This is a genomic window from Pseudomonas sp. GW458-11-26-14-LB4 (genome assembly GCF_059423925.1).
In genome coordinates, this window is sequence record NZ_JBWKYU010000009.1 from 177,419 (window position 1) to 233,274 (window position 55,856).

Sequence of the window (55,856 nt, forward strand, 5' to 3'; positions counted from 1 at the left end):
TTGAGCAGGTATTTCTCTTCCCCAAGCTTGGCCAGCTCCGTATTCACCCAATCGCGCAATTCGATATTGCCCTTCTTCACCGCCGGGGCAATCGGCGCTTCGGCGCCAAGTTTTTCGTCCAGCACGCGGTAGCCCGGGTTCTGCTTGGCCCAGCTGAACAGCACCAGATTGTCCTGCGCGTAGGCATCGCCACGGCCGTTGGCCAGGGCTTGCAGGGACTCGGAGTTTTTCTCGAACTTCAGCAGTTTCCAGTCCGGGTGGTTCTTGGTCAGCCAGATATCGGCGGTGGTGCCGGTGGTGACGATGGTGGTGCGGGTCGCCAGGTCATCCAGCTTTTTCACCTCGCTGCCTTGGGGCACCAGCGCCTGCACCGCGACCTTGAGGTTCGGGTTGGTGAATTCCACCGCTTCCTTGCGCTCCGGAGTCACGGTCATGTTGGCGAGGATCAGGTCGACCTTGTCGCTTTGCAGGAACGGAATGCGACTCGCCGGTTCCACGGCCACGAACTCGACCTTGTTTTCATCGCCCAGCAGATCCTTGGCGAATTGACGGCCGATGTCGGTATCGAAGCCGACGTAACGCCCCGCTTCGTTAACGAAACCGAACGGCGGTTTGTCGGTGAACACGCCGACGATCAGTTTGTCGCGGGCCTTGATCTTGTCCAGGTAACCGGCCGGCGCGGTGCTTTCGCTGGCGACTTTCGGCTTGGCCGGTTCTTCGGTCTTGTTGCAGCCGGCCAGCAACGCAAGGCTGATCAGCGGTAAAGCAAATAAGGCTTTGGCAGTTTTCATGGCAGTTCCAGTTCCTTGGTTTGAGACGTTGTGGGCGAAGTCGTTGAAGTCAGCGCTTCGACGTAGGAGAACTTCTCCAGGAACTGCTGCGCGCGTGCGGTTTGCGGGTTCGTAAAGAAAAGCTCGGGCGGGTTCTGCTCAAGGATGCGCCCGCCATCCATGAACACGATGCGATCGGCCACCGCGCGGGCGAAGGCCATTTCGTGGGTGACGATCAACAGGGTCATGCCTTCGCGGGCCAGGCCCTGAATCACTTCCAGCACTTCCTTGACCATCTCCGGATCAAGGGCGGCAGTGACTTCGTCGAAGAGCATGACCCGCGGGTTCATGCACAACGAACGGACGATGGCGATGCGTTGCTGCTGGCCGCCGGAGAGCTGGCGCGGGAAGGCGTCGCGCTTGTCCGCCAGGCCGACGCGCGCGAGCAACGCTTCGGCTTGTTGCTGTGCTTCGCGGCGTTCGCGCTTCTGCACTTTCAGCGGGCCGAGCAGCAAATTGTCGAGCACGCTCATGTGCGGAAACAGGTGATAACTCTGGAACACCATGCCAATCTGCTGACGCACTTCGCGCCAGTCGGTGGCCTTGTCCAGCAATTCACGGCCGGCGAACTTCAGGTGACCGCTGTGGGCGGTTTCCAGACCGTTGAGGCAGCGCAGCAAGGTGCTTTTGCCGCAGCCGCTGGGGCCGAGGATGACGATGACTTCGCCGGATTTCACTTGCAGGTCGATGCCCTTGAGCACCTGCTGTTCGCCGAAGAATTTGTTGAAACCCTGAAACTCGATCAATGCGCTCATGCTTGCGTCCAGCGCCGCTCCAGCACGCGCGAAGCGGCCGACAGCGGGTAGCAGATGAAAAAGAAAAACAGGAACAGCGCGCCGTAGATCAGCACCGATTCGTAGGTGCGCTCGATGATCTGCTGGCCGACCTTGATCACATCGACAACGCCGATCAGCACCGCCAGCGAACTGGTCTTGATGATCCGCGTGTAGACGTTGATGGTCGGCGGCGTCATGCGTTTCAGCGCCTGGGGCAAAAGCACGTAACCGTAGAGCTGCGCCGCGTTCAGACCGATCGACAGCCCCGCCTCACGCTGCCCGCGCGGCAACGAATGCAACGCACCGCGCGCCACTTCGCCGACCTCGCTGGCGCCCCACAGCGACAGCACCAGCACCGCGCACCAGAAGCTCGGCAGGCTCAGGCCGAAGAAAATCGGCAGGCCGAAAAACAGCAGGTACAACCAGACCAGCACCGGGATCGCCCGGAACAGCTCCAGATAGATTCGCAGCAGCGCGTTCAGCCACGTCACGTTGAGCGTGCGCAGCACGCCGTAGAGCACGCCGCCGACGGTGCTGATGGCGATACTGAGGAACGAGATCGACAGGGTTTGCCCGGCGCCTTTGGCCAGTTGCGGCAACGACACCCAGAGCAGTTCAAGACCCGAACTGGCCATGCTGGAGCCTCCTTTCCAGACGGCTCAACAGCAGCGAAAGCGGCAAGAACAGCAGCACGCAGATCAGCGTCAGCACGGCGAGCATTTCGTAGGTTTTGTAGTAGAGCGCGATGTAGCTTTTGGTGGTGTAGAGAATTTCCGGCACCGCCACTGCCGAGACCACGGTGGTCTCCTTGAGCAGGAAAATGAAATTGGCGAACAGCGACGGCAGGCTGAGGATCCCCGCTTGCGGCAGGATCACGTAACGCAGCAACTGACCGTGGGACAGGCCGATTGAGCGGCCCGATTCAAGCTGCGCCTGAGGCACCGCATCGACACCGGCGCGCAGCACTTCGGTGAGGTAGGCCCCGCCGAGAAACGTCATGGTGATGATCGCGGCGCTGAAGCCGGAAACCTTGATCCCCAGGGCCGGCAACGCGAAGTAGACGAAGAACAGCTGGATCAGCAGCGGCGTGTTGCGTGCCAGTTCCACATACAGCCCGACCAGTTTTTGCAGGTAGGGCGTGCGGAACACCAGAATCGTTGCATTGAGCAGCGCCACCAGCAGCGAGGTGCCAATGGCGATCAAACCGACCTGCAGCGTCACGCCCACGGCCTTGAGAAACGCCGGCAGGGTGCTGAGGATAAATGCGTAATCGAAGGTCATGAAACATCCTGACGCCGCTCGGTAAGCGACGGTGGTGCAGTCCATGGACAGCGGGTAACTGTCCGGCAGGCACCGACTTTAAAGGTATAAGAAAAAGAATTTAAATACCGTTAAAGCATATTGATATCACGCAAAAAACTATCCTGCGGGTTTGCCCCGACAGAATAAGAAGGCTATTTTTCCTTTCGCTGTAGGACGGATCTTTTTTTCGTAAAAGCCCTCCAAGGACGAACAGCTTTTGGCCAGACTCCCCCGGCCAACCCCATAACAAGGAAGAGAACATGGACGTAAAAGTGCCGCAGCGACCGGACCCGCAGGATTTCGTGAAATGGCTGGTGGCTTTGCGCAGGGCGCTGAAAACCAGCGCTGCCTGAGTCAGCCACACGCAATAAAAAACGCCGATGACCATCACTGGTCATCGGCGTTTTTTTCAACCTTGAAGGGGGTTGCTGTTGCGTCGGATCAGAACGCCGGCAGTACCGCGCCGTTGTACTTCTTCTCGATGAACGCTTTGACTTCAGGGCTGGTCAGGGCAGCGGCCAGTTTCTTGATGGCGTCGCTGTTCTTGTTGTCTTCACGGGCAACCAGGAAGTTCACGTAAGGCGAATCAGCACCTTCGATCACCAGGGCGTCCTTGGTCGGGTTCAGCTTGGCTTCCAGCGCGTAGTTGGTGTTGATCATGTCCAGGTCGACTTCTTTCAGAACGCGCGGCAGCAGGGCCGACTCCAGTTCCTTGAACTTGAAGTTGTGCGGGTTCTTGGCGATGTCTTTTGGAGTCGCCAGGGCGTTCTTCGGATCTTTCAGTTCGATCAGGCCGGCTTTCTGCAGCAGGATCAGTGCGCGACCGCTGTTGCTGCCTTCGTTCGGAATGGCGATGGTGGCGCCGTCCGGCAGTTCGGCCAGGGTCTTGTATTTGCTCGAGTAGCCACCGAACGGTTCAACGTGAACACCTTGCACGGTCACCAGGTACTTGGCCTTGTCGTCCTTGTATTTGCCGGCGTTGAAGCTGTCCAGGTAAGGCTTGGTCTGGAAGTAGTTGGCGTCCAGACGCTTCTCGCCCACCTGTACGTTCGGCTGTACGTAGTCGGTGAAGACCTTGATTTCCAGATCCACGCCTTCTTTGGCGAGGGTCGGTTTGATCAGTTCGAGGATCTCGGCGTGCGGTACCGGCGTCGCAGCAATCACCAGTTTCTCGCCGGCCTGGGCCAGGGAAGCAGTCAGAGCAGCCGCCAATGCGGTAAACAACAGAACCTTTTTCATGCAGTGTCCTTATCGAAAATCACGGTCGTCATCGACGACGGCATTAATACGTGTGCCAGCGATGTGCTACTGCTGGCGTGAAGCGGACAATACCGGGATTTTTTATTCCCGGACAATAACGTTTATTCAGCTTCATATTCCATTTTGTTCATGTTGAACAAAATGGTTACAACGCCTCGCTCAGGCTCAACAGCAATTCTTTCAATGCCTTACGTTCGTCGACGGTGCCGTTGAGGCTGACGCTCGCCACCTGACGTTCGATCTGAACCAGCGGCCCAGACACCTCGGGCAGGTTCAGGTGCTCCGGCAGGATTTCGTCGCCGGTGCTCACCAGCAGCGCAAAATGAATGACGTTTTCCAGCTCCCGGGTGTTGCCCGGCCAGCTGTGTTGCTCCAGCACCTGTTGCGCCGCCTCGCTGATCAGCGGCACCGGCAGGTCCAGGCGCTGGCTGTAAATGCCGAGGAAGTACTCGGCCAACGACAGAATGTCGCCGACCCGCGCGCGCAACGCTGGCAGTTCCAGATGGCCTTCGCTGAGATAGTGATAAAGCCGCTCGTGGAATTTCCCTGCCGCCACCGCTTGCGCCAGATCGATGCTGGTCGCCGCTACCAGGCGCACGTCCACCGGGCTCGGTTGATGCGCACCGACGCGGGTGACTTCGTGGTTTTCCAGGGCGGAAAGCAACTTGATCTGGATCGGCAGCGGCAGGTCGCCGATCTCGTCCAGGTACAAGGTGCCGCCGTTGGCCGAACCGAACCAGCCGGCGCGACTGCTGGCCGAGCCGCTGTAGCTGCCGGCGGCGTAGCCGAACAATTCGGCATCGGCGTAGGTCGGGCTGATCGCCCCGCAATTGACCGAGACAAACAAGCCGCTGCGATCACTGGCGCGGTGGATGTGGCGGGCGAGCAATTCCTTGCCGGTGCCGGTCTCGCCGCGAATCAACACCGAGATCGAGCGCGGTGCGAGCTGGGCCATTTCCTCGCGCAACTGGCGCGAGCGTGGATCGACGAACACCAGCGCCTTGGCGCGAATACTTAGGGGACTTTTTTCTGCATCGGGAAAGGTCAGCAACGGCTGGCCAAAGGTTTCAAAACTCATGGCAGACTCCCGCCCCAAATCGCCGGGAGACGGGGGCGTTGAAAAAATAAAAGTGGTCAGGCACGGCGCCGGGCGTGGTGTTCCATGCGGTTTTGCAGGCGATACAGATAAGCGAATCCCTGCTCCCAGCGTTGATGCCCGGACTTCACGTTGATATGGCCGGCACCTGCGAGAATCCCCGCCTCGGCGCCCCAGTTGCGCGCCAGTTCCAGCGCACGCGGCGCACTGACGGCGGCGTCGTTGTCGGAGCTGACGACCTGGCTCGGGAAGGGCAGCAGATCGGTCGGGATCGGTGCGAAGTTCCGCAGTGCCGGCACGCACGCCGGACGCTCGACATCCGCCGGCGCCACCAGCAGCGCCCCGCGCACCTGACGCAAATGATGCAGTGGCGCGGTGGCCGCCCAGTGCGCCACAGTGATGCAGCCCAGACTGTGCGCGATGAGAATCACCGGCGAGCTGTCAGCGGCAATCGCCTCGGCCAGCGCCGCGACCCAGTCTTCACGACGCGGCGTCAGCCAGTCGGCCTGCTCCACCCGCGCGCTGTTGGGCAGGCTGTTCTGCCAGTGGGTTTGCCAATGATCTTCTGGCGATCCTTGCCAGCCCGGCACAATCAGATAACGGATTGATTCGTTGCGCATGGGGGAGCTCTCCTGCGTCGTGTCTGTTCCTGAACGAGTATAGGGACGGGATATATATTCGTTAAGGAATAAGAAGCTATTTATTAAGACCTGAAAAGCATATTAAGCATTGGGCAAAAAAAGGGGCCGCACCCTGCCAAGGAGACGGCCCCGGAAAAACGTGAAACCCTTATCGTGCAGTGATCACCGACAGCTTGGTGATGCCCGCCCGCTCAATCGAAGCCATGGCTCGCGCCACTTCGCCGTAATTCACCCCGTCGTCGGCCTGCAATTGCACGCGCACTTCCGGGTCCTTGGCCTTGGCCGACTTGAGGTTGAACTCCAGCAGGTCCGGCTGGATTTCGTCCTTGTTGATAAACAGTTTTCCAGCACCGTCGATGCTCACCACCAACGGGTCTTTCTGCTCGACCGGCGCCACCGCTTCGGTTTTCGGCAGGTTGATCGGTATCGCGTTGGTCAAAAGCGGCGCGGTGACGATGAACACCACCAACAGCACCAGCATCACGTCCACCAGCGGCGTCACGTTGATCTCGCTCAGCACCTCGTCGCTGTCTTGCGTGGAGAAGGCCATATCAGGACGCCTCCTTCACTTTTGTTGCGTTGCCCTGGGCCGCAGCCTTGTGCGCGGTCGGGTGAATCAGTACGCGGAACGAGCTCTTTTGCGCCAGGCTGTAGAAGTCGTGGGCAAAGTCGTCCAGGTCCGCCGCCGTCAGTTTCAGACGACGCAAAAAGTAGTTGTAAACCAGCACCGCCGGCACCGCGACCGCGATCCCCACCCCGGTGGCGACCAGCGCTGCACCGATGGGCCCTGCGACCGTTTCCAGGCTCGCCGAACCTGCCGCGCTGATGCCTTTCAACGCTTCCATGATTCCCCACACCGTGCCGAACAGACCAATGAACGGCGAGGTGCTGCCAATACTCGCGACCACCGCCAGACCGGTTTCCAGCGAACGGCGCTCGCGGACGATCTGCTGGCGCAAGGCACGTTCGAGGCGATCCTGATGATTGATCGCCTGGCTCAGGTCATTGGCCTGCGGCGCCTCGCCCACTTGTATCGCCGCATAACCGGCCTGTGCCACCCGCGCTGCCGCGCCGGGCTGGGTTTCGCTCAACTCGGCGGCGGAGTCCAGACTCGACGCCGCCCAGAAGCGTTTGTGAAATTTTCGGTCCTGCGCCTTCAACCGGCCGAACTGCAAAGCCTTGAGCAATGCCAGGCCCCAAGTGGCGACAGAGAAGACCACCAGCAGCCAGATCACCGCGCTTTCGATGGATTCCAGTGGAGATGCCAGTAACGTCATGATGTGTTCCCTCGTGTAAACGTTTAGCGCGAAATTGGTTTCGGTTTAATGAATCTTGAAATCGATGGGTACGCTGACCCAGCCGTCCTGGGCGACATCACCCTGCTTGGCCGGCACGAAGCTCCAGCGCTTCACGGCGTCCAGCGCCGCGTCGTCGAGCTGTTGCCGGCCACTGCTTTTCTGAATTTGGATCTCGCCCGGTTTGCCACTGGCCAACACGTGCACCCGCAACAGCACCGTGCCTTCCCAACCGCGACGCTGGGCCAGCGACGGATACTCCGGCGCCGGGTTCTTCAGGTACGCCGCGTTGGCCGAGGCCGGCGTCACCGGAGCAGGCGCCGGTGGTGCAGGTGGCGCTGGCGCGGCGACCGGAGCGGCCGGTTGTGGCGGAGCCGGTGGTTGCTCGACGGCTTTTGGCGCTGGTTTCGGTACAGGTTTGGCGACCGGTTTCGGTTTGGGGATCGGCTTCGGTTTCGGTGGTGGCTTAGTTGCCAGTTCGTCCTCCACCGGTGGCGGAGGCTCGACCACAGGCGCCGGTGGTGGCGGTACAACCACAGGTGGTGCCGGTGGCGCCGGGCGCGAAAATTCGATGGTCATCGGTGGAATTTCCGGCGGCACGATCGGCAGCGCCGGTGTCGGATGCTGGTTGATCCAGTAGATCACCGCGCCATGTACCACCAGCGCCAGAACGCCGAGCAGAATCGTTTCGCGGCGGCTCAGAATGCCCTTGGGCGCGCGCTGCAAACGCAGCTGCCCCAACGGCACACGATGGGGCCGGCCGAGATCGACCAACTCGCCGCTCGGCGCCTGGCGCCACAGCACCTCCTGTGCACTGGCGGCGGTCTGGACATTGCCCATTGATTTACTCCCTGCGGTCTCTTTGCGTTTTTTCGCTTAGCCGATTCGCCGCTTGTTGAATCCCCCACGGCGTGATCGATAGGTCAATCATTGGGCCAGCGGCTTATCTCCGAAAGTAATCTTTCATGTTATGAATAGACGTTTATGGAATATATAAAACGGTCATTTCCGCCAAAGCCACGGCCTGCAAGGCTTCCAGCGATTCGCCGGAATCGACATGCTTTCCCGGCATAAAAAGTATTCATCCAAGGCATCGGGTTATCGATGACCGGGATTCAGTGACAACTAATGCCAAGGTAATAGTTGACGGACTTTTTAAAAGGAAAACAAAAAGGCCGATGCATGTTTAATGCATCGGCCTTCGATTTACGGAATTTCTTATTGCTTCAGAAACTCACCACCCAAGTTCACAACTTCACCATCGAAGTTCACGCGCGAGCCGGTAGCCCGGAGTTTCGCGTAGTTGTGATCAGGCGAAAACAGCGTCCAGGTCTGATAACCACTATTTCCGTTCTGAGCCAGCACCGCGATTGTGGTCGGGTTGCCGGTGCTGTTCTGGAAGTGGTAGTTCCCGTAACGGATGTCGTAATTCACGCCACCCTGGCTGAGGGTGCCGCTGAAGCTGCCATTGGAATCATTACCGTCGGTGATAACCAGCTTGGCGCCAGAGTTGGCATTTACATAAGTGCCATTAATGCTCGACATAACGAGATTTCCTTTATCGTTGGATAAGTGTCTTCCGATGAGAGCAAGTTTCCTCCTGGAAACTCACGACACTCAGGATGGTTGGACATTCATTTATTGTCCACGCGACTTTTCAACGAAATTGCTATATGCACCATTCATGTCGCTCATAACTTATTTCGATTCGGAAGACTCTTAATAACTAACGACTGGCATTGGTTTGTTGCACACCAATGGCCGGCGCAATCACTGCCGTCTCCGAACGCGGCGTACCTGCCGGCACCCAGTCATAACTCACAGGAAGGGCCCGATAGACCCAGTTGCTGATCGCGTCGCTGCCCGGCGCCTTACCCAGATAAGGGCTGACGTATTCCCAGACGTTTTCACCGCTGGCCGTCACCTGGAAAAACCGCCCGTTCATGCCTTCGTCTATCAGTGTGTTGCCGTTGGGCAAGCGCCGCGCGCTGCTGATGAACGAGCTGTAGAACGCCCACCCCGGCTGCTTCGAATTGGCCGCGCTGTACTGCCAGACGATTTCATTTTTCACCGGGTCGATCTCCAGCACCCGCGAACCGGAAATCAGCCCCAGCGTAACGTTCGGATAACCCGCCGAACCCTGGTTGTCGAACACCAGCAGATTGCCCGCGCCGGGCAGTCCGGCCGGAATGATGTGCGCATCATGCTGGCCGACGAACTGGTCTACCGGGCGCGGGATTTTCTGCGCGGTTTTCGGATTGGCCAGCGGCAGATTCGGCCCCAGGCGCCAGACCACTTTGCCGGTGTGTTTGTCGATGATCGCGATGAAGTTGGCGTTGCGCGAATCGATCAACAGGTTGTCCGGATTGAAGCGCTTGTCGCCGGCATCGAACCACTTGTTCGGCCCGACCAGGCTGAGGTTGTTGATGTGCAGGTAATCCGGATTTTCACTGGCGCGCACCAGCTTCAACTGCTCGGCGGTGAAGCCGAATTCGTTCAAGTGATCCGACGCCAGCCACTGCCATTTCACCTCGCCGGCGGGGCTGACTTCGTAAATCGCATCGTCGATCACCTCAGGCACTTTGAAGCCTTTGACCTTGTGCACCTTGTTCGCCAGCACCACAGTGTTGCCGTTGCTCAGGCGACGCTGATCGTGATGCTGTTGCGCCGCACCACCGGGCGCCTTGTCGCCCCATTGCCAGACGACTTTGCCATTCCAGTCCAGCTCGCCGACGCTCTGATTGCCGAGGCCATTGCCGGCGGAACCGAGCTTGCCCGGATCCTTTTCGCTCAGTTGCAGCAACACATGGCCGCGCTCGCCACCGACCAGTTGCGGGTCGATGATTGCCGAGGGGAAACCCGACTGCGGCCAGTTCTTCACCTCGTTGCCGTTCATGTCGATCAGGTGCGTCTGCTTGTCGGCACCGCTGAAGATCACATATTGATTGAAGGCCTTGGCCGGGTCGTATCGGGTGACGCCGGTGGGGTAGACGCTGGGCGCGGCAAGCGCCCCGGCACTGAGCACTGCGCCGGACAACAACACCGGTAAAGCGGTTTTGATGCGCAACATGATGCAGCTCCTTGAAGGATCGATCAAAAGTCGTAGCGACCGGTGACGCCGAGGGTGCGCGGCGTGCCGAGCAGGCCTTCATAGCCGCCGTTGCCGCCGGTCCACAGGGTCGTGTAGTAGGTTTTGTCGAAGGCGTTTTTCAGCCACAGCGAGACGTCCCACTGACCCTGATTGAAATCGCCGCGCAGGCCGGTGGAGAGATTGACCACCGCGTAACTCGGGATCTGGCCGTAATCGGAATCTTCCACCGTACCGACTGCCTTTGAGCGGAACGCGTAGCTGCCGGTGACGTAAGGTTGCAGGCCGTTATCCAGATTCCATTCGTACTTGCCGTTGGCGTTGCCGATCCATTTCGAGGCGCCGACCACCTGATGACCGCTGAGGTCGCACGAGGCCGGAGCACCCGGTGCCTGGCTGACTTCCGGCGGGCACGGCGCGTCCTTGTACGAGAGGTAACTGACGTCGTTGTACGAGCCGTTGAAGTTCAGCGTCAGGCCGCGCAACGGGATCACGGTGCTCTCGAACTCCACGCCGCGCGAGCGCACTGAACCGGCGTTGGTCAGGTATTGCACACGGTTGACGTCGTCGTAGGCGTTGGTCTGGTAAGCGTTGACCTGAGTCCAGAACACGTTGGCGTTGAGCTGCAAACGGCGATCCCACAGCGTGCTCTTGAAACCGAGTTCGGCGTTGTTGGCGCGCTCGGTACCGATAAGCAACGAGTCGGCACCAGCGGTCGGGGCCGAGCCGACCACAAGGTTGACCCCACCGGATTTTTCACCGTGAGACAAGGTGGCGTAGCCGAGCAGATCATCGGTGAAGCGATAGCTGAGGTTGAGCAATCCGGATGGGCTGGAGCTGTACTGGTTCAGGTCGCCGGAATCGTAGGCGCCAGTCCGGCCGCGTCGCGCAGTGGCGGCGGCACCCGTGACAGCAGCACCACCAACCGGCGCGTCGCGATTGACCCAGGCGTTCTTCTCTTCATAGGTGCCACGCACCCCGGCGGTGAAATCCAGACGCGGGGTCAGATGCCAGGTGCCTTGGGCGAACAGAGCGAAGCTGTCGGTCTTGATATGGCCACGGCCGACGCTGTTGACGCTGGCCAGCGCGCCCCGTGGCGTGCCGTTCCAGATGTCTGACTGCGGGCCGTAATAGGCGAAGGATTTGTTGTCCAGGTCCGAGCCGAAATAGTAGGCACCGAGGACGTAATCGAAGAACTCGCCCTTGGGCGAGGCGAGACGAAATTCCTGGGAATACTGTTTGTCCTCCACCGACACCCCGGCGTTGTAGGTTGCCGGCACGTTGAGGCCATCATCGTTGCGCGGGGTGAAATTCCAGAAGCGGTAGGAGCTGACCGAGGTCAGGGTGAAGTCGCTCGGCAGGGTCCAGTTGGCCTCCACCGACGTGCCGCCCTGATGCACGGTGACGTGCTGGTCATTATCCAGATTGACCTTGCGGTGCGAGCCGTTGACCAGCGTCGCGCCGGCAGCGGCGGCGCGGGCCGAGTAGAGATTGACGCCATTGATGGTCGGCCCGGTGTTGTACAGCACGCGGGTGCCGGCGCTGGAATCCTCTTCGTTGTAATCACCGATCCAGCGCAGGTTGAAGTTTTCGTTGGGCTTGAACAGCAACTGCGCACGGAAGCCGTCGCGGGAACCGCCGTTCAGATCATGGCCGTTGAATTCGTTCTTGATGTCGCCGTCGCTACGAGTGCGATAGGCCGACAAACGCCCGGCCAGCACATCGTTGAGCGGCCCGGAAATCGTGCCCTTGGTCTGGAAGTAACCGTCCTCGCCGACCGAGGTTTCGATGCTGCGCTCCGGGGTAAAACTCGGCGCGCGGGTGCTGATGTTGATCACGCCGGCGGTGGTGTTCTTGCCGAACAACGTCCCCTGCGGCCCGCGCAGGACTTCCAGCTGCTCGATGTCCATCAGATCGAACACCGCCATCCCCGGGCGACCCAGATAAACGTTGTCGATGTACAGCCCGACGCTGCCTTCCAGACCATCGCTGGCCGGGTTGTTGCCCAGGCCCCGGATCGACACGCTGGACTGGCGCGCATGCATGTAGGCGACGTTGACGCTGGGCACCAGTTGCTGCAGATCCTGAATCCGGTAGACCCTTTGCGTCTCCAGAGTCTGGCCGCTGACCACGCTCATGGGCGTCGGCACGTCCTGAGAACTTTCTTCTCGACGGCGGGTGGTGACGGTCACGGTTTCCAGTTGCGAAGTGGCGGTCGCGGTCTTGCCGGCCGGTGCTGGCACAGGGGTTTGCGTTTCAGCGGCGTAGCCGTGGGTCCAGCTGGCACTCCCCGCCAGCAACAGGGCCAGAGGCAGACGTTTGAGCCGTCGTGGCGGCGGCGGTGAAGCGAGGTTCAACGGACTCATGGGACTGCTCCTGGTCAAAAAACACGCAGACATCTTCCGTGCCGCATATTCTTTTAAGTTATTTATTTATGTTTTTACAAAGATTTACTGCATAAGAGATTGCCTTTATAAGGAGTCGACCTAATGCATATCCAATGCATTTCCCGGATATTTTTTATGTGAAAAATGCATATCGACTTGCGCCAGCTCAGACACTTCATCGCCCTCGCCGAACAACGCAGCTTCGTCGCCGGCGCGCAGGCGGTGAACCTGTCGCAGTCAGCGTTCAGCCGCAGCATTCAGGCGCTGGAGCACAGCGTCGGTTGCCAATTGGTGGATCGCGGGCGCAAGGAATTGCCGCCGACCAAACAGGGCCAGGTGCTGCTTGAACATGCGCGGCGACTGGTCAGCGGTGCGCAGCAGATGGCCAACGAGATCAGCCAGTTCAACGGATTGGAGGCGGGGGAATTGCGCTTCGGTTGTGGCCCGGCGCCAGCGGCAGGATTGATCCCCCGAGCGATCGGCAGCTTCATCGGCCGCTACCCGAAAGCGCGGGTGCATTACCAGGTCGATGACTGGCAGAGCCTGAGCAAACGGCTGCTGAGCGAAGAGTTCGAATTCTTCGTTGCCGACACTCGGCACTTCGAGGCAGATCCGGATTATCTGACCCACCGGTTGAGGCCGCGCAAATGGCATTTCTGCTGTCGCGCCGGGCATCCGCTGGCCGCATCGGATCGGGTCACCGCCGAGCAATTGATGAGTTATCCGCTGGCCGTGAGCATTCGCCCGCCGAATCTGCGCAAGGTCATCGTCGACCTCAGTGGTCGCCCGGATTTCGTTCCGAACGTGGAGTGCGAGAACAGCGCCAGCCTGCTCGGCGTGGTGCTGCGCTCCGATGCGATCGGCATCGTCGGTGCCTATTCGGATGCACTGCATCAAGCCCGGGGTGAACTGGTGTGCTTGAAGGTCGAAGGGTTGGCGGATGATCTGGAGGAGCTTTACACCCGTTACGGAATTGTCAGCCGCGCCGGGTATCGGCTGTCGCCGTTGGCCGAGGCGATGATCGAGCAGATCAAGGCGATCGATGCGGTGGAAGAAGAGGTGTACTCACTGGCGAACCTCGCCGTCTGAGCCCATGCGTTTCATGCATGGCAAGCATTCCCCGAATGCACTTGCCGAACACCCTCGCCGAAAGCGAAAAACCTCGCCTGTCTTTCTGACTGGTGAACCCCATGTCCAACCCGCAAAACCCCGTGCGCAACGTGCTGTACATCATGTGCGATCAGCTGCGCCGCGATTACCTGTCGTGCTACGGCCACCCGCACCTGCACACCCCGAACATTGATCGCCTGGCCGCCGCCGGCGTGCGCTTCAGCCGCGCCTATACACAGGGCACGATTTGCGGCCCATCACGGATGTCGGCCTACACCGGGCGCTATGTCAGTAGCCATCAAGTGGCGTGGAACGCGGTGCCGCTGCCGCTGGAAGAACTGACCATCGGCGATTACCTGCGACCCCACGGCATTCGTACTGCGCTGGTCGGCAAGACCCACGCCACGGCCAACGTGGATGCCTTGCAGCGGCTGGCGATCAACCCCGAAAGCGCCCAGGCCGAAGTGCTGAATGAAGTCGGCTTCGAGCCGTACTTCCGTCACGACGGCATCTTCCCCGACGACCCGCTGTTCGATGACAAGCGCGAATCCGCGCCATACACCCACTACCTGCGCGAGCAGGGTTTCGAAGGGCGTAACCCCTGGCACGACTGGGCCAACGCGGCCGAAGGCGACAACGGAGAAATCCTCAGCGGCTGGAAAATGCGCAATGCTCATTTGCCGGCGCGAATTCCCGAGCAACATTCAGAGACTGTCTACACTACAAATCGAGCCATCGACTTCATCGGTGAGCAAGGTGAAAAACCGTGGTTTTTACACCTGTCCTATATCAAACCCCACTGGCCCTACATCGTACCGGCGCCGTACCACACTTTGTACAGTACGAAATCGATTCTCGAACCGGTACGTAATGCCTCTCCAAGCGACCACCCCGTCTATCAGGCCTTTCGCCAGCATGAGGAAAGCCTGAATTTCTCCAAAGATCCGGTACGACTGAACGTCATCCCGACGTACATGGGTCTGGTCAAACAGGTCGATGATCAGTTGGGGCGGCTGTTCGACTTCCTGCAAAGCAACGGCCGCTGGGAGGACACGCTGATCGTGTTCACCAGCGATCACGGCGACTTCCTGGGCGATCACTGGTTGGGCGAGAAGGAATTTTTGCTGGAGCAGGCGGTGGGCGTGCCATTGATCGTGCGCGACCCGCGTGCGGCGGCGGATGTCACCCGGGGCACGGTGGACGAACGTCTGGCGGAAACCATCGACGGCGTGCCGACCTTTCTCGAAGCGCTGGGCGTGACGGGGGCCGAGCATCGGCTGGAAGGTCGCTCGCTGATTCCGCTGCTGCACGGTGAAAACCCGGATTGGCGCCGCTATGCGATCAGCGAATACGACTACGCCTTTCAGGCCCCGGCGCGGGAGCGACTGGGCCAGCCGATCGACCGTTGCCGCATGACCATGGTGCGCAGCGAACGCTGGAAATACCTGGCGTATGACGGCTTCCGACCGCAGCTTTTCGATCTGTTGAATGATCCGCAGGAGCTGCAGGATCTGGGCGCGGACCAGGCGTATGCGGCGGTGCGCGAGGAGCATGCGGGGTATCTGTTCGAGTGGGTGCGCGGGTTGAAGCGGCGCACGACGATCAGTCATCAGGAGATTGATTTGCGCGGGCAGCGGTTTCGCTATGGGGAGCCCGAGACCGAGAAGCTCGTTCAGATTGGCGTTTGGTAGTGATCGAGCGAAGGCAAGAGCAAGAGCCCCCTCACCCTAACCCTCTCCCGGAGGGAGAGGGGACTGACCGCGGGATATTGGTGATTTGCGCTGACCTGTATGAGCTTTGCTGAATCCATAATCGACTTGATCCTTCAGGTCGATGTATGGCGCCAGACATCTCGGTCAGCTCCCTCTCCCTCCGGGAGAGGGCGGGGGTGAGGGGCTTTTGATCTTCTGCTCTTACTCACGCCCTTTGATGGTCTGGCTACGCTGCCCATTCGCCCCGACCGGCACTTCTCCTTTCAGCGTCACCCGCCGCACCACCCGATCCTGAGTGCCGTAATCATCAATCGCATAATGCTGCGTCGAACGGTTATCCCAGATCGCCACATCACCGGCCTTCCAGCGCCAGCGCACGACGTTCTCCTGGCGGATCACATGACTTTGCAGCAAGCCGAACAGGTGCGCCGAATCGGCCTGGGAATAGCCCTTGATGCGTTTGACGAAATGCCCCAGCAGCAAGCTCTTTTCGCCGCTGATCGGATGCACACGCACCACCGGGTGCTCGGTCTCGTAGACGGTCGAGGTGAAGATCTTGCGATAGCGCTCGAGCTTCTCCGCCGACACGTCCGGCTTCACGGCGGCGTAGTCGTACTCGTTGCTGTGCACGGCCACCAGTTTGTCTGCCAGCTCACGCAATTCAGTCGGCAGTTCGTTGTACGCGGTCGCGGTGTTCGCCCACAGCGTGTCGCCACCGAACGCCGGGGCCACCACCGAGCGCAGGATCGAGGCTTTCGGGTAGGCATCGACGAAGGTCACGTCGGTGTGCCACGAATTGGCGCGCTGCCCTTCGGCGCCGTCCAGCTCCAGCAGATAACGGGTGCCCTCGCGGGACGGCACGGTCGGGTGCGCCACCGGCTCGCCGAGCAAATGGGCGAAGGCTTCCTGACGTTGATCGTCGAGCTGGGTCTGCTCGCGGAAGAACACGACCTTGTACTGGATCAGCGCCTGTTGAATCGCTTTAACCGTCGCGGCATCCAGCTCGCCGGACAGGTGCACGCCACGAATTTCGGCGCCGATACGGCCGGCCACCGGATGAATGTCCAGCGCGTGGACAGCGGGTTTTACAGCGAGTGCGGCATTGCTCATGGGTAGACCCTCATCGACTGCTTGCGGTTGGACGGCAGCGAAACAACGCTCTATCTATATTCCATTTACATCTAATAGATATTCACATGCTTCGTTGACGGAATAAGAGCTTGCATTTAAAACCTCAAGCAACCTCGTCGCAAATGCCTTCGAGCTATTTTTAGGATGCCGGAAAAGCATATGGATCTTCGCCAGCTGCGCTACTTCATCGCCCTCAACGAACACCGCAGTTTTGTCCGCGCGGCCGACGCCATGGGCATCACTCAACCGGCGTTCAGCCGCAGCATCCAAGGGCTGGAGCAGGAGTTCGGCTGCGTGCTGGTGGATCGCGGCAACAAGGATCTGCGCCCGACACCCGAAGGTCAGGTGGTGCTGCAACACGCCCTGACCCTGGTGCAGGGCGCGGCGTTGCTCAGCGCCGAAGTGACGCAGATGACCAAGCTCGACGCCGGCGAACTGCACTTCGGTTGCGGCCCGGCGCCGGCAGTGAAACTGGTGCCGGACGCGGTGGCGCAATTCATCAATGCGCACCCGAAAGTGCGCACCTGTTTTCAGGTGGATAACTGGGAAAAACTCAGCCGCGCCCTGAGCCGCGAGGAGATCGAATTCTTCATCGCCGATATCCGCCATTTCGAATCCGACCCGAACTTCCAGACCCAGCCGCTGACGCCCAAGCGCGGGGTGTTTTTCTGCCGGCCGGGGCATCCGCTGCTGGCCAAGGAAAGCCTGTCGACCAACGACATGTTCGACTACCCGCTGGCGACCACGCTGATCCCGCCGGGCATTCGCAAACTGCTGGCGAATCTCAGCGGACGGATCGACTTTTCGCCGACCATCGAGACCGAGCACTTTCCGGCGCTGGTGAAAGTGGTGCTGCAATCCAACGCGATCGGCGTGGGTACTGAAGAGGCGTTTGTCGAGGACATCGCCCAAGGCTCACTGGCGCTGCTGCACTGGCGCAATCTGCCGCAGAATCTGGAGAGCATGAATGCACGGTGCGGGATCGTCAGCCGCACGGGATTCCGGCTGTCACCGGCGGCGCGGGCGATGATCGAGACGCTGGTGGCAGTGGATAAACAGGCGATCAGCGTCGCGGTTTGAGGGTCATTCCCACGCTCTGCGCGGGAATGACCGCAAGATTCAGAGCTTCGCAGCCGCCAGCTCAGGCGCCACCCACTCGTTCACCTTGAACGGCTTGCGGATCAGCTTCTGCTGCGCCGCCAGATCCACCTTGCCCTGCAGGTTTTCGAGGAACAGCGGATCCAGTGTCGACGGGAACACTTCGCTCAGATTCTGATCCTTCAGATCCTGGGTCAGGATCACCGGCGGATAGCTCGCGAGCCCCGAAACCAGTTGCACGTAAGCGTCCTTGTTGCTGTCCTGAGTCAGCCACTCTACTGCCTGCTGCTGCGCCTTGAGCAGCTTCGCCACGGCTTCCGGATGCCCGTCGACAAACTTGCCAGTGCCCACCAGCACTGACTGTACACTGCCGGCGCCACCGAGGTCCTTGGTGTTAAGCGGCAACTCGGCCAGGCCTTTGGCCTGCAATGCAGTCAACCCGGAACTGCCCCACGACGCATCGATCTGCTTCGCCGCCAGCGCCGCAACCGCTGCGTTGAAATCGAGGTTGATCACCTTCACGTCCTTCTCGCTCAGGCCCACGCTGGCCAGCGCCGCATCGAACGACAACTGGGTCGCGGTGCCGCGAAAGATCGCCACGCGCTTGCCTTTGAGATCCTGCAACGTCTTGATCCCCGAACCCGGCACCACGCCCAGGTATTGCTTCACACCCCGGGCGCTGGCGCTGAGCAGGCGCGTATCGAGACCGTTGGACTTGCCGATGATGGCCGCCAGATCTCCGAGATAGGCCAGGTCCACCTGGCCATTGGCGAACGCCTCGTTGATCACAGGCCCGGCGCCTTTGAAGAAGCTCCACTGAATCTTGATGCCCTGATCGGCGAAAGCCTTTTCGAAGATCTGCTGATCGCGCAGCACGTCCACGATGCCCCCGCCGCTGTGTTGAGTACCCGCGCTCAGATCAGGCACGGCAATCCTGATTTCCTTGAGCTCGTCGGCCTGGGCAGAGAACGCCAGCAGACCCGCCAGCGCCGGCGCGGCAAACAGACTGATGACACGTTTGAAGGGAAGGTTCATGGGTGCGGCTCCTGATCACGGCGGGCATTGAGGAGCCGAAAGTAGGCGCAATCCGTATCAGCGCTTAAATACTTAAAAAGCACATTTTTATAGCTTTTCAAGCTAAGCCAGCAAAGTCGGGACATGCAGAGCCGTATGCATGGAGAGCATCGAAAATATTCTTCGAATGCATTGGATGCGCGCAGGGCTGGAGGCCTTAAATGGCGCTGCTTATCTCCAAAATGATTATTTTCTAACTCACTTATAACAATTGGTTTTTAGCTAATTCCGCTGACACGATCCAACCCGACAACGGAGGTCACCCATGGCCCGTGAATCCCTGCTCAGCCTGCCACTGGCCGCACCGCCGTTGAAAAGCCGGCGCACCTGGCCAAGCCTGAGCCACCGCGTTTTACCCTGGATATTACCGCTCGGACTGTTCGCCCTGTGGTGGCTGGCGGCGCGCAATCAATGGATGAGCGAACAGATCCTGCCCGCGCCGTCACTGGTGTGGAGCAGCGCGATCGAACTGTCCCAGGGCGAGTTGTGGAGTCATTTGTGGATCAGCCTGCAACGGTTGTTCTGGGGACTGCTGGCGGGTGTTAGCGCCGGCGCAGTGCTCGGTGCGGCGCTGGGCTTCAGCCGCCGCCTCGAGCGCCTGATCTTCCCGACATTCGCCGGCCTGGCCCAGGTGCCGACGCTGGCGTGGATTCCGTTGTTCATGGTGTTTTTCGGCATCGGCGAAACGCTGAAACTGGTGGTGCTGGTCAAGGCCATCGTGGTGCCGGTAACCCTGCACACGCTGGTCGGCGTGCGTGATGCGCAACCCAAATTGCGTGAAGCCGCCGCTGTTTTACGTTTGCCGCCACGACTGTTGATCCGTCGTCTGGTGCTGCCCGCCGCCCTCCCCGCATTCATGGCCGGCGTACGCTTGGCGCTCGCCGCTGGCTGGACTTCATTGCTCGCGGTGGAACTGCTGGCCTCCAGCGAAGGCATCGGTTACTTGATGGTCTGGGCGCGACAGCTGTTCATGCTCGACATCGTCTTCGTGTGCATCGTCGTAATCGGCCTGATCGGCGTGGCGATGGATCGCGGCATCGGTCTGCTGGACAAAAAACTGGTGCACTGGCCGCACCCGGCCACGGCAGAAATCCGTCGCGGCCCACGCTACGAAGGCTGGCAACGCGTACAGCCGTGGCTGCTGCCGCTGGCGCTGTTTGCGCTGTGGCAACTGGCGGTCGATCAGCAATGGATCGATGCCAACATTCTGGTCAGTCCGTGGGTGGTGCTTGAGGCGACGAAAAACGGATTGCTCGACGGCACGTTGATCTCGGGCATGGCCCTGAGCCTGGGCCGCACACTCGGCGGCTTGCTGATTGGCGGCGGCCTCGGCCTCGTGCTGGGTTTGTTGCTGGGTCTGTCGCGTACCAGCGAACGCGTGCTCGGCCCGACCTTCGCCGCCCTGCGGCAGATCGCGATTTTCGCCTGGGTGCCGCTGCTCACCGCGTGGTTCGGTCTGGGCGAACTGGCGAAGTGGGTGTTCGTTGCCCTCGCCGCATTCTTTCCGTTGTTTGTCGCAACCCAACGCAGCGTCGCCAACCTCTCGCCACAACTCAACGAAGCCGCGCAGGTGCTGCGCCTGAGCCTCGCTCAACGGCTGCGCCGACTGGTATTGCCGGGCGCCGCGCCGGGGATTTTCGCCGGCCTGCGCCTGAGCCTGATCTACGCCTGGCTCGGCACCATCGGCGCCGAATACTTCATGCCGTCCAACGGCGGCATCGGCAGCCAGATGATCGGCGCCCAACAACTGCTGCGCATGGACCTGATCATGGCCGGGATGCTGCTGGTCGGCCTCACCGGCGCCTTGCTCAACCTCATTGGCCAACGCTTGGAAATCCGCGCCACCCGCTGGAGACACGCATGAACGCACCGATTGTCAGCTTCAACCATGTAGGCAAATCCTTCGACGTCGACGGTTTCGAACTGGAAGCGATTCGCGAATTCAACCTCGACATCGCCGAGGGCGAATTCGTCGCCATCGTCGGTTCCAGCGGCTGCGGCAAATCCACCCTGCTGCGTTTGCTGGTGGGCCTCGATACGCAGTTTCGCGGGCAGATCACAGTCGATGGCAAAGCCGTCAACGGCATCGGCGGCGAGCGCGGCATCGTGTTTCAGGAACACCGTTTGTTCCCGTGGCTGACGGTGGCCGACAACATCGGCCTGGGCCTGGTCAACGAGCCGCTGGCTGCCTCCGAAAAGCAGCAACGCATCAATGATTTCATCGAACTGGTGGGCCTGCGCGACTTCACCCGCGCCTACCCGCATCAACTCTCCGGCGGCATGGCCCAGCGCGTGGCGATTGCTCGCGGTCTGGTGGCGAACCCACGAATCCTGCTGCTCGACGAACCCTTCGGCGCCCTCGATGCGCTCACCCGCCAGCAGATGCAGGACGAGCTGCTGGCGATTCGCGAACGGGCAAAGATCACCACGATTCTGGTCACCCACGATGTCGAGGAAGCGATTTTCCTCGCCGACCGCGTGGTAGTCATGGAACCGCGCCCCGGCCGGATCAAGCGGGTGGTGGACATCGCCCTGCCCCATCCGCGCCAGCGCAGCGGTTTCGACTTCCATCAGCTGCGCGAAGAACTGCTGCACGAGCTGACCAGTGACGATCATTACCAACCGAGCGCACCGGTACAGATCCGCGATCTGCCGCTGTCGTTCATTGCCTGCTGAACAGGAGCCTGTTGATGCCGCAACGTCCCAACTTTCTGGTGATTCTGGCCGATGACCTCGGCTTCTCCGACATCGGCGCGTTCGGCGGCGAAATCGCCACGCCGAACCTCGATGCCCTGGCCACCAACGGCCTGCGCCTGACCGACTTTCACACCGCACCGACCTGTTCGCCGACCCGCTCGATGCTGCTCACCGGCACCGATCACCACATCGCCGGCATCGGCACCATGGCCGAAGCGCTGACCCCGGAGCTGATCGGCAAACCAGGTTACGAGGGTTACCTCAACGAACGTGTCGTCGCGCTGCCGGAGTTGCTGCGCGAGGCCGGTTACCAGACCTTGATGAGCGGCAAATGGCACCTGGGCCTGACCGCCGAACTGGCGCCCCACGCCCGTGGTTTCGAGCGTTCGTTCTCGCTGCTGCCCGGCGCGGCCAATCACTACGGCTTCGAACCGACCTACGACGAACACACGCCCGGCCTGCTGAAATCCACCCCGGCGCTGTACATCGAGGACGACACGCTCATCGACGAATTGCCGAAGGACTTCTATTCTTCCGACGCGTTTGGCGACAAGCTGTTGCAGTACCTCAAGGAGCGCGACCAGAGCCGACCGTTCTTCGCCTACCTGCCGTTTTCCGCGCCGCACTGGCCGTTGCAGGCGCCCGCCGACATCGTCGAAAAATACCGTGGCCGCTACGACGCGGGCCCCGAAGTCTTGCGCCTCGAGCGTCTGGAAAAACTCAAGTCGCTGGGATTGATCGAGCCGGATGTCGAACCGCATCCGCTGATCCAGCTGACCGCGCAATGGGACGCGCTGAGCGATGAACAAAAACGCATTTCCGCCCGGGCGATGGAGGTCTACGCGGCGATGGTCGAGCGTATGGACTGGAACATCGGGCGCGTCGTCGATTACCTGCGCCAGCAGGGTCAGCTCGACAACACCTTCATCCTGTTCATGTCCGACAACGGTGCCGAAGGTGCGCTGCTGGAGGCCTTCCCGAAATTCGGTCCGGAGCTGATGACGTATCTGAGCCAGCATTACGACAACAGCCTCGACAACATCGGCCGCGCCAATTCCTATGTCTGGTACGGGCCGAACTGGGCGCAGGTGGCGACCGCGCCGTCACGCCTGTTCAAGGCGTTCACCACCGAGGGCGGGATTCGCGTTCCGGCGCTGCTGCATTATCCGCAGCTGCCGCTGAAGGGGCAGATCAGCCATGGTTTTGGCACGGTGATGGACATCACACCAACCATTCTCGATCTGGCTGGCGTGCGCCATCCGGGCAAGCAATGGCACGGCAAACCGGTGGCGCCGTTGCGCGGTAAATCGTGGCTGGGGTTCTTGTCCGGCGAGACGGCGCAGGTGCATGACGAACACACCGTCACCGGCTGGGAATTGTTCGGGCGCCGGGCGATTCGGCAGGGAAAGTGGAAGGTGGTGTGGATTCCCGGGCCGGTGGGGCCGGCGACCTGGCAGCTTTATGATCTGGGGAGTGATCCGGGGGAGATTCATGACCTGGCGTCGAGTCAGCCGCAAAGGCTTGAAGCGCTGATCGAGCATTGGCAGCGGTATGTGGAGGAGACCGGGGTGATTCTGAGTGAGTCGCCGTTTCAGCCGGATTGAGGGCAGGATCAAAAGCCCTCCCTCACCCCAGCCCTCCCGAAACGTCGGACCGCCCGGAGGGAGAGGGAGCTGACCGAGGTGTCTTTCGCTATACATCGACCTGAGAAACCGAGTTGATTGTGGATTCGGTAAAGCACTTTCAAGTCGGCGCATCTCCTAAATATCCCCCAATCAGTCCCCTCTCCCCCCGGGAGAGGGTTAGGGTGAGGGCTGGATCTCCAGCCGAAAACACAAAGTCAGTTCACCTCGATCGCCTTACCCGCCAACCCTTCATTCTCCTTGCGAACAAACCTGTTCGCCCGCCAAAACGTCCCGAAATCGTTGAACCGAACCCCCATCTCCCGCATCACCTTGTGCGCCACCGGCACCGTCAGCTGGCGAATGTAAAACGGCTCCTTCACCACAAAATGATGAATCCCGTGACTGCTGCCGAAGTTGAAGCAGAACGCCTGCAACGGCCACAGCCACCACGGATTCAACACCTGGCACTGCTGAAGCACATTACCCGGCTCCACATCCCCGTAGTAATGCATGTTCGAACTGATGAAGTGCAGGCAGAAAGTGCGCAATACGTTCGGGCCGATGATCACCACGGCGGCGATGTCGATCACCTGCATCACCGACAACGTGGTCGCCGACCATTCAATCGGCGAGCCCATCAGGTAAGCGATTCCATTGGCCGCATGGAATCCGAGAAACACATACCAAGCCCCCCAATGCACCAGCGCCAGCGGCGCGTAGACCTTCAAAGTGCGTTTGATGATGCTGAACTTGTGCGCCCAGGTCTTGGCCCGCAGCATGCGGATGAACGCCGACATCACGTTGTCGCCCACCATCAGCAACCGCGCGAAACCCCAAGGCTCGCCATTGGTGATCGCCCGTTCTTCCATGTCGGTTTCGGTACCGGACACCTTGTGATGATTGAGGTGCAGATGGCGGCGGATCCACGGGTTGATCGTGCTCGGCCGCGCCAGCCACACCAGGCCCATCATCAGATTGTGTGGCACCCGCTGTTTGCGGAAATACATGCTGTGGATCAGGTCGTGTTCGAGTTCGTGGGTCAGCGAAGCGAAAAACGCGTTGAGCAACAGGCATACCCACCACGCCAGGTGCCCGCTGATATACAGCGCCGCCGAACCGATCATTCCGGCCAGAGCAAAGGCGAGAATCCCGGCGCCGAGTGCATCCTGATGCTTGAGAATCGGGTAGCGCTCGCGCAGTTCCACGCCCTTGGCCAGCACCACTTCGCGAATATGCGCTGATCGCTGGGCAGCATTGTGTCGCTGGGGACTTGCAGAAGTACGGTCCATGCTTCCATCCTCTGGTTATTGATGTTCGCATCCTGCCCCGCGCGGACTCCAAACGCGGTAGCCGAGAACGCCAACCTGTTGACCGGAAGCGCCAATCAGCATGAAGGAACCGACTTCTCTCGCCAGCTGGACCCGCGCCCTGCGCAAGCAACTCGACGCGCTGGGGCTGGACAGCACTGCCCTGTGCCAGCAGGCCGGGCTCGATCCGCAACTGATGGACGACCCGAACGCCCGCTATCCGTTGTCCGCCACCACGCGCCTGTGGGAAATTGCGGTACAGGTCAGCGGTGATCCGGCGATCGGTTTACGAGTGTCGCGGTTCGTCAGCCCCACGACCTTTCACGCACTGGGCTATGCGTTAGTGGCCAGCGGCAGCCTGCGGGAGGTGTTCGAGCGGATCGTGCGTTATCACCAGGTGGTCAGCGACGCGCTTGAGCTGGAGCTGACCCGCACCGAGGACCGCTACCGGTTTCGCCTGAAAATCCCGGCCGGCAACCCGGCCCCCGCCTTCGAAGCCATCGACGCCTTTGCCGCCATCTACGTGCGCACCTGCCGCAATCGCCTGGGTCGCGACTACGCACCACTGGCGGTGTACCTGCGCCGCCCGGAGCCGGCCGATGCGCATCAGTGGCACAAGGTGTTCCGCTCGCCGGTGCATTTTTCCGCCGAAGAAGACCGCATCGAATTCGCCCTCGCCGACTTCGACAGTCACCTCGACGACGCCAACCCGGAACTGGCCGAGCACAACGAAGCAGTGCTCAAACGCACCCTCGCCCAGCTCAAGCCGCTGACCTGGGAACGCAAGGTGCGCGACGCCATCGAAGAACAACTGCCCGAAGGCGAACCCAGCGCTGAACGCATCGCCCAGGCCCTGCACCTGAGCCTGCGCAGCCTGCAACGGCACCTGGCGGACGAGGGTTGTCGCTTCGACACCCTGCTGAATGAAAGCCGCGAAAACCTCGCGCTGCTGCACCTGCGCGATCCGCAATGCTCGCTGAGCGAGGTCAGTTATCTGTTGGGTTTTGCCGATACCAGCAGCTTCAGCCGCGCGTTCAAACGCTGGACCGGGATGACGCCGGGGCAGTTTCGGGATCAGTTGCGCTGAGCGCACATGGGCATTCAACCCTTGGTCAGACTGCGTTCAATCCCGGACTCCCACTGCTCGATCATTGCCGTACCCACCTCGGCGAATGACTGATGGGTTCGGCAATGCTCGAGCATTTCCGCCATCGCCGTCTGCATGCCATGAACAACCTGCTGCAGTAGTTCATTGCACCGGCCTTCAGTGAGATTGCACGCCGTACGGCCGAAGCGGATGAGCGCCTTCTGCTTGGGCCATGCCTTCGACCCGCCCAGCAGCAAGGCCAGGCTGTCGTTCCTGATGTAAACCGATGTGGTGATGATGTCGTAAGCCGGGGCCAGCCGGATCGAAGCCTGCGCACCGCAATGGTCATACAGCACACCGAAGTTCTTCAGGTGCGCATCGCCATTTTTCAGTCCCGCCGACAGCGCTACGATCTTGAAAAAAGCTTCCAGCGCCTGACTCAACAGCGCAGGCGAAACAAAGGCCTTGATCTGTCGGGCAGCGCCTTCGTAAGAACCATCGTATTTGGCTCTGGAAGGCCAGCCATTGAGTACGCAGAAGTCCTCGAAACCCAGATAGCCGTGCTCAATCAGGTCAAAACGCTCGACCACCAGAAATTTGCCCTGCTCACTCAATTCAAACTTTGGCACTTCAAGTCCGCTAAGCGCTGCGGCGCGCATACAGAAGTACTCGTTGGTCGCCAGCTCGGGAAACTCTTCGGGACGGAAGGCTTTGACCAGATGTGTGGAGCCTCGGTGAGTCAGGCGATCAACTGCTGCCGCACTGTCGCGCACCAGAACTTTGGGCTGTACGCCCGAAACCCCGGAGTATTGGCCGTACTTCTGTAGCAAATCATCGAACAATCCCTGGGCACCGTCATGCACCAAAAGCTCGGCCAATGATGTTTCGGGCTGACGCTCGGTTGCCAACTCGCTGGTAATCGCCAGCCGTCCCAACTGATGCGGTCCGACGATAGCGAGCAAGGCGAAATCATCAAAACCGCGCACTGCTTTACTGAAGCGTCGAACCAGCTCATCGCGCAGCGCGCCTTCCGGCAGATTCATTTCGAAGACGGGATGAATGCCCCGCTCCCAGCCGTAGCTCTCCAGCCGGGTCGGCATTGTCAGCGACACTGCATTCTCGTCGATGGCGTCCTCGCGATAACTGAACACACTGTCCATGCCCGGCTGCCCTCGACCGAGCGTTCCGACCGGGCTATCAGCGACTGTGATGTGCAAGCGATCTGTCGGCTCAGTCATGGAAATTGACCTTCTGCAACGCGTCGAGTGTCGGGCGTTGCGCTCTCACGGGAACCGCCGTCAGCTCATAGCCAAAGCCGTTGAGGATCGCCTCGACTTTGCGCAGACCAATTTCAGAAATCGTATTGTTTTCGATACCCGAAATGGTGGCGCGGCTCATGCCGTAACGTTGCGCCAACGCCTGTTGCGAGAGTTTTTGCGCTTTGCGCAGAGTTCTGATCAGTTCGCCCAACTGTTCCATGACACACCAGTGCATTATATACAGTGCAATAAATCGTAAATAAAGAAATATGCATCGCATTTGATGCCAATTCAGGGCGAGTCTAGCTCAGATGAAACGGCATGTGCGGGTCGATTAGCGACTGGTTACAAATCCAAGCTCAAAAACCGTACCCGTTGCATCACTGCTGACCCGCACCCGCCCCCCATGCAACTGCATGATCGACTGCACGATCGCCAGTCCCAATCCGCCGGAATCTCCCGGTTCGGCGCGGGACGGGTCGACGCGGTAGAAGCGGTCGAACAGTTTGCCCAGATGCTCATCCGCGATCACCGGGCCGAGGTTGTGGACTTGCAGCCAGCACATGCCTGGTTCATCGCGTCGGCGCAGGCTGATGACCGAGCCAGCATCGGCATGACGTACGGCGTTGGCCAGCAAATTGCCCAAGGCACGTTGCAGCAGTTGCTGATCCGCCAGCAATTCTCCGCTGAGCGTGTTTTCGAGGCGGATTTCACGGTCATCGGCCAGGGCTTCGAAGTAGTCGCACAACTCATCGCCGATTTCGTGCAACTCCAGCGTGCGCAGATCAAGCGCTCTCTCAGCCTGCTCTGCGCGGGCGAGAAACATCAGGTTTTCGGCCATGCGCTTGAGCCGTTCGAACTCTTCCATGTTCGACGCCAGCACTTCCTGATACTCGGTGCTGCTGCGCGGGTAATTCAGTGCCTGCCCGTTGCTCGCGAGCAAGGTGTGCAGCGGCGTGCGGATTTCATGGGCGAGGTCGGCGGAAAACTGTGAGAGGCGCTGGAAGCCGTCGTCCAGCCGCACCAGCATGCCGTTCAGCGCGTGCACCGGCTCCAGTAATTCCGCTGGCGTGCCGACGGTGGGAACCCGTTGGTCGAGGCTGCGCAGGTCGATGCCACGCAGCGCTTCACTCAGCTTGCGCAGAGGCCGCAAACCACGGCGCAACAGCACCAGGCCCAACGTGAAAGCGAGCACGGCACCCAGGCCGACGGCCAGATACAAGCGCAGGCGATAGCTGCCGAGCATCTGCTCGCGCTCGCTCAAGACCTTGCCGGCGATCACGGTCAGTGCTTCGCCGTTCGGGCCTTGGGCCTGACCTGACAACAAGGCCAGTTCGACACCGTCCGCCGCCTGCCAGGTCAGCACATCCCGGCGTTGCGGCGGTTGATCCCGGGGGATGGCCTGCACCGGCGGCAATACGCGCTGACGAGGGTTGATCGTGATCACATTCGAGCCGTCCGCGCGCTGCACCAGCAGCAGACTGTCGAGGTTGCCGAGCATGTTCTGGTACAGCCGTGGTCGCGCCTGCAAGGCGTCGAGGCTGTCACTGTCGGCGAGCAGCGCGCGCACCTGTTCCAGGCGACCGAGCAACGCCATGTCGTCGCGCCAGGCGATTTCCGAGGCCAGCGAGCGATACAGGAACACGCCAATCGCGCTGAGTACCAGCGCGCAGACGGCAGCGAACGCCAGAGCCAGGCGCCAGGCGATGGATCTAGCGCGCATCGTCGGGCGCTTCGAGTTGATAGCCGACCCCGCGCACGGTGTGGATCAGTTTGGGCATGTACGGATCATCGACTTTCGAACGCAGCCGACGCACCGCGACTTCGACCATGTTGGTGTCGCTGTCGAAATTCAGGTTCCACACCTGCGAAGCAATCAGCGTGCGCGACAGCACTTCACCCTGTCGGCTGGCGAGCAAATGCAGGAGGGCGAATTCCTTGTTGGTCAGGGCGATGCGCTGGCCGCCACGGCTGACCCGGCGGCGCAGCACGTCGATTTCCAGGTCAGCGATGCTGTACGACTCGGCCTCGCGCATCGGCCCGCGCCGCAACAACGTGCGCACCCGCGCCAGCAGTTCGGCGAAGGCGAATGGCTTGAGCAAATAGTCATCCGCCCCCAGTTCGAGGCCACGCACGCGGTCTTCGATAGCGTCCTTCGCCGTCAGGAACAGCACCGGCGTGGCGCCGCGCTGGCGGATCAACTGCAGCAATTGCCAGCCGTTGAGGCCCGGCAACATCACGTCGAGGATGATCAGGTCATATTCCTGCTGCTCGATGAAGTAGCGCCCGTCGAGACCATTGAGCGCCACATCCACGGCAAAACCCGACTCGCCCAGCCCTTTGGCGAGGAAATTCGCAGTTTTGGCTTCATCTTCTACGACCAGCAAACGCATGGCACACCTCGATTGATCAGAGGCACAGGCTAGGCTCCTTCGGCGGCGTTGCCCATTACAAACTTGTAATCCGGCTGACGAGGTTTCGACGGGGACCGGCGGATAAGGTGGCGGCCTTCGCTTCTGGAGCCTACCCATGTCCGCTAAATACTTGGTTGCCAGCCTGGCAATCGGCCTCGGCACTGCCGCAATCGCCGCGCCTGAGCTACCCCGTCACGCCGATCTCGATCTGAAAACCGCACGGCTGCTGGCCGACACAGCGCTGGAAAACTGCACCGGCACGGTATCGGTGCTCGACCGTGGCGGCAACCTGTTGGTGACCTTGCGCGGCGACGGTATCGGCCCGCACAACACCGTCGCCAGCCAACGCAAGGCCTACACCGCGCTGTCGACGAAAACCCCGACCCGGTTGTTCGCCGAGCGCGCCCGCAGCAACCCGGAAACCGCCAACCTCAACACCCTCGACGAGCTGCTTTTGCTCGGCGGCGGCATCCCTCTGTTCGCTGGCAAGGAACTGGTCGGCGCCATGGGCGTGGCCGGTTCCGGCGGCGGCGAGCAAGACGAGAACTGCGCGATCAAGGCTGCCGACATCGTCGGCCTTTCCATCAACCGTATTTGAACCCAGGAGCATCACCATGACCCCACTGCGCATGACTTTTGCCGCGCTCGGCCTGAGCGCTTTTTCGAGCCTGGCGCTGGCCGCCGGCAATCCGCTGAGCGTGCATGTACTCAATCTGGAAAACGGCCTGCCATCGCCGGGCATCAACGTGACGCTGGAGCGCCATGTCGGCCAGGACTGGCAGCCGCTGGCGCAGGGCACCACCAATGAACAGGGACGGATCGCCGAACTGTTCCCGGCGAACAAAACGTTCGAGGCGGGTGAATATCGGGTGGTATTCAAGACAGGCGAGTACTTCGAGAAGACAAAGCACGAGACGTTTTTCCCGGAGATTCCGGTGATCTTTAAAGTGAAGCAGACGGATCAGCACTATCACATTCCGTTGCTGCTGAGCCCGTATGGCTTCTCCACTTATCGCGGTTCGTAACTCAAACAGACTCCTCAAAAAAGCCCCTGCCCATCGACAGCAATGTTGAATGTTCAGGGGCTTTCTACTTCACTAACCGTCCCAGTGCGGCAGGATTGGAAATCAGCTTGCGGCTGGTGCGTCCTTATTCGACCTTGAACTTGAAAAACGGGCTCCAATCAGACCTTTCACGATTATCCGTCTGCACAGCGAAAGCCTCATATTCAGCTGCAAGCAGTTTCTCTTTCACAGACCAAATACCATCCGGGCCGACTTGAGTTGAAGCAAACGAGTAACCATCAATCGGAACTTTCATGATCCATACCCACCACCCAGCCAGACCAGTACCCGAAAATTCAACCGGGTTGTTGACGTCACCTTGGGGTTTGACAACGACTGGTGCGGGGACGCCTTTATTGATAGGGAGGTTAGAGTAATCAGCGGTGCCGGTAGCTTTACTGTTCATCGGTTCCAACTCCTTGGGCGGTCGTATTTGACACACTTGTTGTACACCGCCCAATAGGAGCCCACCACTGTCAGATCTGACAGGTGGCACGCAGTTTTTCCATGTCCAGAATCTCGATTTCCCCATAGCCGAGACCAATAACTCCCTGATCTTTCAAGTCCTTGAGGATCTGGTTGGTGGTCTGCCGCGACAACGACAGCATCGACGCCAACTGCTCCTGGGGCAGTTGCAGCACCCGGCGTGGCGGATCCAGTTCGCCGTAGCCTTCGGCGATCATCAGCAGGCGATGAGCCAGACGCGCCGGGGCCGGCAGCAGGCTCAGCTGTTCGAGATTGATGAAGGTCAGGCGCAGTTTGTGGCTCATCAGCAAGGCCAGATGTCGCCAGTAGACGGGATGCTCGTCGAGCAGTTTAAGCAGCGTGGCCTGGGGAATGTTCAGCAGGGTGCAAGGCCCGACCGCGTAAGCGTCATGGGTGCGGGGCTGGCCGTCGAACAGGCAGATTTCGCCGAACCAGTGCGGCGCTTCCACCAGGCTCAGCAACGCCTCCTTGCCCTGCTCGCTGACCGCGCCGATGCGTACCGCGCCGTCGAGCACCGCGTACAGCCCGCACGGCGCATCACCGCGCTGGAACAGCCGCTGCCCCGCCGCCAGCCGCCGCTCCCGGGCCGCTGCCAGCAGACTATCCTGAAAGGACGAAGGCAGATGACTGAACCATTGCCCGGTCAGCAGGCGCTCGCGCCAGACCTTATCCATGCGTTCTCCTAAAGACTGTCGCCTGCCTGACAGAGCGAGCCGTGAACCCGGGGCATGATTCGATCACCCTACAGGAGGAACAACAATGAAAAGCCTCGTCGATCATTTGAGTCAATACGCCGCTTACCACCGTGACCCGCGCAACATCGCCAGCCACTTTATCGGGATTCCGCTGATTGTGGTGGCGGTGGCCGTGCTGTTGTCGCGGCCGGAATGGTCGGTGGGCGGATTGTGGATCTCCCCGGCGGTGATCGCTGCCCTTGCTTCGGCGTGGTTTTACCTGCGTCTGGAACTGAAGCTCGGGGTTTTGATGACCGTGTTGATGGGGCTATCGGTCTGGGCCGGACATGTATTGGCGCAGCAGAGCACCATGGTCTGGCTCAGCAGCGGTCTGGCGATGTTCGTGATCGGCTGGGCGATCCAGTTTGTCGGGCACCACTATGAAGGGCGCAAACCGGCGTTTGTCGATGACTTGAGCGGACTGATTGTCGGGCCGCTGTTTGTAGTGGCCGAGCTGGCGTTCATGCTCGGGATGCGGCATGAGCTGAAAGAGCAGATCGAGGCGCGGGCGGGTGTGGTGCGGGTCAATCCGAATCGTGCGGCTGTCTGAACCACTGCCCGGCTCGCTCGTTCCCACGCTCTGCGTGGGAATGAATCCCGTGACGCTCCGCGTCACAGTGGATGCGGAGCGTCCATAGCGGCGTTCCCACGCAGAGCGTGGGAACGAGCGAGATCAAACGTTGGCGACTTTCTGCCAGACCTTCGGCTTGAAGAACAACGTCTCACCTTTCGCCAAACCGGTCAGGCTGTCGTGGTCCTTCACCACTTCCGCCTCGATCAGATCGCTCTGCCCCTCAACCTTCAACGTCACCCGCGTGGTCGCGCCCAGCGGCCGGATATCGCGGACTTCAGCGGCGTGGTGATCCTCCAGCTCATGCCGCGACAGCGACACTTCGTGCGGACGGAACAGCACGTGATTGTCATCGCCCAGATGCAGGCGGTTCGAATCGCCGAGGAAGTGATAGACGAAATCGCTGGCCGGGTTTTCGTAGACGTCGCCCGGTGAGCCGATCTGCTCGATCACACCTTTGTTCATCACCACGATGCGGTCGGCCACTTCCATCGCCTCTTCCTGGTCGTGGGTCACGAACACCGAGGTCAGGTTGATGTCTTCGTGCAGGCGCGCCAGCCAGCGGCGCAGCTCTTTGCGCACCTTGGCGTCGAGGGCGCCGAACGGCTCGTCGAGCAGCAGCACTTTCGGCTCTACCGCCAGGGCGCGGGCCAGCGCGATACGCTGACGCTGGCCGCCGGACAGTTGCTCCGGATAACGATCCGACAGCCAGTCCAGTTGCACCATGTTCAGCAGCTCGTGGACCTTGGTCGCGATCTGGCTTTCAGTCGGGCGCTGGTTCTTCGGCTTCATGCGCAGGCCGAACGCGACGTTGTCGAATACGGTCATGTGGCGGAACAGGGCGTAGTGCTGGAACACGAAACCGACATTGCGATCCCGCACGTCGTGGCCGGATACGTCTTCGCCGTGGAACACGATGTTGCCGTTATCCGGGGTTTCCAGACCGGCAATAATGCGCAGCAACGTGGTCTTGCCGCAGCCCGACGGGCCGAGCAGCGCTACCAGTTCACCGCTGTGGATGTCCAGGCTGATGTTGTCCAGCGCCTTGAACGCATTGAAATTCTTGCTGACGTTACGCACTTCGATCGACATGAATTATTCCTCCGCGGCGCTGGCGCGCAGGCGGTTGATACGGTTTTCGCTCCACTGCTTGAGCAGCAGGATGAAGAGCGCCAGGATCAGCAACAGGCTCGCCACGGCGAACGCGGCCACGTGGTTGTATTCGTTGTAGAGGATCTCGACGTGCAGCGGCAAGGTGTTGGTCACCCCGCGAATGTGCCCGGAGACCACCGACACCGCACCGAACTCACCCATGGCCCGCGCGGTACACAGCACCACGCCATAGATCAGGCCCCATTTGATGTTGGGGACGGTCACGTGCCAGAACATCTGCCAGCCATTGGCGCCGAGCAGACGCGCGGCTTCCTCCTCCTGAGTGCCTTGTTCCTGCATCAGCGGGATCAGCTCACGGGCCACGAACGGCACGGTGACGAAGATCGTCGCCAGCACGATGCCCGGCAGGGCGAAGACGATCTGGATGTCGTGATCCTGCAGCCACGGCCCGAACAGGCCCTGGGCGCCGAACATCAACACGTAGACCAGACCTGCGATCACCGGCGACACCGAGAACGGAAGGTCGATCAGCGTCACCAGCATACTTTTGCCACGGAACGAGTATTTGCTCACGCACCATGCGGCGCTGACGCCGAACACCAGGTTCAGCGGCACCGAAATCAGCACCGCAATCACGGTGAGTTTCAGGGCCGACAAGGCATCCGGCTCAAAGATCGCGGTGAAGAACGCGCCAAGGCCGTTCTTCAATCCCTGCGACACCACGATGAACAGCGGCAGCAGCAGAAACAGGAAGAAAATCAGCCAGCCGAGGCCGATCAGGATCCGCCGCGAAGTGGCGCTGCCACGGCGGGCGGCGTTGGCCGAGGAAGCGGCCGCAATAGACGATTGGGACATGGTTCGCGCCTCCTTATGGGGTTTCGATGCGCCGCTGCAGCAAGTTGATCAGCAGCAACAGGACGAAGGAAACCACCAGCATCAACACGCCGATGGAGGTAGCGCCGGTGTAATCGTACTGGTCGAGCTTGACCATGATCAGCAGCGGCAGGATCTCGGTTTTCATCGGCATGTTGCCGGCGATGAAAATCACCGAACCGTACTCGCCGACGCCACGGGCGAACGCCAGGGCAAAACCGGTCAGCCAGGCCGGCAACAGCGCCGGCAGCAGAATGTGGCGGAACACCTGCAACGGTTTGGCACCGAGGCACGCGGCCGCTTCTTCGACCTCACGCGGGATGTCGGCCAGCACCGGCTGCACCGTGCGCACCACGAAGGGCAAGGTCACGAAGGTCAGCGCCAGGGTAATCCCGAGCGGGGTGTAGGCGATCTTGAAACCGAGGTCGGCGGCGAACTGCCCGACCAGCCCGGTCGGCGTGTACAGCGCCGTCAGCGCAATACCGGCCACGGCGGTCGGCAGGGCGAACGGCAGATCGATCATCGCGTCGATCACCTTGCGTCCCGGGAACGTGTAGCGCACCAGCACCCAGGCCAGCAACGTGCCGATGATGCCGTTGATGATCGCGGCGCACAGTGCGGTGCCGAAGCTCAGCTTCAATGCGGCGAGAACGCGGGGCGCGGAGATGATCGTCCAGAACTGATCCCAGGTGAGTTGGGCGGCGTGGACGAACATCGCCGCCAGCGGGATAAGCACAATCAGGCTGAGGTACACCAAGGTGTAGCCCAGCGTCAGCCCGAAGCCGGGTATGACGGGGGAGATACGACGCGACATAAAAGTCCTTGGTTTGAGAACGCACAAAGCCCCGACGGTTAAATCGGGGCGCGTTTATGACCTATTTCAGATTACTGCGCCTGATAGATCTGGTCGAACACGCCACCGTCGTTGAAGAATTTCGGCTGTGCGGTTTTCCAGCCGCCGAAGTCCTTGTCGATGGTCACCAGTTCCAGTTTCGGGAACTGCTGGGCGTACTTGGCAGCCACGTCCTTGTCACGCGGACGGTAGAAGTTCTTCGCCGCGATTTCCTGGCCGGCCGGGCTGTACAGGTGCTTGAGGTAGGCTTCGGCGATCTGCTCGTTGCCCTTCTTCTCGGCGTTCTTGTCGACCACGGCCACCGGTGGTTCGGCGAGGATCGACAGCGAAGGCACGACGATGTCGAACTTGTCCTTGCCGCCGTCTTCTTTCAGCGCCAGGAAGGCTTCGTTTTCCCAGGCCAGCAACACGTCACCCTGACCGTTGTTGACGAAGGTGATGGTCGAGCCACGGGCGCCGGTGTCCAGAACCGGAACGTGCTTGAACAGGGTCTGTACGTATTCCTTGGCTTTGGCTTCGTTGCCGCCGTTGGCTTTCAGGCCGTAGGCCCACGCGGCGAGGAAGTTCCAGCGCGCACCGCCGGAAGTTTTCGGGTTCGGGGTAATCACCGAGACGTCGTTCTTGACCAGGTCGCCCCAGTCCTTGATGCCTTTCGGGTTGCCCTTGCGCACCAGGAACACAATGGTCGAGGTGTACGGAGTGCTGGCTTCCGGCAGACGCTTCTGCCAGTCGGCCGGCAGGGTCTTGCCGAGTTTGGCGATTTCGTCGATGTCGCCGGCCAGGGCCAGGGTCACGACATCGGCGCGCAGACCATCGATCACCGCACGGCCCTGCTTGCCCGAACCGCCGTGGGATTGCTGGATTTTCACGGTGTCGCCGGCGTGCTCCGACTGCCAGTACTTCACGAACTCGGCGTTGTAGTCCTGATACAGCTCGCGCGTCGGGTCATACGACACGTTGAGCAGTTCGTAATCCTTGGCAACCGCGGAACCGGCAAACACAGCACTGGCCAGGGCGGCCAAAGCGTAACGGCGAATCGACGACATGGTGAAAGCTCCTGGAATTCTTGGTGGTGGCTTTTTCTTATGGATTGCTGGAATCGGGTTGCTCATTCAACGACCGCAGCCTGTGGCAGCTTCTGCCAACAGCTCCCCGCAGGAGCTGCCGCAGACTACGAATCAGGCCGGTTTGTTACCCGGTTGCTGCAGACGGAATTTCTCTTTGCGTTCGATCTGGACCACCTGGGCGTTATGCACAGTGATTTCCACCGCGCCGAAACGCAGGTCGCGCAAGGCGCTCTGGATTTCGCGCAAAATGGTGCTTTCGTCCTGACCGTCAACGCTACGCAGGGATGCGCTCATGGTGCTGCTCCTTTGTATGGGATATGCCTGGCAGTGGGCGGCACTGCATTCGGCGTGGGAGCAATATAAGAGAGGCGCGGATATTCTTAAAAAGACTATTTAAGAATGTTTATATAACTGGAAAACATTATGTGATGCAGCAAGGGTTTGCGGCGGATTTGCCCGCCGACAAACCCGCCGCAGGCCGCCCTTAACCGATCAAGGGCGCCCGATTCCAGTCGATTTGCGCTTCCGGAACCGGCCGCCCGAACCAGTAGCCCTGCCCCAGATCACAGGCCTGGCCCAGCAGGAACGTCGCCTGTTCCGCCTGCTCGATGCCCTCGGCGTGCACCTGCATGCCCATGCTGCGGGCCAGGGCGATAATCACCCGGACGATCGCCGCGTCGTCCTCGTCCCACGGCAGGCCGGCGACGAATCCCTGATCGATCTTGAGCTTCTGCACCGGCAGGCGCTTGAGCCGCAGCAACGACGAATAACCGGTGCCGAAGTCGTCGATGGCCAGACGAATGCCCAGCTCGCGCAGACGATGCATCTGCTCCAGCGCGACCTCCGGATCGTCCATCACCGCGCTTTCGGTGACCTCCAGTTCCAGATAGGCCGGATCCAGACCGGTTTCGTGCAGCACCTGCGCCACCTGCTGATACAACTCGCGGCGAGCGAATAACCGCGAGGACACGTTAACCGCGACAAACGACAGCACCACCCCGGCCTGCTGCCATTTGCACATCTGCCGACAGGCCTGCTGCATGACCCAGGCGTCGATTTCCGAGATCAGCCCGGTGCGCTCGGCAATCGGGATGAACTCTGCCGGCGAAACCAGGCCTCGCTGCGGATGCTCCCAGCGCACCAGCGCCTCGACGCCGATCAGGCGACTGGTTTTCAGGTCGTGTACCGGTTGGTAGTAGACCCGCAGCTCCTGCTGTTCCAGCGCGCGGCGTAATTCGAAGGCGATTTCGACCCGCTGCTGGGCGTGGGCCGTGAGTTCTTCGGTGTACAGCGCGTAACCGTTGCGGCCACTGCTCTTGGCCTTGAACAGCGCCGCGTCGGCGTTGCGCAACAGCTGTTCGGCACTCAGTGCATCGCTGGGAAACAGGCTGATGCCGAGACTGGCGTTGATGAACAGCTCATGTCCGTCGAGGCAGAACGGCTCCTTGAGCGCATCGAGAATGCGCTGAGCCAGCGCCGCCGCCTGCGCCGGCTGTGGACAACTTTCCAGCAGGACCGCGAACTCGTCGCCGCCCAGCCGCGCCAGGGTGATGCCCGGCCCGAACAATGCCTGCAAACGTGCGGCGACCGCTTTGAGCAGACGGTCACCGATATTGTGGCCGAGGCTGTCGTTGATCAGTTTGAAATGGTCCAGATCGATCATCAGCAGCGCGCAACCGCGCTTGTGGGTCTGCGCCGATGCCAGCGCCTGTTCGGCGCGATCGCTGAACAGCAGGCGGTTGGGCAGGTCGGTCAGCGGATCGTGGTGGGCCAGGTGCTTGAGTTCATGCTCGGAATCTTTGATCGCGCTGATGTCTGAGAACACCGCGACGTAGTGGCTGAGCCGACCGTCTTCGTCGCGGATCACCCGGATCGTCTGCCACTGCGGGTAGATCTCGCCGCTTTTACGCCGGTTCCAGATCTCGCCGCTCCATTCGTCCCGCGCCTGTAAAGAAGCGAACATCGCCTGATAGAACCCCGGCGGATGGTGCCCGGACTTGAACAGGCTGGGCTGCTGGCCAATGACTTCCTCGCGCTGATAACCGGTGATTTCCATGAACGCACGGTTGACGTGCACGATCAGCCCCTGCCGGTCCGTGACCAGCACGCCTTCGCGGGTGCAATCGAATACCGCAGCGGCCTGACGCAGGCGTTCGCGATCCGCCTGGCGTTCACGCAATCGGGCGCCGATGCCCAGGCATTCGAACAGCCGCGCCCGGGCCAGGAAGATCAACCCGGCGCTGAGCGCCACGAACAGGTAGCCGTTGATCAGTTGCCAGCGCAGCAACTCGTCAGAGCTATCGAAGAAACTGTTCAATAAATAACCAGTACCTTGCAGCCAGACCACGGCAAGGACCAGGTAAAGCAGCGCTGCACGCAAGGCATCGCGGTAAGTGGCAGACATTCGGCCGTCCATGTCCCTACAAAAATGTCGGGATTATAGGTCAAGAAACATCCAGCCATCTCTTATCTGAAAGGGCGACTGGTTTTATCTGTGTGCTTGGTGATAATGCAACGGCTGTTTTTTCTTTATCGAGGGCCCTATAGCCTATGTGGTACGAAGGTTTTCTTGGCTTGTCGGCCTGGTCGCTGGTCGCCGTCACCCTGGTGATGACCCACGTGACGATCGTTGCCGTCACGGTCTACTTGCACCGCTACTCGGCCCATCGCTCTCTGGAGCTGAATGCCGGGCTGAAGCATTTCTTCCGTTTCTGGCTGTGGCTGACCACGGCGCAGAACACCCGCGAGTGGACCGCCATCCACCGCAAACACCACGCCAAATGCGAAACCGAAGATGACCCGCACAGTCCGGTCGTCAAGGGTCTGTCCACGGTCCTGCGCAAAGGTGCCGAGCTGTACCGCGAAGAAGCGCAGAACCCGGAAACCCTGCGCATCTACGGCAAGAACTGCCCCGAAGACTGGATCGAGCGCAACCTCTACAGCCGCTACCGGCTGCTGGGCGTGGCGATCATGGCCGTCGTCGACCTGTTGCTGTTCGGCACCATCGGCATCACCATCTGGGCGATCCAGATGATGTGGATTCCGGTCTGGGCGGCCGGCGTGGTCAACGGTCTCGGCCATGCCGTCGGCTACCGCAACTTCGAATGCCGCGACGCGGCGACCAATCTGGTGCCTTGGGGCATCCTGATCGGCGGCGAAGAACTGCACAACAACCATCACACCTACCCCAACTCGGCCAAGCTGTCGGTCAAGAAGTGGGAGTTCGACCTCGGCTGGGCCTGGATCCAGGTCTTCAGCTTCCTGCGTCTGGCCAAGGTCCAGCGTGTTGCGCCAATCGCCCACCGCGTCGAAGGCAAGGGCAGCCTGGACATGGACACCGCCATGGCGATCCTCAACAACCGCTTCCAGATCATGGCCCAGTACCGCAAGCTGGTGATCGGCCCGTTGGTGAAGCAGGAACTGGCCAAGGTCGATCATTCCGTACGCCACCAGTTCCACCGGGCCAAACGCCTGCTGTCGCGAGAAACCAGCCTGCTGGAAGATCGCCACCACGCGCGCATCCAGAACATGCTCGAGCACAGCCAGGCGCTGAAGGTAATCTACGAGAAACGTCTGGCCCTGCAGCAGATCTGGGTCAAGACCAGCGCAAATGGCCACGACATGCTCGCCGCCATCAAGGAATGGGTACACGAGGCCGAGGCCAGCGGCATCCAGTCCCTGCGTGAATTCGCCGACCAGTTGAAAACCTACTCGCTGCGCCCTGTCGCCGCCTGATGCCGTTGATCGGTGCGCCCCGTTCCAGGGCGCACCCTTCGGAACTTCACCCCCGTTCCCCTATCTCAAAGACACTTCGCCACCCCCGGCGGGCTTTCCCGTGGCCGTTGTCGACTTCCCGGCACGCCCTTTGAGATTCGTGTCGATGGTCAACAACAATCAAAAAGACTCATCCCCTCCCCAGTGGCCCGAGGCCGCGCAAACCCTGATGGCATTGATGCACGCCCAGGGCGAAGTCGCCCGGCTGAGCGAACGCGAGCAACTGTTCAGCTCGCTGCTGGTGAGCGTCAATGCCGTGCTTTGGGCCTTCAACTGGGAAACCCGTCAGGTGCTGTATGTCAGCCCCGCCTACGAACGGATTTTCGGCCGCTCCGCCGCCCTGCTGCTGGCCGACTACAACCAGTGGCGCGACAGCATCTACCCGGACGATCTGGAATACGCCGAACGCAGCCTCGCCGAAGTGCTGCACAAAGGCGCCGTGGAAGACCGCGAATACCGGATCATCGCCGCCGACGGCCAGGTACGCTGGATCAGCGACAAATGCTTCATCAACCGTCAGGACGAACCGGGGCAACCGGTGATCATCGTCGGCATCGCCGAAGACATCACTGACAAGAAGCAGATGGAAACCGAGCTGCAACGCCTGGCCACCACCGACGTGCTTACCCAGAGCAGCAATCGCCGGCACTTCTTCGAATGCGCCCACCGGGAATTTGAACAAGCCCGCCTGCAAGGTGCGCAAATGGCGTTTCTGCTGCTGGACATCGATGACTTCAAAGTGATCAACGACACTTACGGCCATCCCGAGGGCGACAACGTGCTGCAACGGATCGCCGAATGCGGTCGTGCCTCGTTACGCCGGGGCGACCTGTTCGGGCGGATTGGCGGTGAAGAGTTTGCTGCGGTTTTCCCGGGCTGTGCGCCGGACATGGCGATGCAGGTGGCCGAACGGCTGCAACGGGAAATTCAGCGCTTGAACTTCAACCACGGTGATCAGACGTTCGGCATCACCGTCAGCCAGGGCCTGACCAGCCTTACCCCGGAAGATGAAAGCCTCGACACCCTGTTCGCCCGCGCAGACGCGGCGATGTACGAGGCCAAACGGCAGGGCAAGAACCGGATCATTTCCGCCTGATTCAAGAGCGGATGCGCAATCAAGCCGCTATTTGCGCATCCGCATCAGCTCCGGCAAGCCGATTTTGAGCAAGCGCGCCGTGCGGCTCTTCGCCAGCTCCTCAACGCCCTCATGCTCGGTCAGCCGCGCCATCTGCGCCGCCATGTTCATCACCAGTGCCTCGCGGGAATACACCCCGCCACCGAGCTGGTAGACCGAGGCAATCAGCTCGCGCAGTTCCAGCGGCAGGCGCCAGCGAGTGCGCAACGCCGAACCGTACGCCGCACCGAATTCGGCCAGCGCATCGCCGACTTCTTCCAGTTCATCCAGCTCGCCGCCGGCCTGCTTCCACTCTTGAAGACAACGCAGCAACGCCAGATCGCCGAGGCGATGGAGCATCCCGGCGCAGTAGCAGCGTTCCTGATCCAGATCGAGCAGACGCGCCAAGGTGCGGGCGTACTCGGCGGTGTGCAGCGACAAGCCCCAATAGCGCTCGGCGTAATCCGCCAGGCACGGGTCGCTGAGTCGGGCGCTGCGTTTGAGTGCAAGGCCAAGAATCAGATTCATGCTTTGCCCGGTGCCCAGGCGATGCAGCGCCTGCGCCAGGGTCTGCACCGGCGCGCCATGATGCTGAGCGGCGCTGTTCGACGCTGCAATCAACACGGCGGTGATCTGCGGATCGGTGCGGATTTCCTCTTCCAGCAGCTTCAGGTCCAGGCCGTTGGGGTTGAGGCTGCGTTTGACCGCCACCTGCACGTCAGTCATCAGCGGTGCGCCGTCGGCCTGCTCGCGGCGACGTTCGAGGAAAACCGAGAGGGTCATGCCCGGCGCCAGCGCCGGTACTTCACAGAACACTTCTTCGCCGGCATTCAGCAGCAATCCCTGCAAACGCTCGGTCAGGCTTTCCATGTTCAGGGGTTTGGCCAGGTAGGCGGTCGGCGCCAGCGGCAGGGCTTCGCGCACGCTGGCGCTGTCGTTGCGACTGCTCATCAGAATGAACGGCAGCGGCGGATTGCGTTTGCGCTGGCGGACACTGCGCAACACGCTCAAGCCATCGACGCCGGGCAACTCCCAGTCGACGATCGCCAGGTCATAGGGGACTTCGCTGAGCAGCGTCATTGCCTCCTGGCCATCGGCGCACAGGTCCAGCCGCGCATCGCAGCGCACATTCAGCAACACTTGTTTGAGCAGGTCACGAGACCACGGGTCGGCCTCGGCAATCAGGACTCTTGGTACAGCGGGTAAATCGACGGCCGTCATGCTCGCCCTCCCTTGCAATGCTTGAACCTTAGCCAATGCTGGCGATTCGGTACAACCTGAAAACCGCGCCCGTGTTTCTCCAGGCATGAAAAAACCCGCCGAAGCGGGTTTTTTGTCGATCCGATCACACGGAGCTACGGATTACAGCTCCGAGAAGCACTCTTCGATGATCGCCAGACCTTTGTCCAGTTGCTCGTCCGGCGAGGTCAGCGGTACCAGGACGCGCAGCACGTTGCCGTAGGTGCCGCAGGACAGCAGGATCAGGCCCTTGTCACGCGCCTTGGCCACGACAGCCGCGACGGCGGTCGGGTTTGGCTTGTGGCTGTCGCCGTTTTCGAACAGCTCGACGGCAATCATCGCGCCCAGGGCACGGACTTCGCCGATCACCGGGTACTTGGCCTGGATGGCTTTCAGGCCGGTGACCAGACGCTCGCCGACAGCCTTGCAGCGGTCCAGCAGTTTTTCTTCTTCGAACACTTCCATCACGGCCAGGGCCGCGGCGCAAGCGATCGGGCTACCGGCGTAGGTGCCGCCCAGGCCGCCTGGAGCGATGGCGTCCATGTACTCGGCCTTGCCGCACACACCGGCCAGCGGGAAGCCGCCAGCGATGGATTTGGCGAAGGTGGTCAGGTCGGCAGCAACACCCATCTGTTCCATGGCGAAGAAAGTGCCGGTACGGCCAGCGCCGGTCTGCACTTCGTCAGCGATCAGCAGGATGCCGTGCTGGTCGCACAGGGCACGCAGACGCTTCATGAATTCTTTCGGTGCGACGTAGAAACCACCTTCACCCTGTACAGGCTCGATGATGATCGCGGCGATGTCTTTCGGCTCGGCGTCGTTCTTGAAGATGCGTTCGATGGAAGCGATCGAGTCGTCGATGCTCACGCCGTGCAGTTCGTTCGGGTACAGCGCGCGGAAGATGCCGCCTGGCATCAGGCCCATGCCGGCCGAGTAAGGCACGACTTTACCGGTCAGGCCCAGGGTCATCATGGTGCGACCGTGGTAAGCGCCGGTGAAGGCGATCACGCCAGCGCGGCCAGTGGCGGCACGAGCGATCTTCACGGCGTTTTCAACGGCTTCGGAACCGGTGGTCACCAGCAGGGTTTTCTTGGCGAAGTCGCCCGGTACGCGAGCGTTGATTTTCTCGCACAGCTCAACGTACGGCTCATAAGCCAGAACCTGGAAGCAGGTGTGAGTCAGCTTGTTCAGCTGCTCGGTCACGGCGGCGATGATTTTCGGGTGCACGTGGCCGGTGTTCAGTACAGCGATACCGCCAGCAAAGTCGATGAATTCACGACCTTCAACGTCGGTCACGGTCGCGTTTTTCGCGGACTCGGCGAAGATCGGGTGAATCTGGCCAACACCACGTGGAACAGCTGCGGTACGACGGGCCATCAGTTCAGCGTTAGTCTTGCTCATTACAGTCCTCATTCGCCGCTCATCGGGCGGCGTGGTTCAAGGATAAAGCGGGAGGAATCGGCGGTGGCAGCATGCGATGATCGACTGCCACGGCGTTCCCGGCCGCAGAGAAAATTCCGGTTTGAAACGACGCAAAGGGACAGCGCTCTCGTGCCCTTTGCGTTTACAGCGATCTTCTACCGAGGCTTAGATGCCTAGGCAGAGGTATTTGATTTCCAGGTAATCTTCGATGCCGTACTTGGAGCCTTCACGGCCCAGGCCCGAGGCCTTGATGCCGCCGAACGGCGCGACTTCGTTGGAGATCAGCCCGGTGTTGACGCCGACCATGCCGTATTCCAGGGCTTCAGCCACACGGAACACACGGCCCAGGTCGCGAGCGTAGAAGTACGAAGCCAGACCGAACTCGGTGTCGTTCGACATCGCGATCACGTCGGCTTCGTCTTTGAAGCGGAAGAGCGGCGCCAGCGGACCGAAGGTTTCTTCCTTGGCCACGGCAGCGTCTTTCGGCACGTTGGTCAGGATGGTCGGCTCGAAGAAGTTGCCTTCCATCGGCTTGCCGCCGGCCAGAACGGTTGCGCCTTTGCTCACCGCGTCAGCGATGTGCTCTTGCACCTTGGCCACGGCTTTCTCGTCGATCAGCGGGCCAGTGGTGGTGCCTTCTTCCAGACCGTTGCCGATCTTCAGCTTGGCGACTGCCACTTTCAGCTTCTCGGCGAACGCGTCGTAGACCGAATCCTGAATGTACAGACGGTTGGCGCAGACGCAGGTCTGGCCGTTGTTGCGGTACTTGGAAATAATCGCGCCTTCGACGGCCTTATCCAGGTCCGCGTCGTCGAACACGATGAATGGCGCGTTGCCGCCCAGTTCCAGGGAAACTTTCTTGATGTCCTTGGCGCATTCCGACATCAACTGACGACCGATTTCGGTCGAGCCGGTGAAGGACAGTTTGCGCACGATCGGGTTGCTGGTCAGCTCGCTGCCGATGTCGCCGGCGCTGCCGGAGACCACGCTGAACACACCTTTAGGAATGCCGGCGCGCTGGGCCAGTTCGGCCAGAGCGAATGCGGAGAACGGGGTTTGAGAAGCAGGCTTGAGCACCATGGTGCAACCGGCAGCCAGGGCCGGGCCCGCTTTACGGGTGATCATCGCCGCCGGGAAGTTCCACGGGGTGATGGCAGCGGTAACGCCGATCGGCTGCTTGATCACGATCAGGCGCTTGTCCGGCTGGTGGCCCGGAATCACGTCACCGTAGATGCGCTTGGCTTCTTCGGCGAACCACTCGATGAACGAAGCGGCGTAAACGATTTCGCCCTTGGCTTCGGCCAGTGGTTTGCCCTGCTCGAGGGTCATCAGGCGAGCGAGGTCGTCCTGGTTCTCGATCATCAGTTCGAACCAGCGACGCAGTTTGCCTGCACGCTCCTTGGCGGTCAGTGCACGCCAGGCCGGCAGCGCCTTGTCGGCGGCTTCGATGGCGCGGCGGGTTTCGGCAGCGCCCATCTTCGGCACGGTGCCCAGAATCTCGCCGGTGGCCGGGTTGTTGACCTTGATCGTCTGACCGTTGTCCGCGTCGACCCATGCGCCATCGATGAAGGCTTGCTGGCGGAACAACTGGGTGTCTTTAAGCTGCATGTCGGCTTTCCTTAACAGCACCGCGCAAGGCGCGGAGCAAAATTATGATTGTAGAAAGGCGCCTCGCAAGGCTGCCGTCAGGGAAATCATTCACCGGGCTGGCACATCAATAGCGCACGACTCAAAACGCGTGCGGCTCAGCACCTGGATAAGGAGCGTTTGAAATCTCAAACGAATCCTAGGTTCAAAGGGGTTGAAGGACAATAGGGCGTTCGAAAAAAAGAACAAAAACGCCGCAATTGCTGAACATTTCAGATCAACGTACCAACAGCTCGGGTCGCAGGGAAACCATAGAACAGCCTCTCAAAAGCGCCAAGCGAGCCTTTTGCAGGACGTTACAGCTTTATGGAATGCAGTGCTTTTCAACCGACATGCGCACTGACAATACGCACCAAAACCCGGCATGGACGCCCCGAGCCGACCTAGGTATGATGTCGCCCGCTGCACCAGTAGCTCAGCTGGATAGAGTACTGCCCTCCGAAGGCAGGGGTCGTGGGTTCGAATCCCGCCTGGTGCGCCATGAACAAAACGAAAAAGCCCCGGACTGCAAGGTCCGGGGCTTTTTTGTGTCTGCTGACTGGCGACTCACTCCGTCGTCCAGTCAAACTCGTCGTATTCATCATCGTCTTCTTCGTCCTCGATCAGGTCATCATCGAGAACGTCTTGCTCCAGATCCTCTTCGGCCTGTTTGGCCAGAAGAAACTCCTTGCGACTCTCCGTCACTGCCCGCCGCAGTTCCTCACCCTTCACCGGGCAGTTGAGCATTTGGGCGATGCGGTCGATTTTTTGGGCCACGGCATCCTCCAGCGCATCGGCAATGACCCGATAGTGCGCGTTTTTGCGGGTCAATGCCAAATGGCGGATGGCTGATACGGTCAGTTCTTGCGGATTTTTTCCAGTCGCAGGTCGAGATTCACGTTCGGGTAGCGCTTGTGCAGGTTGTTGAACAGGCTGTCGGCCGCTTGCGACTGGCCGGACTCGCGCAGGCGCAGGACTTCGCGCAGTTGCTCGTCGAGACCGTTGACCGGGGCGGCGGCGCGCTTGCTGACCTTGGCTTCGTCCGCCGTGTCGGCGCTGATCGATTCGCTTTGCATCGGCGCGGCCATTTCCGCCATTGGCGCGGGAGCCATTGCGGGTGCAGGCGCGGAAAGCGCGCCGACGGGCGCCGACAATGACCGGGCCTCCTGTCGGGCCACAGGCGCGGCCGGTTTCGCAGCAGGGGCGAAATCGAATTGAGCCACGGGCTCCGGCGCGCGCTGCACCAGCGACAGCATCAGCGCGATGCCGACCAGACTGGCAAAGGCCACCTGGTAGCGCGGTTGCTGGCAGGCCTTGAGCCAGCGTTGCCACAGGCTCTGCCGTGGCGCCGGAGTTTCACGGCGGGCGGCGTTGAGGATCAACGCATCGAGATGCGCCGGCGGCTCGGCGTCGTGCTGTTCGCGCACATGCTTGAGCAGTTGCTCTTCGGGTGTCGGGCGGGCGTCCGTCATGTCAGTACCTCCTCGGCCAGCAGCCGACGCAGTTTTTGCTGGGCGTAGCGCAAGCGGCTCTTGACGGTTTCCAGCGGTGTTTCGGTGAGGCTGGCGATTTGCGCCAGGTCGAGGTCGCCGTGGGCGCGCAGCAGGAACACTTCGCGCTGGTCGGCGGGCAAGGATTGCAGAGCGCTCTCCAGGCGCTGGCTGTCGCGGCTGAGGTTGAGCAGTTGTTCGGGATCGGAGGCGTCGTCGCTGACGGCGTGGGTCTGTTCGTCGTAGCTGTCATGCAACGGTTGCCGGGCGCCGTGTTTGCGCCAGTGGTCGATCAGGCGATTGCGGGCAATCTGGAACAACCACGTACGAAAGGTCGCCCGGCCTTGTGGCTGACTGGCACTGCGGATCAGGCTCAGCCAGGTCTCCTGGAAAACCTCGTCGGCCAGTTCAGGTTTGCCGCTCAAACCGAGCAGAAACCGATAAAGACTTTGCCGATGACGGGCGTACAGAATCTCGAACGCCTTGCCGTCACCCTCGCGATAACGGGCCAGCAGCGATTCGTCGCTGCTGGCCTCAAGGCTGTCGGCGGAGGCAAACAGCTGTGTGATGAAGCCTTTGAGGCGGCTCACTATTCAATCCGTCGCTCAGTGGACATCGCGTTGGAGGCAGTAAAAGTACGCAGGCTCTGCGCCAGTTCAACCATCTGCACGAACTCGTTGCGCAGGCCGAAACGGTCATCACCACGGGCACCTCGCGCCAGGGCTTCGGTGTCCTTCAAGCTGAAATCGCCGGTGTAGCGACCGTCCTTGAGTTGCTGGGAAAACGCGGCGACGGCGGCAGCAAAGCGCAGGTCTTCACTGGCCGGAGCAACCTGACTGGCAATCGGCCGCTCGATCAGCAGACTTTTCCCACCCTCAGGCTTTTGATATCGCACACGCAGCATTGCCAATTCTCCTTTCTTTTCGGAAACCACTGCATCGGTTTTTCCGTAACGCAGCGGTTCCAGCCAGCCCTTCTCGCCTGTCGGGACGATTTCATACAACGCCGTCACCGTATGGCCTGCACCGATTTCACCGGCATAGACCTTGTCGTTGCTGAAATCCTCACGCTTCAACGCGCGGTTCTCGTAACCGAGCAGGCGGTATTCGCTGACCTGCGCCGGGTTGAACTCGACCTGCAACTTGACGTTTTTCGCTACCACGGCGAGGGTCGAACCGAGTTGATCCACCAGCACCTTGCGCGCTTCGCGCAGGTTGTCGATGTAGGCGTAATTGCCGTCACCGGCATCGGCCAGTTGTTCCATCAGGTGTTCATTGTAGTTATCCACACCGAAACCCAGGGTGGTCAGGGAAATCCCGGTCTTGCGTTTATCCACAGCCATTTGTTTCAGGCTATCGAAGTCGCTGATGCCGACGTTGAAGTCACCGTCGGTGGCCAACAGGATGCGGTTGATCCCTTTGGGGATGAACGCCTGCTGCGCCATCTGATAAGCCAACTCGATGCCTGAAGCGCCAGCGGTCGAGCCACCGGCGGTCAATTGCTCGATGGCTGTGCGAATTTTCGCCTTTTCCCGTCCGGAAGTCGGCTCCAGTACCACTCTGGATTCGCCGGCATACACCACCAGCGATACCCGATCCTGCTCGCGCAATTGATCGACCAGCAACTTCAAGGTGCTTTTGACCCGCGGCAAGCCTTCTCGACGGTCCATCGAGCCGGACACGTCCACCAGAAATACCAGATTGGCCGGGGCCAGTTCCGCCACCGCGCGGTCGGAGGCCTTGATGCCGATGCGCAGCAAGCGTGTGTGTGGGTTCCACGGCGAAGCGGCCAGTTCGGTGGTCACGCCGAAGGGCGAGCCATCGCTCGGCAGCGCGTAGTCGTAGGGAAAGTAATTGACCATTTCTTCCAGCCGCACCGCGCCTTCCGGCGGCAGTCGCCCCTGATTGAGTAGCCGCCGCACATTGGCGTAGGCGCCAGTGTCGACATCGGCGCTAAAGGTCGAGACCGGGGTTTCGGCGACGCTGTGGATCGGGTTGTCGGCCAGCTTGGCGTACTGCTCGCGTTGTTCGTCACGATAGCCTTGTGGATAACTTTCACTGGCCGGCATCGGTGCAAAACTGGCGATCGGCGCCGCCAGTGCACTGCGCTTGGCCATCGCGCTATCGGCCATGACCAATTCGGGCTGCACGGAGGATTTCAGTTCGGTCTGCGCCGGAGGCGGCGCGACGGTGGTTTCCGGGCTGGAGGAAACACCGCAACCGGCAACCACCAGCAACACACTGGCAGCAAGGGGGCGCAGAAGCGTGGAAGGAAGGGACATGGGGGCTGACCTCGGGGAAGAATTGATCCATTCATCCCCTGAGACGGGCAGCCCTGTCAGTTCGGGTTAAACCTCGCCGAAATTTTTTCAGCGGTGATAACGCCGCACCGCACTGCTGTTGCGCAGCACGTGGCCTTTGATCTTTTCCATCAGCTGGGCGCGGGTCAGGCCGGCCGGCAAGGCGTCCGGGGCCAGATCCAGGGCGTAGATCTGGATGATGTAGTGGTGCGCGCTGTCGCCCACCGGCGGGCACGGGCCGATGTAGCTGGTGGTGCCTTTGCTGTTGGTGCCACCGACGCCTTCAAGGGCCGATTTGGCGCCGACACCCGCCGGAATCTGCCGGGTCGTGGCCTTGATCCCGTAGTGAATCCAGTGATCGACACCCGAACCTTTCTGGCCGTCCGGATCGTGCATGACGATGGCGTAGCTCAGGGTTCCGCTGGGGCCGGCATTCCAGCTCAGGGCCGGCGACTGGTTCTTGCCGCCGCAACCGGCCGCATCGCTGGCCGCCGCCGAGGTGAACAGGCGGTTATCCGACACACCGGGAATGCTGAGGGTGAAACGCTCCTGGGCCTGCGCCGGAAACTGCACGCAAAGGGCGACGGCAACGGCCGCCAGCCAAGGGTTGAGAGAGGTCAATCGGGTCATTCCGGGAGCACCTTGTGCAGTTGGGCCTTCGTCGGCCTGCAAACTATAGCCGTACCGTTCGTGCCGTGGCAGTGGGAAATGGCTGAACCTCGCAATGCGGCCCAAACTCGTAAGAGAAATGCCTGTGAGGAGCACGACCATGACCCTGCACCGTGTCGCCCGTTTCGCCGATGTGCCTGAAGACCGTGGGCTGGAGGTGCAGATCGGCGACTGCAAGATCGTCCTGCTGCGCGCCGCCGGCCAGTTGCGCGCCTTTCAGGGGCAATGCCCGCATGCCGGCGCGCCGCTGGCGGAAAGTGCGTTGTGCCACGGCCGGCTGATCTGCCCGTGGCACAAGGCAGCTTTTCGCGCCGAAGATGGCGCGTTGTGCGAGCCTCCGGCGCTGGACAGTCTCAAGCGCTATCCGCTGGAACTGCGCGGCGACGAAGTATGGGTCGATGACCAGCCGCTGCCGGATCCGCACACTCCGCCGCAGGACGATCCGCGCACCTTTGTCATCGTCGGCGCCGGTGCCGGGGGAACGGCCTGCGCCGCCGCCCTGCGGGAAAAAGGCTTCGGCGGGCGGATCGTGCTGATCGACCGCGAGCCGGACGCCGGCTACGACCGCACGGTGCTGAGCAAATTCGTGCTGTCCGGGGAAATGCCGCCGCCGGAAACCCCGCCCCTGCGCGATGACGATTTTTACCGCGAACAGCACATCAACCGGGTTTCAGGCGAGGTCACCGGGCTCGATGCCGATACCAAAACCCTTCACCTGAGCGATGGCCGCACACTGCATTACAGCGCGGCGGTGCTGGCCACCGGCGCAGCGCCCAACGCGCTGAAACTGCCCGGTGCCGACCTGCCCCAGGTGTTTGTCCTGCGCTCCAAAGCCCAGGCGCAATCCATCATGGACGCCGCCCAACCCGGTCAGCGCGCGGTGATCATCGGTGACAGTTTCATTGCGCTCGAATGCGCTTCGGCCCTGCGCCAGCACGGTCTCGAGGTGACGGTGCTGGCGCGCCATGCGATTCCCTTCGCGGCGCAATTCGGTGAAGCCGTCGGCAAGGCGATCCGTGCGCTGCACGAAGAAAACGGCGTGAAATTCATCACTGATCACGAAGCCAGGGAGATCACCGGCGACGGCAAGGTCGAGGCGGTGTTGCTCGACAACGGCCTGCGCCTGTCGGCGGATCTGGTGTTGGCGGGAATCGGCGTGCATCCGGCCACCGAAGCCTTCGGCGATCTGCTGCGCGAGGACGATCAATCCTTGCGAGTCGATGCCGGCCTGCGTGCCGCGGACAGTCTGTGGGCGATTGGCGATATCGCCACCTTCCCGCTGAACGGCAAACCACAACGCATCGAACACTGGCGCCTGGCCCAGCAGCACGCGCGGATCGCCGCCGCGAACCTGCTCGGTGGCGATGAGCATTACCTCGACGTGCCGTATTTCTGGACCTGGCATTTCGGCCGCAACTACGACTATCTCGGTCACGCCGAGGCGTGGGATGCGGTCGAATTTATCGGTGAACCCGAACAGCCGCCGTTTATCGGGCTGTTCGGGAGCAAGGGGGTGGTGGTGGCGGCGGTGGCCTGTGAGCAGGAACGGGCGATGGCGTTGCTGGCCGAACGCATGAAACAACCGCTGCCGATGGATGAAGCCTGGCGGCTGATTCGCGCCGTCAGGTGATCCGGTTCAGCGGCTCGCGGTTGTCGTCGTCCTCGGCGTGCAGAAAGATCACCCGAGGATGCTCCAGCGGGGCCAGCGGTGGCGGAAGCTCCTGCGGCTGAACCGGCCACAGATGCGGCACCACATGACTGACATCGCCGTCCTGATCGTTGTGGATGGTCATCACGCCCGGCCCGCGCAGCTTCTGAAAGCGCTCGTCGCACAGTTTGAAGCTGCGGCTCAGCCCCTCATCGTCGACCACCGGGGACGGCAGGCGGCGTTGAGCGAAGCTTCGGCTCTTGCGTTGCTGATAGCGCGCCCAGCCGATCAGGATCACCGCGTTGACCAGCGCCACCCACAGGTAAATCTGCAAGGTGCCAAGGGCTTCGAACGCCGAATTGTCGATGCGCGGCCCGCCTTCGTGGGTCTCGATCAGCGGCCATAAACCCCGCGCCAGCAGATACAGCAGACCGATCCAGGCCAGCACCGTGAAGAACGCATCGACCACCACCAGAAACGGCCGTTGGCGGGTCCGGATGATTTTCATTTGATAACCTCCTCTTCATCGTCCCCGAGCGGCTTGATACCCCGGTCGGGACTGACCCAGCGCGCACGCTTCTGGTGTTGGCCGAACAATACTTTGGGGAAACTGACCAGCGTGGTCAGCAGGCTGACGAACCAAAACGCAATCGGATACCAGACCACCCAGAACATGGTCTTGCCCAGGCCCGGTTCGTAACGACGGTCAATGATGATGCTGACCGCGAACTGCACCAGGCAGACAAACGCAAGCAGCAGACCGGTAAACGCCGGGGGCATCAGGTGATCGACGGCAATGGCTTCAGGCATGACCACGAACTTGCCGACGCCCCAGAAGATCACCGACAACAGGAAGGTGAACGCCCAGCCGGTCGACAGGCAGTATTCGAACAGCAGCGGCCACAGGTAACGGTGACGGTACTGCCAGATCCCGCGGATGTTCTTGAACAGCACTTCGGCACCGCCCTGGGCCCAGCGCAGGCGCTGCTTCCACAGACCGCGCAGGGTTTCCGGCATCAGGATCCAGCACAGGGCACGGGGCTCGTAGAAGATGCTCCAGTGATCCAGTTGCAGCTTCCAGCTGATGTCGATGTCTTCGGTGATCATGTCCGGGCTCCAGTAGCCGACCCGGTTCAGCGCGGTGCGGCGGAACGCGACGATCACACCCGACACGGTGAAGATTCGCCCGAACACCCGCTGAGTGCGCTTGATCAGCCCGATGATCGACGAGAACTCACCAACCTGAACCCGCCCGACCAGGGTCGAACGCGTGCGGATTCGTGGGTTGCCGGTCACCGCACCCAGTCGTGCGTTGTCCAGCATCGGCGCCACCAGATAAGCCGCAGTGTTCGGCGCCAGCAGCGCGTCACCGTCGATGCACACCAGATATTCGCTGCGCGCCGCGATGGCGCCCATGCGCAGGGCCACGGCCTTGCCCTGGTTTTCCGCCAGGTGCAGCACGCGCAGCCGCGGGTCTTCCTTGGCCAGCGCATCCAGCACTTCGGCGGTGTTGTCCTTGGAGCCGTCGTTGATCGCGATGACTTCGATGTTCGGGTAGTGCTGCGCCAGCGCCGCGTGGATGGTGTCGGCGGCGTTGTCGCCCTCGTTGTAGCAAGGGATCAGGATCGAAATCAGCGGTTCGCCTTCCAGCGGTGGCGGCAGGGTGTCGTCCTTCCACGGCCAGTGCCGCTCCCAGTGCAGCCAGAAATACAGGCCACCGGAAATCCACAACCCGGACATGAACAGCGGGTAGAAGAACACGAAGTCCATCAGGAATTGCCCGGTGACCAGGAAGATCAGCCCCAGCGGGACGCCGAGGACGATCGCCAGAACAAGCAGGGCCAGCAGTCTATCCAGCATGTCATGGGTTCCATTTGTTGGAGAGTGCAGGCCGCACGGTTTTCAGGTCCGGCAGGTTCTCGAGAAAGTTGTCCGGGTAGTAGCCGAAACTGGTGGCGCCCTGACGCTTGAGGCGGCTCATCCAGTCGGCCAGTTGTGCGCCGTCGATGTCGGCCTGGTCTTTTTTCGTCCAGTCCCGGGCCTGCAGTTCGAACACCGTGCGATCCAGCGCACCGGGGCGCTGTTTGATCTTCGCCACCAGCGCTTCGAGCCACGGGCCGGATTGCGCCTGGGTCTGTTTTTCCATGAGCGGCATGGCCATCGGCGCCGTCCAGTCGTAAGTCCCGAGGAAGTCGTCGAGGTTCTGCGCGAACCACGCTTCGCTGTGCGGATTGAGCACCGGCTCGGCGAAGATGTTGCGTGCGGTGAGCACTTGCGGGCCACGAATCGCGCGCACCTTGGCGGTCAGTTCGTTGGTGAAGTCGATCAGGTAGCGGCTCTTGAAGCGCGTCCAGCGCTGCATCGCCGCCGGATCGTCACGCAGAGCGGCGATCGAGCCCGGCAGGCCGTTGGCGGCATAGGCCTTCAGCGCCTGAGGGCCGGCGTCTTCGAAGTCCGAGAGCACTGCGTCGTCGTGGTAGAGAATGCCGTCGACCGAAGTCAGGCGCGCCACGTCTTCGTAGATCTCGCCAATGATCCGCCGTACCTCGGGATCGAACGGCGACAGGCGCTTGTATTGATCCGGATCGACAGCGCTCGTACCCGTCTTCGGATCCCAGCGCGTTACCCGTGGCAGCTTCGAATCCAGTTCGAAACTCAGCACCGGCATCCAGGCGAAAACCTTCACATGAGCCCGGGTGCGCAATTGCCAGGCGACGCGGTCGAACAGGTCGGCGCGCATCGGCAGATGACGGTTCGGGAAGTACAGCGAATGCACCAGGCCATCGCCCTTCGGATCGGCGAAGGCTTGCAGGAACACGGTGTTGGCGCCCATGTCGGCCATGCGCTGGATCAGTTTGCCGAGGTTGATTTCCTGCTGCGCCGGATCCGGGTCGTAGACGTTGTCCAGATCCACATGCACGACGCGCATGGTGAAATCCGATTGCACGCCGACCACGCTGTTGGCGAAGTGCTCGCCATCAGGGTCGGAAGCCACCAGGAAACGCGGCCCGCTCATCAGGTTGTCGAGGGCATCGAGACCGTCATCGAGGGTCAGGGCCATTTCGTAGCCTTCCTCACTCACCACGGTCAGCGACGTGCCGTCCGCCGTCCCGTAAGGCCAGACCCAGACGCGCGGTTTCTTCCCGGTGTTCTTGCGGATCTTCTCCGAGATCGCCTGCACGTCGGCGCGGATCCGCGCCTGGAAATCGGCTTCGGATTCGTAGCGTTTGCTCACTGGATCGTAGCGTCGGGTCGCGGCCGCCGGCTGCAGGTTGCCTTGCGGGTTGGCGAGGATGCCTTTGTGGCTGGCGTCGGTGTGAGCGGCGATTTCCACCAGGCCCGATTGCGAGATTTCCCGCACCTGAGCCCAGGTCAGGAAGTCCGAGCGCGGACGCGGCGTGCCAGCGAAGTCCACCGGTTGGTTCAGCGGCGTATCTATCCAGGTGCCGACCGGCGCCAGCAGCGCATGCCAGTTGTAGGCGCGCAACACCGGCAGTACGCGGGTGTAGAAGCTTGAGTAACCGTCGTCGAAGCTGAGCAGGATCGCCTTGGGCGGCAGTTCCGGCCCGCCTTTGCGCGCGGCCATGATCTGGTCGACCGTCACCGGTTTGTAGTTGTTCTCCCGCAACCAGGCGAGCTGTTCGAGCAGGCGCTCGGTGCGCACCGCCACCACTGCCTGATCGGGATCACGGTCTTCGACGTCGTGGTAGGCAATGCCCAGCACGTGGTTTTTCGGCCAGGGCTTTTCATTGGCTGCCAGCGGTCGCTCGGACGGCGGCACGAAGGCCGGGGCTTGCTGGGCGCAGGCGCTGACCAGCAGCACTCCCAGCAGAAGGATGAAACGCGAAATCAAAGGCATCTTCAAACTCTTCTAGAAGCGGAAAGTGAGGTCGACGAGCAGACGCAGATCGGTTTCCCGGTCACCGTCGTAGGGCCGGTTGATCACGCTGAACAAACCGCCCACCTCGAACACGTCGTTCCAGGCGTAGCGCTGGCCGTAACCGAGCAATGCCATGCCGCCGGTGCCGTGATCACGCTGGCTGTAAGTCCCCGCGCCGGCCTGGAATTGCTGGCTCCATACCGTTTCGTAGCGGTGGTACAGCACGTGATTGACGTTCAGCAGCGGCATGACGCTGAAGTCCGACTTCGGGTTGAAGTACGGCACGTCATCGGACTTGGAGTTGTGGCTGGTGCCCACTTCCAGGCCCGCGTCGACTTGCAGGTTCGGCGCGCTGTAGACGCCCTCTTTTCCGGTCAGCAAGGCTTCGACACGGTTGTTGCCGTCGCTGAAGTGCGACGGGCTGACCGCCAGCCGCCACTCGCGGCTCTCGTTGGCGCGCCAGCGGATGAAACCGCTGCCGCCGTTGGCCTTGATGTCGCTGTTGAGAGCCCGCAGCGGGGTCTCGGCCGACAGGTATTCGAGGCTGCCGCCGTATTGCCAGTGATCGTCGATGTCGCGGGCAATCGCCAGACGCGCGCCCTGCTTGTCACCGAAACCATAGGAATGATTCGACACCTCGGCTTCAAGGGTCATGTCGCGGGTGCGACGCTCCAGACCGACACGCTGGAAGCGGTGGTGGCCGGTGCCTTCGGCAAAATCGCCGGTGGCGTATCCGGCCCCGGCG

At 61.2% G+C, this 55,856-nt stretch carries 53 protein-coding genes and 1 tRNA gene (2 of these 54 running past the window's edge); 14 read left to right on the forward strand and 40 right to left on the reverse strand.

Annotated features, from left to right (window positions below; all coding sequences use genetic code 11):
- The 13 genes from AC07XZ_RS14445 to AC07XZ_RS14505 form a co-directional block, all read right to left on the reverse strand.
- On the reverse strand, positions 1 to 791 hold the 5' portion of the coding sequence (locus tag AC07XZ_RS14445) for a transporter substrate-binding domain-containing protein (RefSeq protein WP_007952765.1). 88 nt of this gene lie to the left of the window's left edge; only the first 791 of its 879 coding nucleotides appear in the window; its start codon is at positions 789 to 791; its stop codon lies beyond the left edge, outside the window.
- A complete protein-coding gene (locus AC07XZ_RS14450; RefSeq protein ID WP_064592683.1) occupies positions 788 to 1,585 on the reverse strand; it encodes an amino acid ABC transporter ATP-binding protein in 798 nt (265 codons plus the stop codon). Before AC07XZ_RS14450 ends, AC07XZ_RS14445 begins: the two co-directional genes overlap by 4 nt.
- Positions 1,582 to 2,241, reverse strand: coding sequence for an amino acid ABC transporter permease (locus AC07XZ_RS14455; RefSeq protein ID WP_007952770.1), 660 nt, complete (start codon positions 2,239 to 2,241; stop codon positions 1,582 to 1,584). Before AC07XZ_RS14455 ends, AC07XZ_RS14450 begins: the two co-directional genes overlap by 4 nt.
- Entirely contained in the window at positions 2,222 to 2,887 is a 666-nt protein-coding gene (locus tag AC07XZ_RS14460) for an amino acid ABC transporter permease (protein ID WP_074689410.1), read from the reverse strand. The genes AC07XZ_RS14455 and AC07XZ_RS14460 overlap by 20 nt, the downstream gene beginning before the upstream one ends.
- Before the next feature lie 462 nt (positions 2,888 to 3,349).
- Positions 3,350 to 4,147, reverse strand: a complete 798-nt coding sequence (locus tag AC07XZ_RS14465; protein WP_102687479.1) for a MetQ/NlpA family ABC transporter substrate-binding protein — start codon at positions 4,145 to 4,147, stop codon at positions 3,350 to 3,352.
- Between the two features lie 166 nt (positions 4,148 to 4,313).
- Entirely contained in the window at positions 4,314 to 5,246 is a 933-nt protein-coding gene (locus AC07XZ_RS14470; RefSeq protein ID WP_085746316.1) for a sigma 54-interacting transcriptional regulator, read from the reverse strand.
- 56 nt (positions 5,247 to 5,302) lie between these two features.
- A complete protein-coding gene (locus AC07XZ_RS14475; protein WP_007952774.1) occupies positions 5,303 to 5,884 on the reverse strand; it encodes an alpha/beta hydrolase in 582 nt (193 codons plus the stop codon).
- Positions 5,885 to 6,053: 169 nt separating this feature from the next.
- The gene (locus tag AC07XZ_RS14480; RefSeq protein WP_003220570.1) at positions 6,054 to 6,455 is read right to left on the reverse strand and encodes an ExbD/TolR family protein; all 402 of its coding nucleotides are present in this window, start codon (positions 6,453 to 6,455) and stop codon (positions 6,054 to 6,056) included.
- Position 6,456: 1 nt separating this feature from the next.
- Positions 6,457 to 7,182: a MotA/TolQ/ExbB proton channel family protein gene (locus tag AC07XZ_RS14485; RefSeq protein WP_007952775.1), complete on the reverse strand. Its 726-nt coding sequence runs from the start codon at positions 7,180 to 7,182 to the stop codon at positions 6,457 to 6,459.
- A gap of 45 nt (positions 7,183 to 7,227) precedes the next feature.
- The gene (locus AC07XZ_RS14490; RefSeq protein ID WP_041475106.1) at positions 7,228 to 8,040 is read right to left on the reverse strand and encodes an energy transducer TonB; all 813 of its coding nucleotides are present in this window, start codon (positions 8,038 to 8,040) and stop codon (positions 7,228 to 7,230) included.
- A 378-nt stretch (positions 8,041 to 8,418) separates the two neighbouring features.
- A complete protein-coding gene (locus AC07XZ_RS14495; protein ID WP_039764506.1) occupies positions 8,419 to 8,745 on the reverse strand; it encodes a hypothetical protein in 327 nt (108 codons plus the stop codon).
- A gap of 181 nt (positions 8,746 to 8,926) precedes the next feature.
- Positions 8,927 to 10,270 carry an aryl-sulfate sulfotransferase gene (locus tag AC07XZ_RS14500; RefSeq protein WP_102687478.1) on the reverse strand — a complete coding sequence of 448 codons (1,344 nt, stop codon included), beginning with the start codon at positions 10,268 to 10,270 and terminating at the stop codon, positions 8,927 to 8,929.
- Positions 10,271 to 10,293: 23 nt separating this feature from the next.
- Positions 10,294 to 12,654: a TonB-dependent receptor gene (locus tag AC07XZ_RS14505; protein ID WP_102687477.1), complete on the reverse strand. Its 2,361-nt coding sequence runs from the start codon at positions 12,652 to 12,654 to the stop codon at positions 10,294 to 10,296.
- 165 nt (positions 12,655 to 12,819) lie between these two features.
- Here AC07XZ_RS14505 and AC07XZ_RS14510 point away from each other — a divergent pair, with 165 nt between their 5' ends.
- Positions 12,820 to 13,764, forward strand: coding sequence for a LysR family transcriptional regulator (locus AC07XZ_RS14510; RefSeq protein ID WP_102687476.1), 945 nt, complete (start codon positions 12,820 to 12,822; stop codon positions 13,762 to 13,764).
- Positions 13,765 to 13,865: 101 nt separating this feature from the next.
- Complete coding sequence (locus AC07XZ_RS14515) at positions 13,866 to 15,476, forward strand: alkaline phosphatase family protein (protein ID WP_102687475.1); 1,611 nt, start codon at positions 13,866 to 13,868, stop codon at positions 15,474 to 15,476.
- A 222-nt stretch (positions 15,477 to 15,698) separates the two neighbouring features.
- Here the strand turns inward: AC07XZ_RS14515 and AC07XZ_RS14520 are convergent, their stop codons facing one another.
- A complete protein-coding gene (locus AC07XZ_RS14520; protein WP_102687474.1) occupies positions 15,699 to 16,607 on the reverse strand; it encodes a TauD/TfdA dioxygenase family protein in 909 nt (302 codons plus the stop codon).
- Positions 16,608 to 16,787: 180 nt separating this feature from the next.
- Between AC07XZ_RS14520 and AC07XZ_RS14525 the strand changes: the two genes are divergently transcribed.
- Positions 16,788 to 17,708, forward strand: a complete 921-nt coding sequence (locus AC07XZ_RS14525; protein WP_041475105.1) for a LysR family transcriptional regulator — start codon at positions 16,788 to 16,790, stop codon at positions 17,706 to 17,708.
- Between the two features lie 39 nt (positions 17,709 to 17,747).
- Here the strand turns inward: AC07XZ_RS14525 and AC07XZ_RS14530 are convergent, their stop codons facing one another.
- Complete coding sequence (locus AC07XZ_RS14530) at positions 17,748 to 18,761, reverse strand: ABC transporter substrate-binding protein (RefSeq protein ID WP_011331920.1); 1,014 nt, start codon at positions 18,759 to 18,761, stop codon at positions 17,748 to 17,750.
- A gap of 304 nt (positions 18,762 to 19,065) precedes the next feature.
- Between AC07XZ_RS14530 and AC07XZ_RS14535 the strand changes: the two genes are divergently transcribed.
- Genes AC07XZ_RS14535 through AC07XZ_RS14545 form a run of 3 tightly spaced genes read left to right on the forward strand, consistent with a single transcriptional unit; the run spans position 19,066 to position 23,101 of the window.
- Positions 19,066 to 20,664 (forward strand): ABC transporter permease, encoded by a 1,599-nt coding sequence (locus tag AC07XZ_RS14535; RefSeq protein WP_102687473.1) that lies wholly within the window; start codon positions 19,066 to 19,068, stop codon positions 20,662 to 20,664.
- Positions 20,661 to 21,476 carry an ABC transporter ATP-binding protein gene (locus AC07XZ_RS14540; protein ID WP_102687472.1) on the forward strand — a complete coding sequence of 272 codons (816 nt, stop codon included), beginning with the start codon at positions 20,661 to 20,663 and terminating at the stop codon, positions 21,474 to 21,476. The genes AC07XZ_RS14535 and AC07XZ_RS14540 overlap by 4 nt, the downstream gene beginning before the upstream one ends.
- A 14-nt stretch (positions 21,477 to 21,490) precedes the next feature.
- Positions 21,491 to 23,101, forward strand: coding sequence for an arylsulfatase (locus AC07XZ_RS14545; RefSeq protein ID WP_102687471.1), 1,611 nt, complete (start codon positions 21,491 to 21,493; stop codon positions 23,099 to 23,101).
- 236 nt (positions 23,102 to 23,337) lie between these two features.
- On the opposite strand, the gene AC07XZ_RS14550 is transcribed toward AC07XZ_RS14545, so the two are convergent.
- The gene (locus AC07XZ_RS14550; RefSeq protein ID WP_102687470.1) at positions 23,338 to 24,411 is read right to left on the reverse strand and encodes a fatty acid desaturase; all 1,074 of its coding nucleotides are present in this window, start codon (positions 24,409 to 24,411) and stop codon (positions 23,338 to 23,340) included.
- A gap of 100 nt (positions 24,412 to 24,511) precedes the next feature.
- Between AC07XZ_RS14550 and AC07XZ_RS14555 the strand changes: the two genes are divergently transcribed.
- Positions 24,512 to 25,516 (forward strand): AraC family transcriptional regulator, encoded by a 1,005-nt coding sequence (locus AC07XZ_RS14555; RefSeq protein WP_085746306.1) that lies wholly within the window; start codon positions 24,512 to 24,514, stop codon positions 25,514 to 25,516.
- A 14-nt stretch (positions 25,517 to 25,530) separates the two neighbouring features.
- Here AC07XZ_RS14555 and AC07XZ_RS14560 read toward each other — a convergent pair whose 3' ends face one another.
- The 4 genes from AC07XZ_RS14560 to AC07XZ_RS14575 all read right to left on the reverse strand — a co-directional run bounded on the left by AC07XZ_RS14560 (position 25,531) and on the right by AC07XZ_RS14575 (position 29,168).
- Positions 25,531 to 26,754 carry a type II toxin-antitoxin system HipA family toxin gene (locus AC07XZ_RS14560; protein ID WP_102687469.1) on the reverse strand — a complete coding sequence of 408 codons (1,224 nt, stop codon included), beginning with the start codon at positions 26,752 to 26,754 and terminating at the stop codon, positions 25,531 to 25,533.
- Entirely contained in the window at positions 26,747 to 26,995 is a 249-nt protein-coding gene (locus AC07XZ_RS14565) for a helix-turn-helix domain-containing protein (RefSeq protein ID WP_085746304.1), read from the reverse strand. The genes AC07XZ_RS14560 and AC07XZ_RS14565 overlap by 8 nt, the downstream gene beginning before the upstream one ends.
- 114 nt (positions 26,996 to 27,109) lie before the next feature.
- Positions 27,110 to 28,498 (reverse strand): heavy metal sensor histidine kinase, encoded by a 1,389-nt coding sequence (locus AC07XZ_RS14570; protein ID WP_102687468.1) that lies wholly within the window; start codon positions 28,496 to 28,498, stop codon positions 27,110 to 27,112.
- Positions 28,488 to 29,168, reverse strand: coding sequence for a heavy metal response regulator transcription factor (locus AC07XZ_RS14575; RefSeq protein WP_085697973.1), 681 nt, complete (start codon positions 29,166 to 29,168; stop codon positions 28,488 to 28,490). Before AC07XZ_RS14575 ends, AC07XZ_RS14570 begins: the two co-directional genes overlap by 11 nt.
- A gap of 136 nt (positions 29,169 to 29,304) precedes the next feature.
- Between AC07XZ_RS14575 and AC07XZ_RS14580 the strand changes: the two genes are divergently transcribed.
- Both AC07XZ_RS14580 and uraH read left to right on the forward strand, forming a co-directional pair.
- A complete protein-coding gene (locus tag AC07XZ_RS14580) occupies positions 29,305 to 29,787 on the forward strand; it encodes a GlcG/HbpS family heme-binding protein (protein WP_102687467.1) in 483 nt (160 codons plus the stop codon).
- Between the two features lie 16 nt (positions 29,788 to 29,803).
- Entirely contained in the window at positions 29,804 to 30,214 is a 411-nt protein-coding gene (gene uraH / locus AC07XZ_RS14585) for a hydroxyisourate hydrolase (RefSeq protein ID WP_102687466.1), read from the forward strand.
- Positions 30,215 to 30,338: 124 nt separating this feature from the next.
- Here uraH and AC07XZ_RS14590 read toward each other — a convergent pair whose 3' ends face one another.
- Both AC07XZ_RS14590 and AC07XZ_RS14595 read right to left on the reverse strand, forming a co-directional pair.
- Positions 30,339 to 30,659, reverse strand: a complete 321-nt coding sequence (locus tag AC07XZ_RS14590; protein ID WP_102687465.1) for a hypothetical protein — start codon at positions 30,657 to 30,659, stop codon at positions 30,339 to 30,341.
- Between the two features lie 70 nt (positions 30,660 to 30,729).
- Entirely contained in the window at positions 30,730 to 31,413 is a 684-nt protein-coding gene (locus AC07XZ_RS14595) for a Crp/Fnr family transcriptional regulator (RefSeq protein ID WP_102687464.1), read from the reverse strand.
- 85 nt (positions 31,414 to 31,498) lie between these two features.
- Between AC07XZ_RS14595 and AC07XZ_RS14600 the strand changes: the two genes are divergently transcribed.
- Positions 31,499 to 32,023 carry an Mpo1 family 2-hydroxy fatty acid dioxygenase gene (locus tag AC07XZ_RS14600; RefSeq protein ID WP_102687463.1) on the forward strand — a complete coding sequence of 175 codons (525 nt, stop codon included), beginning with the start codon at positions 31,499 to 31,501 and terminating at the stop codon, positions 32,021 to 32,023.
- A 123-nt stretch (positions 32,024 to 32,146) separates the two neighbouring features.
- Here AC07XZ_RS14600 and AC07XZ_RS14605 read toward each other — a convergent pair whose 3' ends face one another.
- The 6 genes from AC07XZ_RS14605 to dibA all read right to left on the reverse strand — a co-directional run bounded on the left by AC07XZ_RS14605 (position 32,147) and on the right by dibA (position 38,354).
- Positions 32,147 to 33,136: a sulfate/molybdate ABC transporter ATP-binding protein gene (locus tag AC07XZ_RS14605; protein WP_102687462.1), complete on the reverse strand. Its 990-nt coding sequence runs from the start codon at positions 33,134 to 33,136 to the stop codon at positions 32,147 to 32,149.
- A gap of 3 nt (positions 33,137 to 33,139) precedes the next feature.
- Positions 33,140 to 34,012: a sulfate ABC transporter permease subunit CysW gene (cysW, locus tag AC07XZ_RS14610; protein ID WP_064361637.1), complete on the reverse strand. Its 873-nt coding sequence runs from the start codon at positions 34,010 to 34,012 to the stop codon at positions 33,140 to 33,142.
- A 13-nt stretch (positions 34,013 to 34,025) separates the two neighbouring features.
- Positions 34,026 to 34,844 (reverse strand): sulfate ABC transporter permease subunit CysT, encoded by an 819-nt coding sequence (gene cysT, locus AC07XZ_RS14615; RefSeq protein WP_007952818.1) that lies wholly within the window; start codon positions 34,842 to 34,844, stop codon positions 34,026 to 34,028.
- A 71-nt stretch (positions 34,845 to 34,915) separates the two neighbouring features.
- On the reverse strand, positions 34,916 to 35,929 hold the full coding sequence (locus AC07XZ_RS14620; protein ID WP_007952819.1) for a sulfate ABC transporter substrate-binding protein: 1,014 nt from the start codon (positions 35,927 to 35,929) through the stop codon (positions 34,916 to 34,918).
- Between the two features lie 132 nt (positions 35,930 to 36,061).
- Positions 36,062 to 36,244: a sulfur starvation response protein OscA gene (gene oscA, locus AC07XZ_RS14625; protein WP_007952821.1), complete on the reverse strand. Its 183-nt coding sequence runs from the start codon at positions 36,242 to 36,244 to the stop codon at positions 36,062 to 36,064.
- 190 nt (positions 36,245 to 36,434) lie between these two features.
- Complete coding sequence (gene dibA, locus AC07XZ_RS14630) at positions 36,435 to 38,354, reverse strand: phosphodiesterase DibA (protein ID WP_102687461.1); 1,920 nt, start codon at positions 38,352 to 38,354, stop codon at positions 36,435 to 36,437.
- A 146-nt stretch (positions 38,355 to 38,500) separates the two neighbouring features.
- Here dibA and desA point away from each other — a divergent pair, with 146 nt between their 5' ends.
- The gene (gene desA, locus AC07XZ_RS14635) at positions 38,501 to 39,685 is read left to right on the forward strand and encodes a delta-9 fatty acid desaturase DesA (protein WP_039772978.1); all 1,185 of its coding nucleotides are present in this window, start codon (positions 38,501 to 38,503) and stop codon (positions 39,683 to 39,685) included.
- A 145-nt stretch (positions 39,686 to 39,830) separates the two neighbouring features.
- A complete protein-coding gene (locus AC07XZ_RS14640; protein ID WP_102687460.1) occupies positions 39,831 to 40,820 on the forward strand; it encodes a GGDEF domain-containing protein in 990 nt (329 codons plus the stop codon).
- 27 nt (positions 40,821 to 40,847) lie between these two features.
- Here the strand turns inward: AC07XZ_RS14640 and AC07XZ_RS14645 are convergent, their stop codons facing one another.
- From AC07XZ_RS14645 to gabD, 3 genes are all read right to left on the reverse strand, one after another.
- The gene (locus AC07XZ_RS14645) at positions 40,848 to 42,059 is read right to left on the reverse strand and encodes a response regulator (protein WP_102687459.1); all 1,212 of its coding nucleotides are present in this window, start codon (positions 42,057 to 42,059) and stop codon (positions 40,848 to 40,850) included.
- Positions 42,060 to 42,200: 141 nt separating this feature from the next.
- Entirely contained in the window at positions 42,201 to 43,478 is a 1,278-nt protein-coding gene (gabT, locus tag AC07XZ_RS14650) for a 4-aminobutyrate--2-oxoglutarate transaminase (protein WP_007957613.1), read from the reverse strand.
- A 186-nt stretch (positions 43,479 to 43,664) separates the two neighbouring features.
- Entirely contained in the window at positions 43,665 to 45,107 is a 1,443-nt protein-coding gene (gene gabD / locus AC07XZ_RS14655) for an NADP-dependent succinate-semialdehyde dehydrogenase (protein WP_011331898.1), read from the reverse strand.
- 443 nt (positions 45,108 to 45,550) lie between these two features.
- Here gabD and AC07XZ_RS14660 point away from each other — a divergent pair.
- Positions 45,551 to 45,627: transfer RNA gene (locus AC07XZ_RS14660), tRNA-Arg, on the forward strand.
- Between the two features lie 65 nt (positions 45,628 to 45,692).
- On the opposite strand, the gene AC07XZ_RS14665 is transcribed toward AC07XZ_RS14660, so the two are convergent.
- From AC07XZ_RS14665 to AC07XZ_RS14685, 5 genes are all read right to left on the reverse strand, one after another.
- Positions 45,693 to 45,962, reverse strand: coding sequence for a hypothetical protein (locus AC07XZ_RS14665; protein WP_219733607.1), 270 nt, complete (start codon positions 45,960 to 45,962; stop codon positions 45,693 to 45,695).
- A gap of 20 nt (positions 45,963 to 45,982) precedes the next feature.
- Positions 45,983 to 46,597, reverse strand: a complete 615-nt coding sequence (locus AC07XZ_RS14670) for a hypothetical protein (RefSeq protein WP_102687458.1) — start codon at positions 46,595 to 46,597, stop codon at positions 45,983 to 45,985.
- Positions 46,594 to 47,175 (reverse strand): RNA polymerase sigma factor, encoded by a 582-nt coding sequence (locus AC07XZ_RS14675; RefSeq protein WP_219733610.1) that lies wholly within the window; start codon positions 47,173 to 47,175, stop codon positions 46,594 to 46,596. The genes AC07XZ_RS14670 and AC07XZ_RS14675 overlap by 4 nt, the downstream gene beginning before the upstream one ends.
- A gap of 29 nt (positions 47,176 to 47,204) precedes the next feature.
- Positions 47,205 to 48,896 carry a vWA domain-containing protein gene (locus AC07XZ_RS14680; RefSeq protein ID WP_102687456.1) on the reverse strand — a complete coding sequence of 564 codons (1,692 nt, stop codon included), beginning with the start codon at positions 48,894 to 48,896 and terminating at the stop codon, positions 47,205 to 47,207.
- Positions 48,897 to 48,983: 87 nt separating this feature from the next.
- Entirely contained in the window at positions 48,984 to 49,544 is a 561-nt protein-coding gene (locus AC07XZ_RS14685) for a YbhB/YbcL family Raf kinase inhibitor-like protein (protein ID WP_102687455.1), read from the reverse strand.
- Between the two features lie 139 nt (positions 49,545 to 49,683).
- Here AC07XZ_RS14685 and AC07XZ_RS14690 point away from each other — a divergent pair, with 139 nt between their 5' ends.
- The gene (locus tag AC07XZ_RS14690; RefSeq protein ID WP_102687454.1) at positions 49,684 to 51,213 is read left to right on the forward strand and encodes an FAD-dependent oxidoreductase; all 1,530 of its coding nucleotides are present in this window, start codon (positions 49,684 to 49,686) and stop codon (positions 51,211 to 51,213) included.
- Here the strand turns inward: AC07XZ_RS14690 and pgaD are convergent.
- The 4 genes in view from pgaD to pgaA are tightly spaced (at most 12 nt apart) and all read right to left on the reverse strand, a layout consistent with a single transcriptional unit that may run on beyond the window.
- Positions 51,206 to 51,739 carry a poly-beta-1,6-N-acetyl-D-glucosamine biosynthesis protein PgaD gene (gene pgaD / locus AC07XZ_RS14695; RefSeq protein ID WP_074689361.1) on the reverse strand — a complete coding sequence of 178 codons (534 nt, stop codon included), beginning with the start codon at positions 51,737 to 51,739 and terminating at the stop codon, positions 51,206 to 51,208. The genes AC07XZ_RS14690 and pgaD overlap by 8 nt on opposite strands.
- Positions 51,736 to 53,091 (reverse strand): poly-beta-1,6-N-acetyl-D-glucosamine synthase, encoded by a 1,356-nt coding sequence (pgaC, locus tag AC07XZ_RS14700; protein WP_085746287.1) that lies wholly within the window; start codon positions 53,089 to 53,091, stop codon positions 51,736 to 51,738. Before pgaC ends, pgaD begins: the two co-directional genes overlap by 4 nt.
- Position 53,092: 1 nt before the next feature.
- On the reverse strand, positions 53,093 to 55,090 hold the full coding sequence (gene pgaB / locus AC07XZ_RS14705) for a poly-beta-1,6-N-acetyl-D-glucosamine N-deacetylase PgaB (RefSeq protein ID WP_085746286.1): 1,998 nt from the start codon (positions 55,088 to 55,090) through the stop codon (positions 53,093 to 53,095).
- A 12-nt stretch (positions 55,091 to 55,102) separates the two neighbouring features.
- Positions 55,103 to 55,856, reverse strand: partial view of a poly-beta-1,6 N-acetyl-D-glucosamine export porin PgaA gene (gene pgaA / locus AC07XZ_RS14710; protein WP_102687453.1) — the 3' portion only. The gene runs 1,727 nt beyond the window's last position; only the last 754 of its 2,481 coding nucleotides appear in the window; its start codon lies off the right edge, out of view; it ends in the stop codon at positions 55,103 to 55,105.

Bases quoted from the DNA above. Each gene is read 5' to 3' on its own strand.
- AC07XZ_RS14450 (WP_064592683.1), bottom strand. From the start codon at position 1,585: ATGAGCGCATTGATCGAGTTTCAGGGTTTCAACAAATTCTTCGGCGAA.
- AC07XZ_RS14455 (WP_007952770.1), bottom strand. From the start codon at position 2,241: ATGGCCAGTTCGGGTCTTGAACTGCTCTGGGTGTCGTTGCCGCAACTG.
- AC07XZ_RS14460 (WP_074689410.1), bottom strand. From the start codon at position 2,887: ATGACCTTCGATTACGCATTTATCCTCAGCACCCTGCCGGCGTTTCTC.
- AC07XZ_RS14465 (WP_102687479.1), bottom strand. From the start codon at position 4,147: ATGAAAAAGGTTCTGTTGTTTACCGCATTGGCGGCTGCTCTGACTGCT.
- AC07XZ_RS14470 (WP_085746316.1), bottom strand. From the start codon at position 5,246: ATGAGTTTTGAAACCTTTGGCCAGCCGTTGCTGACCTTTCCCGATGCA.
- AC07XZ_RS14475 (WP_007952774.1), bottom strand. From the start codon at position 5,884: ATGCGCAACGAATCAATCCGTTATCTGATTGTGCCGGGCTGGCAAGGA.
- AC07XZ_RS14480 (WP_003220570.1), bottom strand. From the start codon at position 6,455: ATGGCCTTCTCCACGCAAGACAGCGACGAGGTGCTGAGCGAGATCAAC.
- AC07XZ_RS14485 (WP_007952775.1), bottom strand. From the start codon at position 7,182: ATGACGTTACTGGCATCTCCACTGGAATCCATCGAAAGCGCGGTGATC.
- AC07XZ_RS14490 (WP_041475106.1), bottom strand. From the start codon at position 8,040: ATGGGCAATGTCCAGACCGCCGCCAGTGCACAGGAGGTGCTGTGGCGC.
- AC07XZ_RS14495 (WP_039764506.1), bottom strand. From the start codon at position 8,745: ATGTCGAGCATTAATGGCACTTATGTAAATGCCAACTCTGGCGCCAAG.
- AC07XZ_RS14500 (WP_102687478.1), bottom strand. From the start codon at position 10,270: ATGTTGCGCATCAAAACCGCTTTACCGGTGTTGTTGTCCGGCGCAGTG.
- AC07XZ_RS14505 (WP_102687477.1), bottom strand. From the start codon at position 12,654: ATGAGTCCGTTGAACCTCGCTTCACCGCCGCCGCCACGACGGCTCAAA.
- AC07XZ_RS14510 (WP_102687476.1), top strand. From the start codon at position 12,820: ATGCATATCGACTTGCGCCAGCTCAGACACTTCATCGCCCTCGCCGAA.
- AC07XZ_RS14515 (WP_102687475.1), top strand. From the start codon at position 13,866: ATGTCCAACCCGCAAAACCCCGTGCGCAACGTGCTGTACATCATGTGC.
- AC07XZ_RS14520 (WP_102687474.1), bottom strand. From the start codon at position 16,607: ATGAGCAATGCCGCACTCGCTGTAAAACCCGCTGTCCACGCGCTGGAC.
- AC07XZ_RS14525 (WP_041475105.1), top strand. From the start codon at position 16,788: ATGGATCTTCGCCAGCTGCGCTACTTCATCGCCCTCAACGAACACCGC.
- AC07XZ_RS14530 (WP_011331920.1), bottom strand. From the start codon at position 18,761: ATGAACCTTCCCTTCAAACGTGTCATCAGTCTGTTTGCCGCGCCGGCG.
- AC07XZ_RS14535 (WP_102687473.1), top strand. From the start codon at position 19,066: ATGGCCCGTGAATCCCTGCTCAGCCTGCCACTGGCCGCACCGCCGTTG.
- AC07XZ_RS14540 (WP_102687472.1), top strand. From the start codon at position 20,661: ATGAACGCACCGATTGTCAGCTTCAACCATGTAGGCAAATCCTTCGAC.
- AC07XZ_RS14545 (WP_102687471.1), top strand. From the start codon at position 21,491: ATGCCGCAACGTCCCAACTTTCTGGTGATTCTGGCCGATGACCTCGGC.
- AC07XZ_RS14550 (WP_102687470.1), bottom strand. From the start codon at position 24,411: ATGGACCGTACTTCTGCAAGTCCCCAGCGACACAATGCTGCCCAGCGA.
- AC07XZ_RS14555 (WP_085746306.1), top strand. From the start codon at position 24,512: ATGAAGGAACCGACTTCTCTCGCCAGCTGGACCCGCGCCCTGCGCAAG.
- AC07XZ_RS14560 (WP_102687469.1), bottom strand. From the start codon at position 26,754: ATGACTGAGCCGACAGATCGCTTGCACATCACAGTCGCTGATAGCCCG.
- AC07XZ_RS14565 (WP_085746304.1), bottom strand. From the start codon at position 26,995: ATGGAACAGTTGGGCGAACTGATCAGAACTCTGCGCAAAGCGCAAAAA.
- AC07XZ_RS14570 (WP_102687468.1), bottom strand. From the start codon at position 28,498: ATGCGCGCTAGATCCATCGCCTGGCGCCTGGCTCTGGCGTTCGCTGCC.
- AC07XZ_RS14575 (WP_085697973.1), bottom strand. From the start codon at position 29,168: ATGCGTTTGCTGGTCGTAGAAGATGAAGCCAAAACTGCGAATTTCCTC.
- AC07XZ_RS14580 (WP_102687467.1), top strand. From the start codon at position 29,305: ATGTCCGCTAAATACTTGGTTGCCAGCCTGGCAATCGGCCTCGGCACT.
- uraH (WP_102687466.1), top strand. From the start codon at position 29,804: ATGACCCCACTGCGCATGACTTTTGCCGCGCTCGGCCTGAGCGCTTTT.
- AC07XZ_RS14590 (WP_102687465.1), bottom strand. From the start codon at position 30,659: ATGAACAGTAAAGCTACCGGCACCGCTGATTACTCTAACCTCCCTATC.
- AC07XZ_RS14595 (WP_102687464.1), bottom strand. From the start codon at position 31,413: ATGGATAAGGTCTGGCGCGAGCGCCTGCTGACCGGGCAATGGTTCAGT.
- AC07XZ_RS14600 (WP_102687463.1), top strand. From the start codon at position 31,499: ATGAAAAGCCTCGTCGATCATTTGAGTCAATACGCCGCTTACCACCGT.
- AC07XZ_RS14605 (WP_102687462.1), bottom strand. From the start codon at position 33,136: ATGTCGATCGAAGTGCGTAACGTCAGCAAGAATTTCAATGCGTTCAAG.
- cysW (WP_064361637.1), bottom strand. From the start codon at position 34,012: ATGTCCCAATCGTCTATTGCGGCCGCTTCCTCGGCCAACGCCGCCCGC.
- cysT (WP_007952818.1), bottom strand. From the start codon at position 34,844: ATGTCGCGTCGTATCTCCCCCGTCATACCCGGCTTCGGGCTGACGCTG.
- AC07XZ_RS14620 (WP_007952819.1), bottom strand. From the start codon at position 35,929: ATGTCGTCGATTCGCCGTTACGCTTTGGCCGCCCTGGCCAGTGCTGTG.
- oscA (WP_007952821.1), bottom strand. From the start codon at position 36,244: ATGAGCGCATCCCTGCGTAGCGTTGACGGTCAGGACGAAAGCACCATT.
- dibA (WP_102687461.1), bottom strand. From the start codon at position 38,354: ATGTCTGCCACTTACCGCGATGCCTTGCGTGCAGCGCTGCTTTACCTG.
- desA (WP_039772978.1), top strand. From the start codon at position 38,501: ATGTGGTACGAAGGTTTTCTTGGCTTGTCGGCCTGGTCGCTGGTCGCC.
- AC07XZ_RS14640 (WP_102687460.1), top strand. From the start codon at position 39,831: ATGGTCAACAACAATCAAAAAGACTCATCCCCTCCCCAGTGGCCCGAG.
- AC07XZ_RS14645 (WP_102687459.1), bottom strand. From the start codon at position 42,059: ATGACGGCCGTCGATTTACCCGCTGTACCAAGAGTCCTGATTGCCGAG.
- gabT (WP_007957613.1), bottom strand. From the start codon at position 43,478: ATGAGCAAGACTAACGCTGAACTGATGGCCCGTCGTACCGCAGCTGTT.
- gabD (WP_011331898.1), bottom strand. From the start codon at position 45,107: ATGCAGCTTAAAGACACCCAGTTGTTCCGCCAGCAAGCCTTCATCGAT.
- AC07XZ_RS14670 (WP_102687458.1), bottom strand. From the start codon at position 46,597: ATGACGGACGCCCGCCCGACACCCGAAGAGCAACTGCTCAAGCATGTG.
- AC07XZ_RS14680 (WP_102687456.1), bottom strand. From the start codon at position 48,896: ATGTCCCTTCCTTCCACGCTTCTGCGCCCCCTTGCTGCCAGTGTGTTG.
- AC07XZ_RS14685 (WP_102687455.1), bottom strand. From the start codon at position 49,544: ATGACCCGATTGACCTCTCTCAACCCTTGGCTGGCGGCCGTTGCCGTC.
- AC07XZ_RS14690 (WP_102687454.1), top strand. From the start codon at position 49,684: ATGACCCTGCACCGTGTCGCCCGTTTCGCCGATGTGCCTGAAGACCGT.
- pgaD (WP_074689361.1), bottom strand. From the start codon at position 51,739: ATGAAAATCATCCGGACCCGCCAACGGCCGTTTCTGGTGGTGGTCGAT.
- pgaC (WP_085746287.1), bottom strand. From the start codon at position 53,091: ATGCTGGATAGACTGCTGGCCCTGCTTGTTCTGGCGATCGTCCTCGGC.
- pgaB (WP_085746286.1), bottom strand. From the start codon at position 55,090: ATGCCTTTGATTTCGCGTTTCATCCTTCTGCTGGGAGTGCTGCTGGTC.